Here is a 55,744-nt window from a genome sequence, read left to right as displayed (position 1 = left end):
ATCGACAAGCTTAGGCTGCTCTTCGATCCCCATCATATCCGGGATGCTGAACCCGTAAATATCGGCATCGATGATGCCTACTTTCTTGCCTTGACGAGCTAAAGCGACAGCTAAATTAACAGTCACAGTCGATTTGCCTACGCCGCCCTTGCCGCTCGCAACAGCGATAAATTGCACTTTGGAGGCTTCTCCCAGGATTGGTTGGTCAATCGGAGGCTGGACAGGCTTAGTCTGCTTAGACGCTTCTGCATCTGGTTTATGCAGTTCTTCGATTTGATTGCGCTCATAATCCGTCATTTGTCTGAAGCGAATATGAACTTGCGGCGCTCCCAACTGTTCTATCGTTTCTCGAATAAAAGTCTTCGCAGTTTCTTTGAACGTCTCATCTTCTGCTGCCACAATCAAGCTTAGCGAGACACTTTCCTCTTTAATTAAAATATCTCGAACTAAATTGAGCTCCACAATACTTTTGTTATATCGAGGCTCTTGCAGAGGTTTCAATGCTTCCAATAGCTGATCTTTATTTATCATAGCCACTCACCTTTATTCAGAGATCGAAATTATATTAGTGGCCTTTATTATATCACATTATGATTCAGAACCCACTTTCTCCCCGGCATAAAATCTAAGAACACCTTGGTAGATGGAGGCAGCGACCTTCTTCTGGTATTTTTCATCAGCAAGCAACCTGGCTTCCTCTGGATTTGATAGAAAACCTACTTCTACCAGGGCACTTGGAATTTTTAACGTTTTTAGCAAGTACACCGTTTTGTCTGCCGGTTTGGCGACACGATCCGTATTCTCCAAATTTCTTTTCAACTCGAGCTGAATTAACGCAGCGAGATTCGGATTGTTTGGATTATTCGTGTAGTAGAACGTTTGTGCGCCTTTCCATTTTGGCGATGGAATACTGTTCAAATGTACGCTCAGAAACATATCCGCTTTTTTATCATTGATCATGTCTGCGCGATTGTGTAGATCTTCCGTTTTCCTTTTACTGTAGCCTTTCGTTCCGGCGTCTGCCAGATCCGTATCTGTTTCTCTAGTCATCACGACGAGGGCCCCGGCTTGCTGCAAATAGTCGCGTAATTGCAAAGTGATCGCTAAATTGATATCTTTCTCAATTACGCCTTCTTTACTGGAAGCACCGCCGTCCGGGCCTCCGTGCCCAGCATCCAAAGCGATCGTTTTACCCGATAGAGGTAATGTCCAATCTGACCAAGTTTTCGTCGCTGGAAGCTCATAGGCATAAATAAAAACAACTAGTGCAACCAGCAAAGCCGAAAGCGCTAACTTAAGACTACTGTGAAAAGTTAGCCAAACGACCAACCGCTTCTTCCTTTTGCGCATAAAAAATCCACCTCTGTTCCCCATAGACTCTGTAACATCTATATGGGACAGGGTGGACAAATATACCTTGCTTAGACTTGATATTCGGGGTCTCTCAGGCCTTCAATCAGAACTTGAGCGACCTCTGGGCGAGTAAACTCCGGAGGAGGACACTCACCGCCTCTAAGCAATCCGCGAACCTTCGTACCGGAGAGGTGCAGATGCTGTGACTTCTCATGCGGACAAGTTTTGCTTGACGCCATGTTGCCGCACTTTGTGCAGAAGAAGCTGTGTTCGAAGAACAACGGGGTGATCCCGATCTCCTCTGCTGTAAAATGGCTGAAAATCTGTTGAGCTTCATACGTGCCATAATAATCGCCTACGCCCGCGTGGTCGCGTCCTACGATAAAATGGGTACAACCATAGTTCCTACGAACAATCGCATGCAAAATCGCCTCACGAGGGCCTGCATAACGCATAGCAGCCGGATAAACCCCAAGGAAGGTACGATCCTGCGGATAATAATTCTCAAGCAGAACAAGATAGCTTCGCATCCGAACATCAGCGGAAATGTCATCGGATTTCGTCTCGCCAACAAGCGGGTTGAGGAATAGAGCATCCACAATTTCCATAGCTGATTTCTGAATGTATTCATGCGCACGGTGAACCGGATTACGTGTTTGGAAGCCCACAACCGTTCGCCAGCCCTTCTCCGCAAAAATTCGGCGCGTTTCTGAAGGATCAAAGTAGAATTCTTCAAACTTCTCAGGCTTAGGACGGTTCAGCAATCGAATAGGCCCACCGATATACGTAGATGAACGGGAGAACAATTTATCTACGCCAGGGTGTGCCATATCGTCGGTTTTAAATACCTTAACTGCCTCATTCGCTTGGTCAACTGTGTAGATGCTCATCGCATCCAGGATGGCATACGCAACGCCATCTTCTTCACCCACAAGGGCAACCTGTTCACCGATTGTAATGGTAGAAGCAATTTCCGGAGCAATGGACAACGTAATTGGTATGCTCCAAACTGTTCCGTCCACAAGACGCATCGTTTCTACCACAGACTTGTAGTTTGCCTCATCAAGAAAACCGGTTAGCGGGGAAAATGCACCTACTGCGATAAGATCCAAATCAGAAATCGTCCATGAACTTACACGAATTTGTTTCAATGAGACCGCGCGTTTGAGAAGTTCTTCTCTTCGTTCTGCCGGAACTAGGCGATTGACAAGTTCGCCTCCATGCGGTTCGATCGTAGTCATTACGTTGCACCTCCATAAATTTATTTATGAAGTCCGCATTCTGTTTTCTCGATGTTTGCCCAACGACCCGCGCGCGGATCTTCGCCCTCTGCTACTTGACGTGTGCAGTGTGTGCAGCCGATGCTCGGGTAGTTACGGTCATGCAGCGGATTATAAATCACATCGTTCTCGCGAATATAATTCCATACATCTTCGGAAGTCCAGCCAGCCAATGGATTGAACTTGATAAGGCCAAATTTCACGTCGTACTCCACTTTCTTAGCATTTGCACGAGTCGGCGCTTGATCGCGGCGGATTCCAGTGATCCAAGCGTCATAATTCTTGAGAATATCCGTTAGAGGATCAACTTTACGGATATTGCAGCATTGGTTCGCATCGTTTTTCCAGAGCTCATCGCCGAACTTCTCCGCTTGCTCCTCAAGTGTAAGTTTCGGCAAGACTTGAACGAACTTTGTACCGTAGTGCTGCTCTAAACGATCTCTAGTATCATATGTTTCAGGAAAATGAACATTCGTATCCAGGTAGAAAATATCTACGTTTGGATTAATTTTTTGAAGCATATCCACAAGCACAACATCTTCCGCACCAAAACTGCAAGCAAGCGTTAAGCTAGAGAACGTTTCAACGGCTAATTTCAAAACCGCTTCCGGTGACTGGTTCTCGAATTCCTCAGCCGCTTTCGTTACAAAGGCTTCCTTCTCAAAAAGATTCATTGTCAATTTACCTCCATCATTAATTCCGAGTAATATTCTATGATTTATAATTTTATTATAGCTGAGTTCTTTTTCCTGTCAATTACTTTTCATCATTTTGGTATTAACTTTATCAAATTTCGGAAATATACTTCAGATTCGGTATCGAATTAACCTTTAAATGAGAATACTTTTCAATGAAAAGAATAAAACCTTTATGAAAGCATAAAAAAACCTTTCTAGCATGCAGCCAGAAAGGTTTCTTTGTAGCGCCAAAGGCGCAAGATCTTAACGTTTGGAGAATTGAGGAGCGCGACGAGCGGCTTTCAATCCATATTTTTTACGCTCTTTCATACGGGAATCACGTGTTAGGAATCCTGCTTTTTTCAAGGATCCACGGTATTCCGGATCAGCTTTCAACAAAGCGCGGGAGATACCATGACGGATTGCTCCAGCTTGTCCGCTGATTCCACCACCATTAGCAAGAACCAGAACATCGTATTTACCGACAGTTTCTGTCAATGCCAAAGGTTGTTTAACGATAAGTTTCAAAGTTTCTAGACCGAAATACTCATCTAGTTCACGTTTGTTGATAATGATGCGTCCTTCACCCGGTACAAGGCGCACACGCGCTACCGAATGTTTACGACGACCCGTTCCATAATATTGAACTTGTGCCACGAAACGTTCCTCCTTATATTAACCGCGAAGATTCCAAACTTCTGGTTGTTGTGCTAGATGTGGGTGTTCTGCTCCACCGTATACTTTAAGCTTAGTTTTCAAGCTATCGCCAAGACGGTTCTTAGGAAGCATACCGTGTACGGCAAATTCGATCATGCGATCAGGTTTGCTGTTCAGCAGGTCCTGAGCGGAAGTCACTTTCAAACCACCTTGGTACAAAGAGTGACGGTAGTACATTTTGTTTTGCATTTTTTTACCAGTAAGCTTAATTTGGGAAGCATTGATAACTACTACGAAATCACCAGTATCTACGTGTGGAGTGAACTCCGGTTTGTGCTTACCGCGGATAATGCTAGCAACTTCACTTGCAAGACGGCCAAGTGTTTGGCCTGCAGCGTCAACAATGTACCATTTACGCTCTACTTCATTTGGCTTCGCCATATATGTCGTGCGCATGCTGAATCCTCCTAAAAATATATCTCAATTACATTATTATTATGGTTAAATTACATTAGCGATGGATGGTATTCATGGCAATTAAGGATCAGGGGCTGTGGGGTAGCCGATCACGAAACGCCAAGTTATATTTTACACGAAGATTCGATAAGAATCAAGTAGTGTTTTCGGCTTTTTAATACTCAACCCACCATAGCGTTAATCCCATAGCTTCGGCCGTAGGCCCTGCTTCAGCTCGATCTCTGGCTTCAAGAATACGCAGCATGTCACTGCTTGTTCTCTTGCCTTCACCAATCTGTATCAGCGTTCCTACGATGATCCTAACCATGTTATACAGGAAGCCGTTCCCCGTCACAATCAGACGGATTCTTGCGACCTTGTCCGTCGACATCATCTCATCGGTTTCAGTCTCCATACGAACCTCGTAGAGAGTTCTCACCTTGTCTTCCTTATCTGTTCTCACCGTACAAAAAGAAGTGAAATCATGCTCTCCTAGCAAGCAAGGGAGCGCCTCTCTCATGGCTTCCACATTTAAATGCGTAGGGTGATGGTATTCAAAATTGCGGTGAAAGACATCAGGGAAGCGCGCCGAGCGAATCGTATAACAATATGTCTTGCGTTTCGCGGCTTTGCGAGAATGAAAGGAAGGAGGGACCTCTTCCGCGGTATGTGCGACGATATCCCTTGGCAATCGAGCATTTAGAGCTAAACACCAACGTTCCACTGGGATCTTGGAGTTCGTGGTGAAATTAATAACTTGTGCTCTCGCATGTACACCGGCATCTGTACGGCCGGATGAGATGACTTTCACCGACTCACCCGTCAACATCCTTACAGCTTGCTCCAAACGATACTGAACCGTATCTGCTTTGGGTTGTATCTGATACCCCGAATAGGCCGTGCCATCATAGCTAATGGTAAAACGTAGATTTCTCAAGGCTTGTTCCTCCATGAGTCATCCTTCCTATCTCCGTGGTTAGCTAACGCTAAGCTCACACAAGAGGAACGCGCCTAGACTGCAAAAAAAGGGCTTCACCAGAATCTATGATTCCGTCCACCCTTTCCCATCCGTCTTTATGCGCGATCTACTAGCTCTAGGTATACCATTGGTGCTGCGTCACCGCGGCGTGGTCCCAGTTTAAGGATACGAGTGTATCCACCTGGACGCTCGGAGTAACGAGTAGCCAAATCGGAGAAAAGTTTTTGAATCGCATCTTGATTCTCGTTAGCAGCTTCTCTACGAACAAAAGCAGCAACCTGACGGCGTGCATGAAGATCTCCGCGTTTCGCAAGAGTGATTAACTTCTCAGCGATGGAACGAATTTCTTTTGCTTTTGCTTCTGTAGTTTGAATGCGTTCATGTATGAACAAATCTGTAACCAGATCACGGAATAATGCTTTACGATTACTGGAATCGCGGTTCAACTTCCTGTAGTTCATTGAATTAACCTCCTTCTAACAAGACTATTCCTCGGTACGAAGACCCAAACCAAGCTCTTCGAGCTTTTCTTGAACTTCTTCAAGCGATTTGCGACCTAAGTTCCGAACTTTCATCATGTCTTCTTCTGTTTTGGTAATAAGCTCTTGTACGGTGTTGATCCCTGCACGCTTGAGGCAGTTGTAAGAACGAACAGATAGATCCAGTTCCTCGATAGTCATCTCCAGAACTTTCTCTTTCTTATCTTCTTCTTTCTCCACCATAATCTCAGCATCTTTCGCTTCATCCGTCAAGCCGACGAACAAATTCAAATGTTCAGTTAAGATTTTGGCGCCCAAGCTCACGGCTTCTTCTGGCCTGATACTTCCATCGGTCCACACTTCGAGGGTCAACTTATCATAGTTCGTCACTTGGCCGACGCGAGTATTTTCAATACTGTAGTTCACTCGGGTAATAGGCGTGTAGATCGAATCAATTGGAATCACACCAATTGGTTGCTCTTCATGCTTATTTTTGTCCGATTGGACGTAACCGCGTCCTCTGCCCGCATGAATTCTCATGTGAAGACGTGCATCGGGAGATAAGGTCGCAATATGCAGATCCGGGTTAAGAATCTCCACATCGCTATCACCGCGGATATCAGCCGCAGTAATATTACCTTCTCCTTCTGCATCAATTTCAAGCACTTTCTCCTCGTCGGAGTGAATTTTCAACGAAAGTCCTTTTAGGTTAAGGATAATTTCCGTAACATCCTCAAGCACGCCTGGAATCGTTGAAAACTCATGCAAAACGCCATCGATTTGGACAGAGGTTACTGCAGCCCCGGGTAAAGAGGACAGTAAGATACGACGTAGTGAGTTACCTAATGTTGTACCATAGCCACGCTCCAACGGCTCTATGATAAATCTTCCATAAGCGCCGTCTTCACTTAATGCTACGGTTTCTATTTTTGGCTTTTCGATTTCGATCATGAAATGTACCCTCCATTCAATACGTCGTTTCCCTCTGGATACTTCGTTTCAAAATTTCATAGTATGCCTATCCTTCAAACCATTATTCACGTTTTTAGGATAATTATACTACAAAGTAATCCGAATTATACGCGACGACGTTTTGGAGGACGGCAGCCATTGTGAGGAACCGGAGTCACGTCTTTAATCAGGTTTACTTCAAGACCTGCTGCTTGCAAAGAGCGGATTGCTGCTTCGCGGCCTGCACCAGGACCTTTAACCATAACTTCAACAGTTTTCAAACCGTGCTCCATAGCTGCTTTAGCTGCTTTTTCAGCTGCCATTTGTGCCGCAAAAGGAGTACTTTTACGGGAACCTTTGAATCCAAGGTTTCCTGAAGATGCCCAGGAAATTGCGTTGCCATGAGGATCCGTGATCGTTACGATCGTATTGTTAAATGTTGAACGGATATGTGCTACTCCGGACTCAATATTTTTACGGTCACGACGTTTCGTACGGACGACTTTTTTAGGTTTTGCCATTAGCTCTAACCCCCTTTATTATTTCTTCTTATTAGCTACCGTACGACGAGGACCTTTACGTGTACGAGCATTAGTTTTAGTACGTTGTCCACGAACAGGAAGACCACGGCGGTGACGAAGACCACGGTAGGATCCGATTTCGATTAGACGTTTGATGTTTAGGGAAATTTCACGGCGAAGGTCGCCTTCTACTTTAAGGGTTTTGTCAATTACATCACGGATTTTGCTCACTTCATCTTCCGTAAGGTCGCGAACGCGAGTACTAGCGTCGATACCTGTGGAAGCGATAATTTTCTGAGCAGTTGTAGTGCCGATACCGAAAATGTAAGTCAACGCGATTACAACTCGTTTGTCACGAGGTAAGTCAACTCCAGCTAAACGTGCCATCTACAGATTGCACCTCCTTTTAACCTTGTTTTTGTTTGTGCTTAGGGTTTTCGCAAATTACCATAACGTTACCTTTACGGCGAATAACTTTGCATTTCTCGCAAATCGGTTTAACCGATGGTCTAACTTTCATTTTTAAGCCCTCCTTATCATCGTAAGCAACCATGTTGCGTTTTCTGTTAGAAAACTTGCTTCGTAAGCATACGCCTTGAGAGAGTAACTTACATGTAAGCCGAACATTTATTTAAAACGGTAGGTTATACGGCCTCTCGTTAAATCGTAAGGCGATAATTCTACGGTAACCTTGTCTCCAGGCAAAATGCGGATAAAGTGCATTCTGATTTTACCGGATACATGGGCTAGGATTTTATGACCATTTTCCAATTCAACCTTAAACATTGCATTCGGAAGAGGTTCAATCACTGTACCTTCTACTTCAATTACATCTTCTTTGGCCACAGTCATTCTCCTTTCTCTTGTGCTTCATCTTGCATAAGTTCAACGAATTTGGCAATTGCGAAGCGCAACTTTCCATTAGTAACACGGCCTGTTTCCCTAATGCTTGACTCCACTTCACTGCTAATCGTTTCTTGTAATTGAAGATGATTCAGGTTCTTCTTCTTCGGCTGATCGAATTTCCGATGCACACCGTCTGCAAGCCAGACAAAGCGATCATCGACAATACCAATCACGACCGCGTATTCTCCGGGATCTCTGCCGCGAAGCACCTTTACGATTTGACCCACCTTCGGCATCAACCTATCCACTCATCATCACCTACGATCTAGGCAAGGTTAATATTTCATAACCAGCAGCCGTAATGGCAACCGTATGTTCAAAGTGAGCACATAATGTCTTATCCGCAGTGACGACAGTCCAATCGTCTTTGAGTGTTTGGACAAATCTTTCGCCAACGACCACCATGGGTTCAATGGCTAGGACCATGCCTGGTTTGAGACGAGGACCTTTGTCAGGCACACCGTAATTCGGAATTTGGGGTTCTTCGTGAAGATCCGTTCCGATACCGTGACCGACATACTCTATAACCACGGAGAAGCCTGCGTCTTCAATACAAGTTTGGATTGCATGCGACAACGTGTAGAGTCTAGCATCCGGTTTAGCTTCTGCTATGCCTCGATACAGTGATTGTTCGGTCACGGCTAACAAACGTTTGGCCGTTTCAGAAATTTCACCGACAGGATATGTCCAAGCAGAATCTCCATGATAACCTTTATACTGAGCGCCAATATCAACAGAGATAATATCGCCCTCAACCAGCTTTCTTGGACCAGGAATACCATGAACTAATTCTTCGTTGACTGAAGCACAAATGCTTCCAGGAAAACCGTTATAACCTTTGAAAGATGGAATCGCTCCCTGACTGCGAATGTATTCCTCCGCGATCTGATCAAGTTCTTTCGTTGTAATGTTCGGACGAATTGCCCTTGCCAGTAAGCGGTGCGTTTCGGCTACGATACGCCCAGCTTCTCGCATTAGGTCTAGTTCAACCTCGGACTTACAAATGATCATTACGCTAGACCTCGTAGCAGTGAGCTAATTTGTTCGGTTACCGCATGAATGTCTTGTTCTCCGTTAACCTCACGCAATAATTCCCTCTTTTGGTAGTAATCCAGCAGCGGAGCGGTTTTATTGATGTACTCATCCAAACGCGTTCCGACTTTTTCTTCCGTATCATCAGACCGTTGGTACAACTCACCTGAACATTTATCGCATACGCCATCTTGCTTTGGTGGGTTGAAGATTACATGATACGTAGCACCACAGGATTTACAAATTCTTCGGCCGGTTAGTCGAGCAAGCAAGAAGCTGCGATCAACGGAAAGATTGATAACCAGTTCAATCTTCTTGCCTAAGGAATCTACAATTTCAGCTAAAGCATCTGCCTGAGCAACAGTTCTCGGGAACCCGTCAAGCAAAAAACCTTTATCGCAGTCCGGTTGAGCAAGACGCTCTCTCACAATACCATTCGTGATTTCATCAGGAACAAGAAGCCCCTTATCCACATAACCTTTGGCTTCAACACCAAGCGGTGTTCCTTGGCTCATCGCCAAGCGAAACGCATCTCCAGTCGAGATATGAGGAATTTGAAATTCACTTACGATTTTCTCTGCTTGCGTACCTTTGCCTGCACCAGGAGGCCCCATAAAAATTACGTTCAACTTTAAAACCTCCCATCGCACTCGGCATTACGAACAGCACAATAGGTGCCGATGTCGCAAAAAATTGCCCCATCGGAACCTATTTGCTATTTATTGATAAAACCTTTGTAATGACGTTTAATCAATTGGCTCTCGATTTGTTTCATCGTTTCAAGACCAACGCCTACTACGATAAGTAAAGATGTACCACCGATCCGAACCGAACTTGGCAAGCCTGCGAGACCTCCGAACAACATTGGAAGAATCGAGATTGCCGATAGAAACAGAGCTCCAGAAAGAGTAATTCTAGTCATTACACGAGTCAGATAAACAGAAGTTGTTTTACCAGGTCTGATCCCCGGTATGTAGCCGCCATTTTTCTTCATCTGATCAGCCATTTGAACTGGATTGATTTGTACGAAGGTATAAAAGTATGTGAATCCGATAATCAACAGTACATATAGGACAATCGCCAACGGTGCAGTTTGGTTAATACTCAGGTTATTAATAATCCATTCTGCAACGACATTACCTCTCCAATAGCTTGCAATGGTTGGAGGGAACATCAATAACGAAAGTGCAAAGATAACTGGGATTACACCAGCAGCATTCACTTTAAGTGGAATGTGCGTAGTTTGACCACCATACATTTTACGTCCAACTACCCGTTTGGCATATTGTACAGGGATCTTACGAACCCCTTGCTGTACAAAGATGACACCGGCAATAATCAGAATAACAACCAAAGCAATAATGATTAGTTTCACGATATTCAGGAACAAAGCTCCTTCGGTCGCAAACAGTGATTTGTAAATTTGCTGAATGCTTGTAGGAATCGCCGCGACGATACCTGCAAAGATGATAATGGAAATACCGTTGCCAATTCCAAATTCAGTGATTTGCTCCCCGAGCCACATCAAGAAAGCTGTACCAGCTGTCAGAACGATAGCGATCAAAGCAAATGTTGTGAAACCTGGATCAATTACGAGCCCGCTGTATAAACGGTTAAACCCAATTGAAAGACCAAATGCTTGCACAATACCTAAGATGATCGTTCCGTACCGAGTAACTTGCGTCATCTTCTTTCTACCAACATCCCCTTCTTTGGCCCATTGCGCAAAGCGCGGGACTACATCCATGGACAAAAGCTGAACGATGATAGAAGCTGTGATGTAAGGCATAATTCCCATCGCGAAGATGGAGAATTGGAAGAGCGCACCGCCGGAAAACGTGTTAAGCAAACCAAAGACATCGCTCTGATTCGCTTGGTCTTGAAGTTTAAGAACATCTGTGTTTATGTTAGGTACGGGAATAAACGCACCTAAACGGTAGACGATTAACAAGATCAGTGTGAATACAATCCTTCTACGTAAATCCTCTACCTTGAAGATGTTGGCTATGGTACTGAACATTAAATCACCTCGGTTTGACCGCCGGCAGCTTGGATTTTCTCAATCGCTGATTGAGAGAACTTATTCGCTTTAACGGTTAATTTTACTGTGATTTCACCGTTTCCTAAAATCTTGATGCCATCTTTAGGAGCTTTAACAATACCTGACTCCATCAATACTTCTGGAGTTACTTCAGTACCAGCTGCGAAGTTGTTCAAATCTTCAAGGTTCACGATTGCGTACTCCGTACGGAAACGGTTCGTGAAACCACGTTTAGGTAAACGACGGTATAACGGGTTTTGTCCACCCTCGAATCCAGGGCGAACGCCTCCACCGGAACGTGCGTTTTGACCTTTGTGTCCGCGAGTTGATGTTTTACCCATACCACTACTTGTTCCACGTCCAACACGTTTACGAGTTTGACGAGCGCCAGTAGCAGAACTAAGCTCATGTAACTTCATCGTTGCACACCTCCTCTAGATCTTAATATCGTGCTATTATGCTTCGATTTCTTTAACTTCTACCAAATGACTCACTTGATTAACCATACCTCTGATTGCTGCGTTGTCTTGGTGAAGAACCGTTTGGTGCAGCTTGCGCAGACCAAGAGTTTTCACAGTAACACGTTGCGTTTCAGGACGGCCAATCAGGCTGCGTTTTAGGGTAATTTGTAATTGTTTCGCCATGTTTACCCCTCCTAACCTAGTAACTCTTGAACAGTTTTTCCGCGAAGCTTTGCAACTTCTTCCGCTTTTTTCAAGCGGCTCAAGCCTTCAAGCGTTGCGTTAACCATGTTCATAGAGTTCGATGAACCAAGGGATTTTGTCAAGATATCGCCGATACCAGCAAGCTCAAGTACTGCACGAACTGGTCCGCCTGCGATAACTCCTGTACCTTGGGAAGCTGGCTTCAACAGAACACGTCCTGCACCAAACTTACCAGTTACAAGGTGAGGAATCGAAGTGCCTACGATTGGAACATGAATCAAGTTCTTTTTCGCATCTTCAATACCTTTACGGATTGCATCAGGAACTTCGGAAGCTTTACCGATTCCTGCGCCAACCCAGCCATTGCCATCGCCAACGACAACAAGTGCGCTGAAGCTGAAACGACGTCCGCCTTTTACTACTTTAGCTACGCGATTAATATTAACGACTTTTTCTGTTAGCTCTAAAGTATTAGGATCTACACGCAAGTCTTTTACCTCCTTATATATGTTTTTCCTAGAATTCTAGTCCAGCTTCACGAGCTGCGTCAGCCAATGCCTGAACACGTCCATGATAGAGGTAGCCACCGCGGTCAAATACCACTTGGTCTACACCTTTCTCTTTCGCACGTGCTGCGATCAATGCGCCAACTTTACGAGCAGCTTCAACGTTACCGCCGTTGCCGAGTTCGCTTTTCAGATCTTTATCTTGTGTAGATGCAGAAACGATTGTAACACCAGTAGTGTCATCAATCAATTGAGCATACATGTGTTTGGAAGAACGGAAAATGTTCAAACGTGGGCGAGCAGTTGTACCTTCAATTTTCTTACGAACGCGAAGGTGTCTTTTCAAACGTGCTTTGTTTTTATCGCCTTTAGTAATCATCTATACTTACACTCCTTTCATCACTTATGATGCGAGGCTTACGCTTAGATAGCAAGCTTTCTCTCGAAAGCTCTTAGCTATTACCCGCGATCTAACGATCTTATTTCTTCTTACCAGCTTTACCTTCTTTACGAAGAATACGCTCGCCTTCATACTTGATACCTTTACCTTTATACGGCTCAGGCTCGCGTACGGAACGAACTTTAGCTGCCATAGCGCCAACGCGTTCTTTATCGATTCCGCGAACGATAATTTTTGTGTTCGAAGGAACTTCGAACTCAATACCGCTCTCAGGAGTGATTTCAACTGGGTGGGAGTACCCAACGTTGAGAACCAGTTTGTCACCGCTTTTGTTAGCACGGTAACCTACGCCTACTAGATCCAAAGATTTCGCAAAGCCTTCCGTTACACCACTTACCATGTTGGCAACAACACTACGTGTTGTACCATGCAAAGCACGGTGGAGCTTGTTGTCGGAAGGACGCTCAACGGAAATCTCGTTTTCTAGAACACTTACTTTCATATCTTTATGAAGTTCACGGGACAAAGAACCTTTAGGGCCTTTAACCGTGATTTGAGTATCCTCTAGTGTTACATTTACACCACTTGGAATGGTGATTGGTTTGCGACCAATACGAGACATGTTTGCACCTCCATTCAATTACAATTGTATTACCAAACGTAGCAGATAACCTCTCCGCCAGCTTTGGATTGACGAGCATCTTTATCCGTCATAACTCCTTTAGATGTGGAGATGATGGCAATCCCTAATCCGCCCAATACACGAGGGATTTCTTGTGATTTCGTATAAACGCGTAGTCCTGGTTTGGAGATTCTCTTCAAACCGGAGATAACACGCTCATTGTTTGAACCGTATTTCAGGAACAAACGAATGATACCTTGTTTGCTATCTTCAACGTACTCAGCATCACGGATAAATCCTTCTTTTTTGAGGATTTCAGCGATTTCCCTTTTCACTTTTGATGCAGGGATTTCAACTGTTTCATGACGTACGATATTCGCATTACGAATGCGAGTTAGCATATCTGCAATTGGATCTGACATGACCATTTGTGTAAACCTCCTTCCCGAAAATAGGGTGATTACCAGCTTGCTTTTTTCACGCCTGGAATCTGACCTTTGTGTGCTAATTCGCGGAAACAAATCCGACAAATTTTGAACTTGCGAAGCACTGAATGCGGACGTCCGCAGCGCTCACAACGTGTGTATGCTTGCACTTTAAACTTCGGGGTACGTTGTTGTTTGACTTTCATCGAAGTTTTTGCCACTTAATATAACACCTCCTGATAGGTACGACCTGGAACCTATTTAACGAAAGGCGCTCCGAGTTGTGTTAAAAGCTCGCGAGCTTCCTCGTCGGACTTAGCCGTTGTTACGATAACGATATCCATACCACGAACTTTATCAACCTTATCATACTCAATTTCAGGGAAAATGAGTTGCTCTTTCAAACCAAGCGTGTAGTTTCCACGGCCGTCAAAAGCCTTGTTGGAAATACCACGGAAGTCACGTACACGTGGAAGTGATACGTTGAAGAGTTTATCCAAGAAATGATACATGCGCTCGCCGCGAAGTGTTACCTTCACACCGATTGGCATATTCTCACGAAGTTTGAAACCCGCGATTGCTTTTTTGGATCTAGTTACAACTGGTTTTTGACCAGCGATTTTTTGAAGATCTTCTACTGCAGTGTCAAGAACTTTGGAATTCGATACAGCCTCACCAACACCCATGTTGATAACGATTTTCTCGATTTTAGGAACTTGCATTACTGTTGAGTAGTTAAACTTTTGAATTAACGCTGGAGTAATTTCGTTCAAATAACGATCTTTCATTCTTACTGCCATGACTCAATTGCCTCCTTTCCATGCTTGTTTGTATTAGTCGATAACTTCGCCGGATTTTTTCGCGATGCGAACTTTCGTTCCGTTATCCAATACTTTGTATCCTACGCGAGTAGGTTTGCCGCTCTTAGGATCAATCAGCATCACGTTAGAAACGTGGATTGCAGCTTCTTGATTCAAGATACCGCCTTGCGGGTTTTGTTGGGATGGTTTCGCATGTTTCTTAACCATGTTTACACCTTCAACCAGTACACGGTTTTGACGAGGGTAAGCAGCGATTACACGGCCCTTCTTACCTTTGTCTTTACCAGTGATTACAAAAACCGTATCGTCTTTTTTCACGTGCAGTTTATTGTTATGAGATTCTAGTCTCTTTTTAGTTCTTGGCATTAGCTTCTACACCTCCTGAGGTTTCCCGTAAGGAAAACAGACTAACTGTTCTTAGATAACTTCTGGAGCCAAGGATACGATCTTCATGAAGTCTCTGTCACGAAGTTCGCGTGCAACTGGTCCAAAGATACGTGTACCACGTGGACTTTTATCTTCTTTCACGATAACAGCCGCATTCTCATCAAATGAGATATATGATCCGTCTTTACGGCGAGCACCGCTCTTCGTACGAACGATAACTGCTTTAACAACGTCACCTTTTTTGACAACGCCACCTGGTGTTGCTTCTTTTACTGAACAGACGATCAAATCACCAATGTGACCAACGCGACGACCAGTACCACCCAAAACGCGGATACACATTAATTGTTTCGCACCTGAGTTGTCAGCGACAGCCAAACGAGTAAATGGTTGAATCATCGTATTCCCTCCTTTCGGGGTTCATGTCTCGATTATTAGATAACAACGCCAACTTCAGTAATTTCAACCAGTCTCCAGCTTTTATCTTTGGATAATGGTCTAGTTTCACTGATTTTCACAGTGTCACCGATTTTAGCTTGGTTGTTTTCGTCATGCGCTTTAAACTTTTTCGTATATTTGATTCTCTTGTGATAGAGATCATGTTTTTTGTAAGTTTCAACAGCAACAACAATGGTTTTATCCATTTTATCACTGACAACTTTACCGATCAGAACTTTACGATCGTTACGTTCAGCCATCTAAGGAACCCTCCCTTCTAGATTTGGTTAGCCAATCCCCAATTCTCTTTCACGCAAAATAGTTTTGGCACGAGCGATCTCTTTACGCAAATCACGAATTTGAGTCGGGTTGTCCAATTGACCAGTAGCTAGTTGAAAACGGAGGTTGAAAAGTTCTTCTTTAAAACCATTAACTTTTTGCTCGATTTCAGCAGTGGTTAAGTTCCGGAATTCACTACCCTTCATTTGCTTCACCGCCTACTTCTTCTCTTTTCACGAACTTCGTTTTGATTGGAAGCTTGTGAGCAGCAAGACGCATCGCTTCACGAGCGACCTCTTCACTAACACCAGCGAGTTCAAACAAAATTTTGCCCGGTTTTACTACGGAAACCCATTTCTCCACGTTACCTTTACCACTACCCATACGAACTTCAAGCGGCTTTTGTGTAACTGGTTTAGCTGGGAAAATTTTAATCCAAACTTTACCGCCACGTTTGATATAACGTGTCATGGCAATACGTGCTGCTTCGATTTGACGGTTGGTTACCCAAGCCGGTTCTACCGCTTGCAGACCATATTCGCCAAAAGCTACTTCCGTTCCGCCTTTAGCGCGACCTTTCATGCTACCGCGGTGTTCTTTGCGGTGTTTTACACGTTTAGGTACTAACATGATTTAATTTCCTCCTTCCGGCTGAGCCTTTTTCTTAGCTGGCGGAAGCACTTCTCCACGATAGATCCATACTTTTACACCAATACGTCCGTAAGTAGTGTGTGCTTCTGCAGTACCGTAGTCGATATCAGCACGAAGCGTATGAAGTGGAACAGTTCCTTCGCTATATCCTTCCGTACGAGCGATCTCAGCACCGCCAAGACGTCCGCTAGTTGCTACTTTGATACCTTTTGCACCGGATCTCATTGTTCTTTGCATAGCTTGTTTCATTGCACGACGGAAAGAAACACGACGCTCCAATTGAAGTGCAACTGCTTCAGCTACTAGGATAGCATCAAGGTCAGGGCTTTTGATTTCAGAAATGTTGATGTGAACTTTTTTATTGGACAAGCCAGCGATGTAGTTGCGAATTACTTCTACTTCAGCTCCGCCTTTACCAATAACCATTCCTGGTTTTGCAGTATGAATCGTAACGTTCACACGGTTAGCCGCGCGCTCGATGTCGATATGGGAAACTGCAGAATCTTTAAGTTTATTTTTTAAGTATTCGCGGATTTTGACGTCTTCAAGCAACAGAGTTCCGAAATCTTTCTCTGCGAACCATTTGGACTCCCAATCACGAATAATACCAATTCTTAGGCCTACCGGGTTGACTTTCTGACCCACACGTTATCCCTCCTTATTTCTCAGATACCACGATTGTAATGTGGCTGGTACGTTTTTTGATCGCGCTAGCGCGGCCCATTGCACGTTGTTGGAACCTTTTCATTGTCGGTCCTTGGTTAACAAACGTCTCAGAAACCACTAGCTTATTAGGATCTAATGAGTAGTTATGCTCTGCATTGGCAATTGCGGAGTTTAGAAGTTTCTCCAGGATTGGAGAAGCTGCTTTAGGCGTATGACGCAGAATCGCGATCGCTTCACCTACCGCTTTTCCCCGAATCAAGTCAACAACTAGCTTTGCTTTACGAGGAGCAATCCGAGCGTGGTTCAATATTGCTTTAGCTTGCATGGTAGTACCTCCTCTCGGTTAAAAATTGAAATTAGCGTTTACCGGTTTTCTTATCGTCATCGTGACCTTTGTAAGTACGTGTTGGAGCAAATTCACCAAGCTTATGTCCAACCATATCTTCCGTTACGTATACAGGCACGTGTTTTCTTCCATCGTACACTCCGAAAGTGTGACCAACGAATTGCGGGTAAATCGTAGAACGACGGGACCACGTTTTGATAACCAGTTTTTTGCTGGATGTGTTCAAGTCTTCTACTTTTTTCAGTAAGTATCCATCGATAAATGGACCTTTCTTTAAGCTGCGACCCATGGGTGTTCCTCCCTTCCTTGAACCTCAAGAAAATTCATATATCCTAGATTACTTCGTACGACGACGTACAATGTATTTATCGGATGCTTTACCTTTTTTACGAGTTTTGAAACCAAGCGTCGGTTTACCCCATGGAGACATAGGTGATTTACGTCCGATTGGTGCGCGTCCTTCACCACCACCGTGTGGGTGATCATTCGGGTTCATTACAACCCCACGAACTTGAGGACGATTGCCTTTCCAACGATTACGTCCTGCTTTACCGATTTTCACGAGCTCGTGATCTTCGTTACCAACAGAACCGATTGTTGCGCGGCAAACTTTAAGAACTTTACGAACTTCACCAGAGGAAAGGCGAATCGTTACATAAGTTTCTTCTTTACCAAGAAGTTGAGCTTCAGTACCAGCAGCGCGCACTAGTTGTGCACCTTTACCAGGTTTCAACTCAATGTTGTGGATAACTGTACCAACTGGAATGTTTTCCAATGGAAGAGCGTTACCTACTTTGATATCGGATTGTGGTCCGGATACGATGCGATCGTCCACTTTAAGGCCTTTAGGAGCGATGATGTATCTTTTCTCACCATCAGCATAATGAATCAATGCGATGTTTGCGGAACGGTTAGGATCGTACTCAATTGTAGCAACGCGTCCTGGTATTCCATCTTTATTGCGTCTGAAGTCAATAATCCGGTATTTACGTTTGTGTCCGCCGCCATGGTGACGAACTGTAATTTTACCTTGGTTATTACGACCAGCATGCTTGAACAGAGGAGCAAGCAACGATTTCTCCGGTGTTGATGTTGTGATTTCTTCAAAAGTAGAAACCGACATCGCACGACGAGCTGGTGAGGTTGGTTTATATTTTTTAATTGGCACTCTGATTTCCTCCTTACTTTAAGAAATGGTTTATACCGATTCAAAGAATTCCAATTCTTTGCTTTCTGCGCTTAGGGACACGATAGCTTTCTTCCAGATGGAAGTGTAGCCGGAGTGACGACCATAACGTTTTGGCTTAGCTGGCATTCTGAGTGTGTTTACATTTGTAACTTTTACTTTGAAGATTGCTTCGATAGCTTGTTTAATTTCTGTTTTGTTAGCGCGAAGATCCACTTCGAAAACATACTTTTTGTTAGCCATTAGGTCGCTTGTACGCTCAGTGATGATCGGGCGCTTGATAATGTCGCGTGGATTTTTCATTGTGCAAGCACCTCCTCAACTTTCTGTACAGCTTCTTGCGTAATGATCAATTTGTCATACAACATGACATCACGAACATTTACGCCATCAGCAGCAACGAATTTCACACCTGGGATGTTACGAGCAGACAAAGCTACGTTGGAGTCGTTATCAACGCCTACAACCAATACTTTGCGATCAGCTTTCAGGTTGTTCAAGATTGCTACAAATTCTTTCGTTTTAGGAGCATTCAATTGAAGTTGATCCAATACGATCAAGTTGTTATCAAGAACTTTCGAGGACAAAGCGGATTTGATCGCTAAGCGACGAACTTTTCTAGGCAATTTGAAACCATAGCTGCGAGGAGTTGGTCCGAATACGGTACCGCCGCCTTTCCACTGTGGAGCACGAATACTACCTTGACGAGCACGGCCAGTTCCTTTTTGTTTCCAAGGTTTACGACCGCCGCCGCGAACTTCCGAACGACCTTTTGTTTTGTGAGTTCCTTGACGCACAGCCGCTTGTTGCAAAAGAACAGCTTCGTGAATCGCATGAACGTGAGGCTCAATTCCGAAAACAACGTCAGACAGTTCAACTTCTCCTACCTGAGCACCTGTTACATTATATAAAGCTACTTTTGGCATCTGTCTTCCTCCTTTCCTACTTTTTAACAGCAGACTTCACGCTAACGTAGCTGTTTTTAGGACCCGGAATGGAACCTTTAACTAGCAACACATTACGCTCAGCATCTACTTTAATAATTTGAAGATTTTGCAATGTTACAGTCTCGTTACCCATATGTCCTGGCAACTTTTTACCTTTTGGAACGCGGTTCGCTTGAATGGAACCCATCGAACCTGGTCCGCGGTGGTAACGGGAGCCGTGAGCCATAGGGCCTGTTGACTGGTTATGTCTTTTGATGTTACCTTGGAAACCTTTACCTTTGGAAGTACCCGTTACATCAACGAATTCGCCCTCTGTGAACAGATCTGCTTTCAGTTCTTGGCCAACTTCATAGTCACCCAACTGAATGCCGCGAATTTCTTTAACGTAGCGCTTAGGCGTTGCCCCTGCTTTTTTCGCATGGCCAAGCTCTGGTTTAATGATTCTGCTAGCTTTAACATCATCAAAACCGATTTGGATTGACTCATAACCGTCGTTATCCACATCTTTCTTTTGAAGAACCACACATGGTCCCGCTTGAATGACAGTTACCGGAACTACATTACCCTCCGGAGTAAACAACTGAGTCATCCCTAGTTTTTTTCCTAAGATACCTTTCATCGTTGACACCTCATTTCCTTCCTAAACGTTCATTCTATAGTTGTTTTACAGTTTGATCTCAATGTCTACGCCAGACGGTAAGTCCAAACGCATTAGAGCATCAACTGTTTGTGGTGTTGGATTCACAATATCGATAAGACGCTTATGCGTACGCATTTCGAATTGCTCACGCGAATCCTTGTACTTGTGTACCGCACGAAGAATCGTGATGATTTGCTTCTCTGTCGGAAGCGGAATCGGACCGGATACACCTGCACCGGAACGCTTGGCAGTTTCCACGATTTTCTCAGCTGATTGATCAATGATTCTGTGATCATAAGCTTTCAAACGGATACGAATTTTTTGCTTTGCCATATAAGTCCCTCCTTCTATCGCCCAATTTAGTATCGGACATACTCCGTGAAAATTCTCCGACATCCATCCCCATGGCAAAGGGGCCAGGTGTGTCGGCAACCTTTCACATCATCGCAACGTCACAGACCAACGTTTTATATTATATAAAATTCCGAAACTAAATGCAAGCGAAATTTTAGGCATTTGCATAAAAAAACACCCATCGCCTAAACGATGAGTGTTTCTTCTATATAAAGGGATTACTTTTGAATTGTAGCAACCGCGCCCGCACCAACAGTACGTCCGCCTTCACGAATCGCGAAGCGTGTTCCTTCTTCGATTGCGATTGGGTTGATTAGTTCAACTGTAACTGTGATGTTATCGCCTGGCATAACCATTTCAGTACCTTCTGGAAGGTTGATGATACCTGTTACGTCAGTTGTACGGAAGTAGAACTGTGGGCGGTAACCAGTGAAGAAAGGCTTGTGACGGCCACCCTCTTCTTTAGTTAGAACGTAGATTTGAGCTGTGAAGTTCGTGTGTGGTTTAACTGAACCTGGTTTCGCAAGTACTTGTCCACGCTCGATATCTTTACGGTCAACACCACGAAGAAGAGCACCGATGTTGTCGCCAGCTTGAGCGGAGTCAAGCAATTTACGGAACATCTCTACGCCTGTTACAACGCATTTGCGAGTTTCTTCAGCGATACCAACGATTTCAACTTCTTCTTGAACTTTAACAGTTCCACGCTCAACACGACCTGTAGCAACTGTTCCACGACCAGTGATTGAGAATACATCCTCAACTGGCATAAGGAACGGTTTGTCTGTTTGACGCTCAGGAGTTGGGATGTAAGTGTCAACTTGTTCGAACAACTCAACAATTTTGTCAGCCCATGCGCCATCTGGGTTTTGAAGAGCTTCACGAGCTGCACCGCGGATGATTGGAGTATCATCGCCTGGGAACTCATATTCGTTAAGAAGGTCGCGAACTTCCATCTCAACCAATTCAAGCAACTCTTCGTCTTCAACCATGTCACATTTGTTAAGGAATACTACGATGTAAGGTACGCCTACTTGACGGGAAAGAAGGATGTGCTCGCGAGTTTGTGGCATAGGGCCATCAGCTGCGGATACAACCAGGATCGCTCCGTCCATTTGAGCAGCACCAGTGATCATGTTTTTAACATAGTCGGCGTGACCTGGGCAGTCAACGTGTGCGTAGTGACGGTTAGGTGTTTCGTACTCAACGTGAGCTGTGGAGATTGTGATACCGCGCTCGCGCTCTTCTGGTGCTTTATCGATTTGGTCGAAAGCTACTGCAGCTCCACCGTATCTTTTGGACAATACAGTTGTGATAGCAGCTGTCAAAGTTGTTTTACCATGGTCAACGTGACCGATAGTACCGATGTTAACATGCGGTTTATTACGTTCAAATTTAGCCTTTGCCATTTTAAACGATTCCTCCTTAGAGTGACTATTAGTTTTATATTAAGCGCCTTTGCCTTTTGCAATAATTTCTTCTGCAATGGACTTAGGTACTTCTTCATAATGCGAAAGTTCCATGGAGTAAACACCACGGCCTTGTGTTCTCGAACGAAGTGTTGTGGAGTAACCAAACATTTCGGAAAGAGGTACCTTAGCACGGATGATTTGCGCGCCATGACGGTTATCCATACCTTCGATACGTCCACGACGGGAGTTAAGGTCACCCATAACATCGCCCATGTACTCTTCAGGTACAGTAACTTCAACCTTCATGATTGGCTCAAGAAGAACCGGTTTACATTTTTCTTTTGCAGCTTTAAGTGCCATGGATCCCGCGATTTTGAACGCCATTTCATTGGAGTCAACATCATGGTAAGATCCATCAACAACAGTAGCTTTGATATCCACGAGCGGGAATCCTGCGATTACACCGTTTTTCATGGATTCTTCGATACCAGCTTGAATAGGTGCGATGTATTCTCTTGGAATAGATCCGCCCACTACTTTGCTTTCGAAAACGAAACCTGCTCCAGCTTCTTGAGGTTCGAACTCAACCCAACAATGTCCGTATTGACCACGGCCACCGGATTGACGAACGAATTTACCTTCAACTTTAGCTGCCGCGCGGAATGTTTCACGATAAGCAACCTGCGGTTTACCTACGTTTGTTTCTACTTTGAACTCGCGAAGCATACGGTCAACGAGGATCTCAAGGTGAAGCTCACCCATACCTGCAATGATCGTTTGTCCTGTTTCTTCGTCTGTTGAAGCACGGAAAGTAGGATCTTCTTCAGCAAGCTTTTGCAATGCGATACCCATTTTATCTTGGTCCGCTTTCGTCTTCGGCTCAACAGCAAGCTGAATAACCGGTTCAGGGAAGTTCATGGACTCAAGGATAACTGGGTGCTTCTCATCACAAAGTGTATCGCCAGTTGTTGTATCTTTCAATCCAACTGCCGCAGCGATATCACCTGCATATACGATGCTGATTTCTTGACGGCTGTTCGCATGCATTTGAAGAATACGGCCAACACGCTCACGTTTGCCTTTCGTTGCGTTAACAACGTAGGAACCGGAGTTCAAGGTACCAGAGTACACACGGAAGAAAGTAAGACGACCAACGAAAGGATCCGTCATGATTTTGAATGCAAGCGCTGAGAACGGTTGATCATCAGCAGACTTACGAACCACTTCAGTTCCATCGTCAAGAACACCTTTAATATCAGGTACATCAAGTGGGGATGGCAGGTAGTTAATAACTGCATCCAACATCAATTGAACACCTTTGTTTCTGTAAGAAGATCCGCAGATAACTGGGAAGATCTTAACTTCGCAGACACCTTTACGCAGTGCTGCTTTGATTTCGTCAACAGTCAATTCTTCGCCTTCAAGGTATTTCATTGTAAGCTCTTCATCAAGCTCAGCAACTTTTTCTACCAATTCCAAACGGAGCTCTGCGACTTTATCTTTGAACTCAGCAGGAATTTCGATTTTCTCGATATCCTTACCAAGATCGTCTTTGTACATATACGCCACTTCTTCAACCAAATCGATGATGCCTTTGAATTCATTCTCAGCACCAATCGGAAGTTGAATAGCAACAGCATTTGCACCTAATTTCAAACGCATGGATTCAACAACTTGCAAGAAATCTGCACCGATGATATCCATTTTGTTAACGTAAGCAATACGAGGAACATTGTATTTATCAGCTTGTCTCCAAACTGTTTCGGATTGAGGCTCAACGCCTTCTTTCGCGCTAAATACACCAACTGCTCCATCCAATACACGAAGGGAACGCTCTACCTCAACGGTAAAGTCAACGTGTCCCGGGGTATCAATAACGTTGATACGGTGACCATCCCAGTGAGCAGTTGTAGCAGCGGAAGTAATTGTGATTCCGCGCTCTTGCTCTTGTTCCATCCAGTCCATCGTTGCTCCACCTTCGTGGACTTCACCGATTTTGTGTACACGGCCTGTATAGAACAAGATACGCTCAGTGGTAGTTGTTTTACCAGCATCAATATGTGCCATGATCCCGATATTACGTGTATTATTCAAGGAGTACTCTCTAGCCATAAGTCGTTATGTCTCCTTTCTATAATCTGTTTTATTATTCTACCAACGATAGTGAGCGAACGCTTTGTTAGCTTCGGCCATCTTGTGTGTATCTTCACGTTTCTTAACGGAAGAACCTGTGCTATTGCTAGCATCGATAATTTCATAAGCCAATCTTTCTTCCATCGTCTTCTCACCGCGAAGACGGGAATAGTTGACCAACCAACGCAAACCAAGTGTCGTACGACGCTCTGGTTTTACTTCGATTGGAACTTGATAGTTCGCTCCACCTACGCGGCGAGCTTTAACTTCAAGAACTGGCATAATGTTTTTGATAGCAGCTTCGAACACTTCCATCGGCTCTTTACCTGTACGATCTTTCACGAGGTTAAAAGCGTTATATAGAATGGACTGTGCTACCCCTCTTTTTCCATCGATCATAATACGATTGATAAGACGAGTAACAAGTTTGCTATTATAAATCGGATCTGGCAATACGTCTCTGCGAGTAACTGGACCTTTACGAGGCATAGTTATCCCCCTTTCTTATAAGAATCATCCCTGATTATTATTTCTTATTTTTTTACTTTCGGACGTTTAGTACCGTATTTGGAACGGGATTGCTTACGGTTGTTAACACCGGAAGTATCCAGCGCGCCACGCACGATGTGATAACGTACCCCTGGAAGATCTTTAATTCTTCCTCCACGGATCAATACAACGCTGTGCTCTTGCAGGTTGTGACCGATACCTGGAATGTATGCAGTCACCTCTACACGGTTCGTCAAACGAACACGAGCATATTTACGAAGTGCGGAGTTAGGCTTCTTAGGAGTCATTGTACCTACACGAGTGCAGACACCACGTTTTTGAGGTGCACTCAAATCCGTTGCCTCTCTTTTCAAAGCGTTAAAACCTTTTTGCAAAGCTGGTGATTTAGACTTATCCACCTTCGCTTGACGACCTTTACGTACTAGTTGATTAATTGTTGGCATATCGCCACCTCCTCCCTAAATTCATAACATGATAGACTTTTTGCAAGCCCACAGATCCAGGCGAGTCATAAATGAGCAAAGAGAAAGTCTTTGCCACGGGCAGCTGCAAAAGTTATGAAAACTTATGTACGCCATCCCACTAACAAAAACGTCTTAAGCGTTTATTCATTTACAACAGCTGCTACCGCAGCTCCAACTTCAATTCCACATGCTTTACCTAGCATCTTCATAGAATCTACATAGGTTATTGGCACACCCTTTTGGTTACAGAGAGCTACCAGCTTTATCGTCAATCGCGGATCTGCATCTTTAGAAACAAACACTTCAACAGCTTTATCTTGCTCGACTGTCTTAGTTACCTTCTTCGTCCCTACACTTATATTCTTCGCCTGTTTGACTTTATCATAAGACATAAGGCACCCCCTTCAAAGAAAGGAAAGAATATCAACTTAGGCACACTACGATATATTAGCATTTTGGGATTCCAGTGTCAAGGAAGATCTTCTTGCCTTTTTTAACATAATCATAGTTTCATAAGAAAAACCAAGAGGGACAGCTCAAATGGCTATCCCTCTTAGATTTATATAGACGTTATTCTACGGCTACAGTTTCTTTTTCGAGATCCTCATCTTGCACGAGCACTTCGTTAGGGTCCGTAATACGGATGTTCCGGTAACGAGGCATACCCGTTCCTGCAGGAATGAGTTTACCGATAATAACGTTCTCCTTCAGACCGAGCAATTGGTCGACCTTGCCTTTGATCGCTGCATCCGTCAAGACACGAGTTGTCTCTTGGAAGGACGCCGCGGACAGGAAGGAATCTGTCTCAAGGGACGCTTTGGTGATACCGAGCAAGATTGGTCTTGCTACAGCTGGCTCATTGCCGGCGAACAAGGCTACTTTGTTGGCTGCTTCATATTCATGAATGTCTACGAATGAGCCTGGCAGCAGCGTCGTATCTCCAGCATCAACGATGCGGATTTTCCGCAACATTTGACGAACCATAACTTCAATATGCTTATCGTTAATTTCTACCCCTTGGTTACGGTAAACACGTTGAACCTCTTGCAGAATGTAGTTCTGCACGCCGCGGATACCTTTGATGCGAAGCATTTCTTTCGGATCGATGGACCCGTCTGTCAGCTCGTCTCCGGCCTCTACTTGTTGGTTCAGGGATACACGTACACGGGAACCATATGGAACTGCATATACCTTGGATTCCGCTTCACCTTGGACTTCGATTTCACGACGATCTTTCGCCTCGCGAATTTCTTTGACGACACCGTCAATCTCGGAAATGATCGCTTGACCTTTCGGATTCCGAGCTTCGAAGAGCTCTTGAATACGCGGCAAACCTTGCGTAATATCGTCTCCGGCAACACCACCGGTATGGAACGTACGCATCGTCAACTGTGTTCCTGGCTCACCGATGGATTGAGCGGCGATGATACCTACAGCCTCACCAATCTCAACGAATTGGCCAGTCGCCAAGTTGCGTCCGTAACATTTCTTACAAACACCATGATCCGTACGACAGCTCAGTACTGAACGAATTTGCAGTTTTTCGATGCCTGCTTCAATAATCGTATCAGCTATCCCGGACTCGATGAGTTCATTGCGTTGAACAATGACTTCACCTGTTTTTGGATGACGAAGTGTCTCATAAGCATAGCGTCCTTCAATACGGTCATAGAGATCTTCGATAACCTCTTTACCATCTTGGATTTTGCTAACCATGAAGCCTTTGTCCGTACCGCAATCGTCCTCACGAACGATAACATCCTGTGCTACGTCTACGAGACGACGAGTCAAGTAACCGGAGTCAGCTGTACGAAGCGCTGTATCGGCAAGACCTTTACGCGCACCGTGCGTGGAGATAAAGTATTCCAAGATCGTTAAACCTTCACGGAAGTTCGATTTAATCGGCAACTCCATAATTTTACCGGATGGATTCGCCATCAAACCACGCATACCGCCAAGCTGTGTAATCTGAGATTTGTTACCCCGTGCTTTGGACTCAACCATCATCGAGATGGAGTTATACTTATCAAGGGATTTCATCAGAATATCTGTGATTTCATCCTTCGCTTTACTCCAGATCGCAATGACACGGTCATAACGCTCTTCATCCGTAATCAAACCGCGGCGGTATTGGTTCGTAACTACTCGTACTTTCTCTTCACACTCTTTGAGGATTCCTGCTTTTTCAGTCGGAACCACAACATCGGAGACAGCAACGGTAATACCCGCTTTGGTGGAGTACGTAAATCCAAGCTCTTTGATTCTATCAAGGATCATCGACGTTTGCGTCGTGTGGTATTTACGGAAGCACTCAGCAATGATGGAGCCGAGGTATTCTTTACCTACCGCTTTGTTCTCAGGACGCTCAAGCATAATGGCTCTTAGATCTGCACCTTTATCAAACACAAAGTGAGCATCCGGAATACCATTCAGCAAGTTCGTTTTGGTCGGTTCATTGATGAATGGGAAATCGCTAGGATAGATTTCGTTCATAATGATTTTACCGATCGTTGTAATCAACATGGCATTTTGTTGTTTCTCAGTAAAGCTGGTTTTATTCAACGCTTTGGCTGGAATAGCAACACGTGCGTGCAAGGCCATTTTGCCCGATTGATAGGAAGATACTGCTTCGTGTACTGTTCTAATGATAGAACCAGCACCTTTAGCAAATTTATTGTCCGTTGTTAAATAGAAACTTCCCAGAACCATATCCTGTGAAGGCGTAACAACCGGCTTGCCGTCTTTCGGGTTCAAGATGTTACCTGATGCCAGCATCAATAAACGAGCTTCTGCTTGCGCTTCAGATGACAAAGGAACGTGGACAGCCATCTGGTCACCGTCGAAGTCAGCGTTGTAGGCTGTACATACGAGAGGATGCAGCTTGATGGCACGGCCTTCCACGAGAATCGGCTCGAACGCCTGAATCCCGAGTCTGTGCAGCGTGGGGGCACGGTTCAGAAGAACCGGGTGCTCCTTAATAACTTCTTCGAGAACATCCCAAACATCCGGACTTACGCGCTCGACTTTACGTTTCGCGCTTTTGATGTTGTGAGCCAAACCTTTATTTACAAGCTCTTTCATTACGAAAGGCTTGAACAATTCAAGCGCCATTTCCTTCGGAAGACCACATTGGTACATCTTCAGGTGAGGTCCTACTACGATAACGGAACGACCGGAATAGTCAACACGTTTACCGAGCAAGTTTTGACGGAAACGTCCTTGTTTACCTTTCAGCATATGGCTGAGGGATTTCAACGGACGGTTACCAGGTCCTGTTACCGGACGGCCGCGGCGGCCGTTATCGATAAGAGCATCTACTGCTTCTTGCAGCATGCGCTTCTCATTTTGAACGATAATGTCCGGAGCGCCCAGGTCGAGCAACCTTTTGAGACGGTTGTTACGGTTGATAACCCGGCGATAAAGATCATTCAAGTCGGAGGTCGCGAAGCGCCCGCCGTCCAGTTGAACCATCGGACGAAGTTCCGGTGGGATAACCGGAAGTACATCCAGAATCATCCAACCCGGCAAGTTCTTCGAGTTACGGAATGCTTCCATAACTTCCAAACGCTTGATCGCACGATTACGGCGTTGACCTTGCGCTGTTTTCAATTCTTCTTTGAGCGTATCGACTTCACGTTCGATATCGATATCGATCAGAAGCTTTTTCACTGCCTCAGCACCCATGCCCGCTTGGAACGCGTAGCCATACTTCTCGCGGTAGCTGCGGTATTCTTTTTCGGAAAGAAGCTGTTTCTTCTCCAAAGGTGTATCCCCTGGATCGGTTACCACATAGGACGCGAAGTAGATAATTTCCTCCAAGGATCTTGGAGACATATCTAAAGCAAGACCCATGCGGCTTGGAATGCCTTTAAAGTACCAGATATGCGATACAGGAGCTGCAAGCTCAATGTGTCCCATACGCTCACGACGTACTTTCTGGCGAGTTACTTCAACGCCACAGCGGTCACAAACGACGCCCTTGTAACGGACGCGTTTGTACTTACCGCAATGACATTCCCAATCTTTGGTTGGTCCGAAGATCTTTTCGCAGAAAAGACCTTCTTTCTCAGGTTTTAAAGTTCTGTAGTTAATCGTTTCCGGCTTCTTTACTTCCCCACGGGACCAAGAGCGAATTTTATCGGGTGATGCCAAACCGATTTTCATAAACTCGAAGTTGTTAACGTCCATCAAGGAGCAACCCTCCTTTAAGAATTTAAACCCACTATGCAGTGAATCGATCTCGATCTAATGTGGTGTTCTCTATTCGTTGACCCCTAATTCAGAGCCCTCTAAATTTAGGTTTAATTTATCACTGGTGACTTCGTCGTCATCATCGGCTTCACGCATTTCGATCTCTTCTTCGTCGCCGGAAAGGATTTTGACGTCCATACCCAAACTTTGAAGCTCTTTGATCAAAACTTTGAATGACTCCGGAACACCTGGTTCTGGAACATTCTCGCCTTTTACAATGGACTCGTATGTTTTCACACGGCCTACGACGTCATCGGACTTCACAGTAAGAATCTCTTGCAGTGTATAGGCGGCACCATAAGCCTCAAGCGCCCATACCTCCATCTCCCCGAATCGCTGACCACCGAACTGCGCTTTACCACCCAGCGGCTGCTGAGTAACAAGGGAGTAAGGTCCTGTGGAACGGGCATGGATTTTATCGTCAACCATGTGCGCCAGTTTGATCATGTACATGACGCCAACCGTAACTTCGCGCTCGAAAGATTCCCCTGTACGTCCATCGTACAGAATCGTTTTACCGCTGCGCTGCATGCCGGCTTCTTCCATCGCATCGAACACGTCATACTCGCGCGCTCCGTCGAATACAGGCGTAGCCGCGTGGATACCGAGGTACTTGGAAGCCATACCTAAGTGAACTTCAAGCACTTGACCGATATTCATCCGTGAAGGAACCCCTAGTGGATTCAAGACAACCTCAACCGGAGTTCCATCCGGAAGGAAAGGCATATCTTCTTCAGGAAGAATACGTGCAACGACCCCTTTGTTACCGTGACGTCCCGCCATTTTATCGCCTTCGGAAATTTTCCGTTTTTGTGCGATATAGACACGAACGAGTTGGTTCACACCAGGAGGCAGCTCATCGCCGTTCTCACGGGTAAATACTTTTACATCGACAACAATACCGTCCGTACCGTGCGGTACGCGAAGGGACGTATCACGAACTTCACGAGCTTTCTCCCCGAAGATCGCGTGCAGCAATCTTTCTTCCGCTGTAAGCTCAGTCACACCCTTAGGCGTTACTTTACCTACGAGGATGTCGCCAGCGCCGATTTCGGCACCGACACGGATGATTCCGCGCTCGTCAAGATTTTTCAACGCATCTTCCCCAACGTTCGGGATGTCGCGTGTAATTTCTTCAGGTCCAAGCTTCGTATCACGTGCTTCGGACTCATATTCCTCAATGTGAATGGACGTGTACACATCTTCTTTCACAAGCTTTTGGCTTAACAAGATCGCATCCTCGTAGTTGTACCCTTCCCAAGTCATGAAGGCTACGACAACGTTGCGGCCCAAAGCCAATTCGCCTTGCTCTGTCGATGGTCCATCAGCAAGAATATCGCCCGCCTTAATCATTTGGCCCTTTTTCACAATCGGACGTTGATTAATGCACGTACCTTGGTTGGAACGCATGAATTTGTGAAGCTTATATTTGACGATATTGCCGCTGACCAATTTGCCGTCAACCATTTCCTGGCGACGCAGCCAAATTTCATTCGCAGCAGCTTTCTCAATAATTCCATCAAATTTGGATACAATACATACTCCCGAGTCCTTCGCGACTTTGTGCTCCATACCTGTACCTACTAGAGGCGCTTTTGGAATCAAAAGAGGTACAGCTTGACGCTGCATGTTGGATCCCATCAATGCACGGTTGGAGTCATCGTTTTCAAGGAACGGAATTAAAGCGGTCGCTACGGAAACAACTTGCTTCGGAGAAACGTCCATGTAGTCGACACGTTCAACCGGCAGCGTTAAGTTATCATCTTTGTAACGCACGATAATCGCTGAATCAACGAATTTATTGTCATCCGTCAACTCGGCATTCGCTTGCGCGATTACATAGTTATCTTCTTCATCCGCAGTCAGGTAAGCGATTTGGTCAGTAACAGTTCCCGACTTCGGATCTACCCAACGGTACGGTGCTTCAATGAAGCCATACTCATTAATACGGGCAAACGTAGACAAGGAGTTGATCAAACCAATGTTCGGTCCCTCTGGAGTCTCAATTGGGCACATACGGCCATAGTGAGAGTGATGGACGTCACGAACTTCCATCCCTGCGCGCTCTCTCGTCAAACCGCCGGGTCCGAGTGCGGATAGACGTCTTTTGTGCGTCAATTCAGCAAGCGGATTCGTTTGGTCCATAAATTGAGAAAGCTGCGAGCTTCCGAAGAACTCTTTGATCGACGCGATAACAGGACGAATGTTGATTAAAGCTTGTGGCGTAATGACATTCGCATCTTGAATGGACATACGCTCACGAACAACACGTTCCATACGGGACAGACCGATACGGAATTGGTTTTGCAGCAATTCACCAACAGAACGAAGTCTACGGTTACCTAAGTGGTCAATATCATCCGTATTCCCAATGCCATGCAGCAAATTGATGAAATAGTTGATGGATGAAATGATATCGGCAGGCGTGATGTTCTTCACTTGTTTGTCGATAACCCCGTTAGAGATTACTTTAACAACCTTGCCTTCTTCTGTCGGCGAGTACACGTTAATGCACTGAACAGGGATCGTATCCGCGCCAGTTACACCTTTCGGAATGGAGAACTCTTTGTAGCCTGCTCCTTTTTCGATAAAAGGAAGGATTTCGTCCAACACGCGACGATCCAGCAGTTGTCCTGCTTCCGCGATGATTTCTCCCGTTTCGGAATCCACCAAAGTTTCCGCCAGACGCTGATTGAACAATCTATTTTTAATGTGTAATTTCTTATTGATTTTGTAACGGCCTACGTTAGCCAAATCATAACGCTTCGGATCAAAGAAACGAGCAACGATTAAGCTTCTTGCATTATCAAGCGTAGGCGGTTCGCCCGGACGAAGACGCTCATAGATTTCGATCAACGCTTTTTCCGTAGAATCCGTGTTATCTTTATCGAGCGTATTACGAATATATTCGTTATCACCGAGCAAATCCAAAATCTCTGCATCCGTGCCAAACCCTAATGAACGAAGCAGTACCGTTACTGGAATTTTGCGCGTGCGATCGATACGGACATAGATAATATCCTTCGCATCGGTTTCAAGCTCCAACCAAGCTCCACGGTTCGGAATGACCGTTGCCGTGTAAGTTTTTTTGCCGTTTTTATCCACTTTCGTGCTATAATAAACACTGGGGGAACGAACGAGCTGGGAGACGATTACACGCTCCGCACCGTTAATAATGAACGTTCCCGTATCGGTCATAATAGGGAAATCCCCCATGAACACTTCTTGTTCCTTGACCTCTCCGGTTTCCTTATTAATCAAACGGACTTTGACTCTTAACGGCGCCGCATAGGTTACGTCGCGTTCTTTGGATTCATCGACCGAATACTTAGGATCGCCTAAGCTATAGTCAATAAATTCCAGTACTAGGTTGCCTGTAAAATCCTGAATTGGAGAGATATCCTGAAACATCTCACGTAATCCTTCTTCCAAAAACCACTCATACGATTTTTGCTGGATTTCAATCAGGTTTGGAATGCCCAGCACCTCATTAATTCGTGCATAAGTCCTGCGTTTACGTCGTCCAAATTGAACAAGATGTCCCGCCAACTTTCATTCACCCCTCAACTCTACTCAATAAATAAAAAGAAGAAGAAAAACTTCGACCGACGTACACTCAGGACGCCTCCGTTATGGAGCCCGTCCGAATTAAGCGACTGTATGGATGAAGATTTTTCCCTGTAATCAATAAGACTTTCCAAATATTTCTTCCCATCCTGTTAGAGTTTCCTAAAATTCAAACATTATACGTTATAAGTTTAAATTTTATTCATCTCGGAGGAAAAAAAGACTTGACATTTTTGTTAACTAAAGACATGTGTCCCATCTTAATACTGACATTTTTTAATAATACCACATGTGAAATGTCAAGTCAAACAAATTTCCACGATTATTGCTAGCAAATAGGTCCTCCGCTCGGGAAGCCTGATCTACTTTGTTGCTTTGAGTATTTTGTATCCTTTGTCTTTGGATACCTCAACAACTTCACGGTACAGCGACTCTAGTTTTTTCATCGCTGATGGCGCGCCTTGTTTTTTCTGTATGACAACCCAGATCGAGCCGCCTTCAACCAGACAATCATAGGCATCCGTAAAAATGCGGTGTACGACTTCTTTCCCCGCACGGATCGGAGGATTGGTGAGCACCACGTCAAAACGCTGCTCCTTCACCTGCTCCAATAAATCGCTTTGCAAGATTGACACATTGGCAATCCCGTTGCGCCGCGCATTTTCCGCACTCAGCTCGACAGCTCTCTCATTAATGTCGACCATTGTCACATGCCCCTTAGGACACATCGACGCTGCAGTAAGACCTATAGGTCCGTAGCCGCACCCAACATCAAGGACTTTGGCATCCTCTTTCAGCTGCATCGTTTCAATCAAGTGCTTACTTCCATAATCCACACCCTTTTTCGAAAAAACGCCGGCATCCGTCAGGAATGTGTATTTTTTACCGCGCAGCTCCTCTTGCGCCTCGTTGACATCACGCTTTACCGTGGGACGCTGCGTATAATAATGCTCTGACACGTTAAGATTCCCTCCTCTTTTTTACCTTTAGGAAAATCAAATAACTGCGAGCGTTCCTAAGGCTTTCCTAAGGGTAAAAGCTTAGGTAAAAAAACCTCTTGAAGGCAAGCTTCAAGAGGTTTCCTGAAAATGAAATTACTTAACTTCAACAGATGCGCCAGCTTCTGTAAGCTTAGCTTTAACAGCTTCTGCTTCTTCGGAGCTAACTTTTTCTTTGATTGGTTTTGGAGCGCCGTCAACCAGGTCTTTCGCTTCTTTCAGGCCAAGACCTGTGATTTCGCGAACTACTTTGATTACGTTGATTTTGGAAGCACCAGCGCTAGTCAAGATAACATCAAACTCAGTTTGAGCTTCTTCAACTGCTACTGCTGCGCCACCGCCAGCTGCTACTGGAGCTGCTGCTGTTACGCCAAACTCTTCTTCAATTGCTTTAACCAGGTCGTTCAATTCCAAGATTGTCATGCCTTTGATTGCTTCTAGGATCGTTGCATTTGTGCTCATGGTTAAACCTCCATTATCATTAATAAATTAGTTTGTTGTTGTAAAACGTTTCGTACACTGAAATTAAGCTTGACCTTCAGCTTCTTTTTTCTCAGCAACTGCTTTAACAGCAAGTGCAAAGTTACGAACTGGAGCTTGAAGAACGCTAAGCAACATGGAGAGAAGACCATCTCTGGATGGAAGTTCAGCAAGTGCTTTAATTTGATCGTATCCAACTACGCGGCCTTCGACCACGCCACCTTTTACGCTCAATTGATCATTCTTTTTCGCAAATTCAGTCAAGATTTTCGCCGGAGCAACTAGATCGTCTTTGCTGAAAGCAATAGCGGTTGGACCTGTTAGGTACTCATCCAATGCGCTTAGTTCAGCATTTGCCGATGCGCGTCTAGCCAACGAGTTCTTGAGAACTACGAATTCAATACCAGCTTCACGCAGGGTTTTACGCAGCTGAGTTACTTGAGCTACGTTCAAACCGCGGTAGTCAGCAATGATTGTAGAAGCGCTAGCTTTAAACTTTTCAGTCACTTCAGCTACTGCTAATTGTTTCTCTGCAAGAATTTTCGCGTTTGCCATAGTACACCTCACTTCTTATGCATTTATGTTTCAATATCACAAACAGTAGGAGCATCAGCATTCCTTATATGAATAAGAAATGCCTTCGTAGACGCTACGAAGGCATGATGTGTTCACTTTTTCCCTGACGTTCAAAGAAATCGTTATATATATCATAACACCTCGGTAGGAAATTAAGCACTCGGCACCTACTGTCTACGGTTTGCATATTCATTTTTATGACCTTTGATAGAGTATCACGACCAGCAACCGAAGTCAACTGGAAGCTATTACTTATCTGAAGGAGCTTACGTTTACTCGAACACTTGGTCCCATTGTCGAGGATACAGCAATGTTTTTCAGGTAAACACCTTTAGCAGCTGCCGGTTTCGCTCTAACAAGCGCATCAACCAATGCTTTGAAGTTTTCGTTCAACTTGTCTGCATCGAAAGATACTTTACCAAGCGGAGCATGGATTTGTCCTGCTTTGTCAAGACGGTATTCGATTTTACCAGCTTTGATCTCCTGAACAGCTTTCGTTACGTCGAAAGTAACTGTTCCTGCTTTAGGGTTCGGCATCAAACCTTTACCCCCGAGGATACGACCCAGTTTACCAACTTCGCTCATCATGTCTGGAGTAGCTACGCAAACGTCGAACTCGAACCAACCTTGTTGAATTTTGTTGATCATGTCAGCATCACCAACAAAATCTGCACCAGCTGCTTCAGCTTCTTTCGCTTTCTCGCCTTTGGCAAATACAAGTACACGTTTTGTTTTACCAGTACCGTGTGGAAGTACTACTACACCACGAACAGCCTGATCTTGTTTTCTTGGGTCTACACCCAGACGAACTGCAACATCTACAGTTTCATCAAATTTAGCAGGAGCTGTTTTCTTAACAAGCTCGATTGCTTCTGACGGATCGTACAAAGTTTCAGCATTTACAAGCTGAGATACTTCGCGGTATTTTTTACCGTGTTTAGGCATAATCTAAATCCTCCTTAGTGGTATTAGCGGATAATCCTCCCACCGAGCGACTTCAAAGTTTTCCTAGAAAACTTCTTCGCAAGCCGAGGCTCGCACAATCGCATTCCTTGCGGAATTAATCTTCGATAGTGATTCCCATGCTGCGAGCTGTACCTTCAACCATACGCATAGCAGCCTCAACGGATGCAGCATTCAGGTCAGGCATTTTTTGTTCTGCGATTTCGCGAACTTTTGCACGTTTCACAGTTGCAACTTTCTTTTTGTTTGGTTCACCGGATCCTTTTTCGATACCAGCAACGACGCGAAGAAGAACTGCAGCCGGAGGCGTTTTTGTGATGAATGTAAAGGAACGATCCTCGAATACTGTGATCTCAACCGGAATGATAAGGCCTACTTGATCAGCAGTACGAGCGTTAAACTCTTTACAGAAAGCCATGATGTTCACACCTGCTTGACCCAATGCTGGACCGATCGGTGGTGCTGGATTTGCTTTCGCAGCTTGAACTTGAAGCTTGACGATTTTAATAACCTTTTTTGCCATGATAGACACCTCCTGTTTATAATATAGATCCCACTAGTGAAGGTCTATCCCGAGGAATAGACCTGGTAGAAACCCTTGGTTGTCTTGTGTTATAGCTTTTCCACTTGGTCGAAATCGAGCTCAAGCGGGGTTTCCCTACCAAACATGTTGACATGCACCTTAAGTTTACCCTTGTCAGCCACAATTTCTTCAACAGATCCGACAAAGTTTGCGAAAGGTCCCACCTTGACGCGTACGGTTTCTTTGAGTTCGAAGTCGATTTTGGCCTTCGGCTCTTCCATCCCCATATGCTTCAAAATAGATTCAACTTCCTCAGGTAATAATGCAGTCGGTTTAGAGCCGGATCCCGTAGAACCTACGAATCCAGTAACTCCTGGCGTATTACGTACTACGTACCAAGAGTCGTCCGTTTGAATCATTTCCACGAGAACATAGCCTGGATAAACTTTACGCATGACGACTTTTTTCTTGCCGTCTTTGTTTACCAGCTCCTCTTCCATAGGCACAAGCACACGGAAGATCTTGTCCGTCATTTCCATGGACTCAACACGTTTCTCCAGGTTGGCTTTCACTTTGTTCTCATACCCTGAATAGGTATGTACGACGTACCATCTTTTTTCCATGAATAAATTCACCTATAGTCCTGTTTATTTAAAAACAAGGCGCAGCAACTCAGAAATTCCAAGATCCAGCACAAAGAAATAAATAGCAACAAAAGCTACGGTACCCAACACAACAAGTGTGTAGGTAGTCATCTCTTTGCGACTTGGCCACTTGACCTTTTTGAGTTCTGTCCAACTGTCGGTGAAGAAGGAAAAAGTGGAACCGAAGCTTTGTCTCATTCTAGCCAAGAACCCCACAAACTACACCTCCAAAGAACTACCTAGTCTCGCGATGAGCAGTATGTTCATTGCAAAATTTGCAATATTTCTTCAACTCAATACGGTCGGGATTGTTGCGCTTATTTTTAGTGGATGCATAGTTTCTTTGTTTGCAATTTGTGCACGCTAATGTGATGATGACCCGCATGATGTACACCTCCTACAGACACGTTCTAATTAAAGCCCTTCGAAGCGCGTCAAAAAGAAAGCGACTTTTAGGGCTACCTGAACTACTTTATCACAACCCGCAACGGAGTGTCAAGGCAGAAGTCTCACAAATGCGAGAGTATCATCAGTATAGACGCTCCGGCACGATAATAAACCTCGTTCAAAGAAAACGCCCGCGGCGCCAAGATCATTCAAGGCAGCGCGGGCATATACTACAAATCTCTAACTTCCAAATAACGTTCAAGCTTGCGTTTCACACGTTGAAGAGCATTATCAATAGACTTGACATGACGATCCAGATCTACCGCTATTTCTTGGTAAGATCTTCCATCAAGATAGAGCATAAGCACCCTACGTTCCAAGTCGCTCAATATTTCTCCCATTTTATCTTCAAGACCCGTAAATTCTTCTTGATTGATCACAAGCTCCTCAGGATCTGTGACCCTGGAACCGCTAATGACGTCAAGCAGCGTACGATCAGAATCTTCATCATAGATTGGCTTGTCCAGTGACACGTAGGAATTAAGAGGAATGTGCTTCTGACGCGTTGCTGTCTTAATCGCCGTGATGATCTGTCGGGTAATGCACAGTTCAGCAAAGGCTTTGAATGAAGCAAGCTTGTCTCCTCGGAAGTCGCGGATAGATTTATATAAACCTATCATGCCTTCCTGCACAATATCTTCTCGGTCTGCACCTATCAAAAAATAAGAACGTGCTTTGGCACGCACAAAGTTCTTATATTTATTGATAAGGTATTCCAACGCTTCGCTACTGCCTTCACGGACTGCCTCGACAATGTCTTCATCTGGCTTGAGGTCATAATCATACATTCTCAGTTCTTTGAGGTCGACACTCACCAACAATCCCTCCGGCCTGCAGGACTACCCAGATTCACATTAAAAGTTTAGGTTAAGTATACATGATGAAATCTCACAACGTCAACGGGGACTCCCACCATTTCTAGCATTTGGATAATTTACTCTCCTCTTCGCCACCGCTCAAACTGCGCCTTGATCTCACTGCTCAACTTACCTTCGAACGGATTGCGCTTTGTTGTCGTTTCAGGATGAATACGTTCCCGGACCTCTTTGCGATTCTGTTTGATTTTGATGAGAAGTTCGCCTGCCGGCAATCGAAGAGCTCCTTTACCGAAAATAACATGCTGCTCAATCATATCGGAAGTGGCCACATAGATCTGCTTGCGTCTTCCCATCAGATTCGTAACCAAGCGTTCGATCCGTTCATCCGCGGTTTCCTTCTCTTTGGTGTAGAGCACGTTCAGCTTGCTCTGTACATATTTCTTCCCAAGTCCAGGTACCATATAAGCGTCAAAAACCAGGTATACTTTCATGCCCGAGTAAGATTGATATTCAGCCAGCATATGAATCAACTTATCCCGGGCACCTTCCAAGTCAGTGTCTTTCAGCTTACTCAGTTCAGGCCAAGCCCCAATGATATTGTAGCCGTCTACGATCAGAAACTCTTCCATCCGCTGTTAACTCTTGTTGCGTTGGCGAACCGCCTCGTACATCAAGACACCCGCGGCGACAGAGGCATTCAAAGAATTGACATGTCCCGCCATAGGCAGCTTAACTAAGAAGTCACATCTCTCCTTAATTAACCTTCCCACACCTTTGCCTTCATTGCCGATAACAAGGGCTATAGGCATATTGAAGTTAGCTTTGTAGACATCTTGTGCTGCGGTCACGTCTGTTCCTGCAACCCAAACGCCTTTCTCTTTGAGCTGTTCAATCGTCTGAGCAATGTTCGTTACCCGGGCAACAGGCACATACTCTACAGCCCCAGCTGAGGTTTTGGAAACCGTAGCCGTAAGTCCTACGGAGCGTCTTTTAGGAATAATGACACCATGCACCCCGGTGCAGTCCGCTGTCCGCAGGATCGAGCCCAGGTTATGCGGATCTTCAATTTCATCGAGAATCAGAATAAAGGGATCTTGTCCAAGCGCTTCGGCTTTCGCAAGTATATCCTCCACTTCCACATACTCATAAGCTGCCACCTGCGCGATGACGCCTTGATGCTGAAGCCCTTCCACCATTTGGTCAAGCTTGCGCTTGTCTGTAAATTGAACGAGAATCCCCAAATTCTTCGCTTCCGCTACGATTGGCCCCGCGAATTGCTTCTGCGCATTCTCAGCAATCCAAATTTTGTTAATCGTTCGACCGGCACGAATAGCCTCCAGAACGGAGTGCTTCCCGCCAATATATTCTTCTTCCATCCTATTTCCTCCTAAAATTCGCTAATTTCAAACAAAGCTTACCCTGGCGTAAGCTAGGATTTATTCTTGTAAGCAATGGTAAAGTCCAATATTTCCTTCAAACGTTCAAAGGATTGTTTATAATACAAATATCCGATTAAGCACTCAAACGCGGTGCTGTGCCGGTATTCCAGCACATCCGCGTTTTTGGCTGTCGTTCCTGATTTGGCATTGCGTCCGCGCTTCACGATATCTGTCTCTTCTTCCGTCAGCATCGGCATCAAAGCTTCCAGAACTTTGGATTGCGCCTTCGCTGAAACATAGCCGGTGGATGCTTTATGCAAATGATTCGGCCGATGATTTCCGCCAGATATCACATATTGTCGAATGTAGACCTCATAAACCGCATCCCCGATATAAGCAAGTACAAGCGGGTTCAGCAAATGAGGGCTTTTGGACGGCGGGAAAACAAACAGGTTTGCAGAATCCGTAAAAGTCTCACTCATTTGCGGCGCCAACGAATTCCTTGCGGCGTGTCCTCAAGGAATATCCCTTTCTCTGTGAGCAGGTCACGGATTTCGTCCGCACGCGCCCAGTTTTTGGACTTCCGCGCTTCCGTCCGCTCGACGATCAAGTTCTCAATCTCTTCATCCAGGAGTTCATCCGCTTGCTTGGACAATATACCCAAGGTCTGATCGAAGACTTGCAGCTGATCCAGGAATACCTGTAGCGCGGCGGCATTCACCCGCTCCTGCTGCAGATACAAGTTCGCTTCTGCAACCAGATCGAACACGGCTGTAATCGCATCCGGGGTGTTGAAGTCGTCATTCATTTTCTCGACGAACTGATTGGCAATCGCAGCTACGCGATCTTTAAGATCTGCTTCCACTTCACTTGCAACGGATGCCGTAGCCAGCCGATGCTTCAGGTTGTCATTTGCATTTTGAATGCGTTCCAACGCATTGGCCGCCTGCTTCAAGCTCTCGTCGCTGAAATTCAGCGGATTGCGGTAATGAGCCGACAACATGAAGAAGCGGAACACTTCCGGCTTAATTTGCTTCACAAGATCGCGGATCAGTATGCCGTTCCCCAGCGATTTGGACATTTTTTCATTATCGATGTTCAAGAAAGCATTATGAAGCCAGTAATTCGCCATTGGATGGCCGGTTACCGCTTCCGTTTGGGCAATCTCGCACTCATGATGCGGGAACGTCAAATCTTGTCCGCCGCCGTGGATATCAATCGTTTCGCCTAAATATTTGCGCACCATGGCAGAGCACTCGATATGCCAGCCCGGGCGGCCTTGGCCCCAAGGACTGTCCCAATAGATTTCTCCCGGTTTCGCCGCTTTCCAAAGAACAAAATCCTGCGGATTCTCTTTGCGGTCGTCCACTTCAATGCGAATGCCGTACTGGAGCTCCTCCAAATTTTGCTGGGAAAGCTTGCCGTACTCGGCAAATTTAGTCGTCCGGTAATACACGTCGCCGCGTGCCTCGTAGGCATAGTCTTTCTCCACGAGAGCAGCGATGAAATCGATGATTTCCTGAATGTTCTCCGTTACACGCGGATTGAGCGTCGCTTCATGAACGCCCAACGCTTGGATATCTTCCAAGAAAGCGGCGATAAAGGTTTCCGCTAATTCCGGGACGGTCGTGGCCATTTCCTCGGCTTTGCGAATCATTTTATCATCTACGTCGGTAAAATTTGTAATATAAGTGACTTCATAATTCTGGGACTCTAAAAAGCGCCGTACGACATCGAAGAAAATGACCGGCCGGCCGTTCCCGATGTGGATATAGTTATATACGGTTGGACCGCATACGTACATTTTCACTTTTCCCGGTTCAAGGGGTACGAATTCTTCCTTCTTGCGTGTTAACGTATTATACATTCTGAGCGTCATGTTCTCTCGCTCCTCCATTCTTAACCCGTTCTTGTTCTAACTGTCTTCTCAATTCGTTAATTTGCTGCTGCATTTCCTGGAATATATCGACAATGGGATCCGGCAAATTGCCGTGGTCCAAACGATTCACACGTATGCCATCCCGCTTCACAAGCTTAGCAGGCATCGTTACAACTGTACTGTTCGAAGGAACCTCTCGGATGACGACCGCATTGGAGCCAATCCGTGAATTCTCGCCAACAAGGAAGGAGCCTAAAATTTTGGCGCCCGATCCGACAACTACATTATTGCCAATTGTTGGGTGTCTCTTTCCTTTCTCTTTCCCTGTTCCACCCAAAGTTACCCCTTGATACAAAATAACATCGTCGCCGATTTCGCACGTTTCCCCGATCACGACTCCCATCCCATGGTCAATAAACAGCCTTTTACCGATCGTAGCCCCTGGATGAATCTCAATACCTGTCATGAAACGGCTCCATTGCGAGACGATACGCGCGACGGTAAACATATTCCGTTTGTAGAACCAATGACCGATACGATGCGCCCAAATCGCATGAAGGCCTGAGTACGTAAACGCAACCTCAAACCAGCTGCGTGCAGCCGGGTCGTTATCGAATACGGCGGAAATGTCAGATTTGATCGTTTGCCACATGCTCTCACCTTCTTAGTAGGAAATCAGTACTCCTTTGTATAAAAAAAGCCCCCGCAGCCATATGGCTGCAGAGGCGTGATTAATCGCGGTTCCACTCTGCTTGGTGACTCGGAAGTCTCCCAACTCAAAAACCCGTAACGTGGGCATTTCGGCTGCGCCTACCCTACTCGTGTATCCGAGTATTCGGCGCGGCAGCTCCCAGGTGCATTTCCGATTAGAGGGAATGGATAACTCACAGCCAAAGCCTGACGGCTCCGATTATCCTCTCTGATAAATCCCTAAATAAACGTACTCTCCTGATCATTGCGTTCCTTATTGAACTAAGTATAGCGAAAAGAGCCCTGTATTACAACAAGTTCCGTAGACGTGAAGCGACTTTTTCTTTTCCAAGCAGGTACAAAGACACATTGAGGTCAGGTCCATGCACTTGTCCTGTCAATGCAGAACGGATCGACATGAACAATTGCTTCCCTTTGTAGCCCGTATCCTTCTGCACTTGTTTCAGCAACGCCGGGATCGCCTCTACCGTGAAAGCTTCGGCCCCCTCAACTTGCCCCAAGAAGCTGGACAATACAACCGGAACATGCTCTTCTTTCAGCACAGCCGCCGCTTCCTCGTCGATCACCAGTTCCTCTTTGAAGAAAATACCCGACAACTCGACAATTTCCGCCGCGAAGCGCATTCTCTCTTGATTCAAGCCTACTAGAGCCGTTACCCAAGCCTGGCCCGCTTCATCCAAATGCGGCTCGATGTATCCGGCTTTTTGCAGATGAGGCACGCACAGCTCGACGACACGGGAGAGCGGAGCCTTTTTCAAATAGGCGTTGTTCATCCAGTTCAATTTATCCATATCAAACACAGCTGGACTCTTCGATACGCGATCGAGGTCAAACTGGGCAATCAATTCTTCCTTTGTAAACATTTCTTCTTCGCCACCAGGAGACCATCCCAGCAGAGCGATGAAATTCACAACAGCTTCCGGCAAGTAACCTAACTCCCGGTACTGTTCGATAAACTGGATGATCGACTCATCCCGTTTGCTCATTTTCTTCCGGTCCGGATTCAGAATCAACGCCAAATGGGCGAATTCCGGAATCGGCATGCCTAGAGCCTCATACATGAGGATTTGTCTAGGCGTGTTAGACAGATGTTCCTCACCGCGGATAACCAAGTTGATTTTCATCATGTGATCATCCACAATGACAGCAAAATTGTACGTCGGAATCCCGTCAGGACGCGCGATAATAAAGTCGCCGATCCCGTTCGATTCAAACTCGACATGCTCGCGAACCTTGTCCTCGAAGCCAATGATGCGGTCTGCCGGCACACGGAATCTTGTCGAAGGCTTGCGGCCCTCAGCTTCGTATGCGGCAATCTGCTCAGCCGTCAAGTGACGACACTTGCCGGAGTAGCCGCCCATTTCGCCGCGCGCTTCCTGATCTGCCCGCTCCTGCTCCAAGTCAGCTTCCGAACAATAACACGGATACGCATGCCCGCTTTGAATCAGTTGATCCAGGTGGGTTTTGTAAATATCCAGTCTTTCCATTTGACGGTAAGGACCATATGGCCCCCCGATATCTACGCTCTCATCCCACTCTAATCCGAGCCATCTCAGGCCGTTCAATTGATCTTCGATTCCGGATTCTTTATGGCGGGTTTGATCGGTATCTTCAAAACGCACAACGAACGCTCCGCCATGGCGGCGTGCCAATAAATAATCAAACAGTGCCGTACGAGCACCGCCAATATGTAAATGTCCGGTTGGACTAGGTGCATAGCGCACACGTAAAGGTTGGTTCATGACTGTACCCTCTTCTCCCCAATAATACCTGCTATTCTAGCACATCTCGAATTAAACAAACAACCGTTTGCGCGGCAATTCCTTCGCCGCGGCCCGTAAATCCAAGCTGTTCGGTCGTTGTCGCTTTCACATTGATTTGGTCCGGTGCAGCTTCCAATGCCTCAGCGATAATTTCCACCATTTTCGGAATATACGGAGCCATTTTGGGCTTCTGGGCAATAATCGTGGAATCTGCATTCCCCAGTCGGTATCCTCTATCCTTAGCCAACTGCCACACATGTTTCAACAAAACCAAGCTGTCCGCATCCTTGAATTCCGCAGCCGTATCCGGGAAATGCTTCCCGATATCGCCTAAACCCAGAGCGCCTAGAATCGCATCGGTAACCGCATGCAGGAGCACATCGGCATCGGAGTGGCCTAACAGTCCCTTCTCATACGGAATCGTCACGCCTCCAATAATACACTTGCGGCCTTCCACTAACTGATGAACATCAAATCCTTGTCCTACGCGAATCATTGTTGTCCCTCTCCCCTTACATTCTGTAATATCCATTCTGCCCATGGCAGATCTTCCGGTGTTGTAATCTTAATATTGTAATAGTCCCCTTCGACAACATGCACCGTCGTTCCTGTCCGCTCCACCAGCATAGCGTCGTCCGTCCCCATGAAATCATCCTGAGACGCACGATCATGCGCCTCCTGGAGAAGGGAAAGTCGAAAAGCTTGCGGGGTTTGGATGGCCCACAAGCTTCTTCTATCCGGTGTAGATTGTATTCGCTTCTCGGTATCTACGATTTTGATCGTATCCTTCACAGGTACAGCCAACACGGCTGCGTTCCGATCTTTCGCCATTGCCAGACATTCGAACACATGTTCTCTTTTGACAAAAGGACGAACACCGTCATGAACGAGCACCCACTCGGTGTCCCGTTCCAGGGCTTCCAGGCCTCGTCTGACGGAATCTTGACGCTCCGCCCCACCTGCCAGCACATGAGTGACCTTGGAAAGCGCATAGCTCTGCACATAGCCTGTACAGCGCTCTACGTCATTTCCGCCAACAACTAAAATGATTTCATTCACTTCATGTATGTTTTGAAATAATTGCAACGTATGTACGAGAATAGGCTTCTGTCCCAGTTGTAAATATTGTTTGCTTTCCGCCGTTCCCATGCGCGAGCCTTTGCCCGCCGCCACGATGATAACCCCTAGCTTCCCCATAAGCCCTCCAACTAAGCGCTTTCCGTACGAAAGCTTTCTGCGTTACATCTCCTTATCATACTGGTTTTATTGCGCTTTTTCCAATAGTTTCGGTTTAGCGAAAATCATCCGGCCGGCTGAAGTTTGAAGAACACTGGTCACCATCACTTCAAGGGTCATCCCTATGAATTCACGTCCGCCTTCCACCACAATCATCGTACCGTCGTCCAGATAAGCGACACCTTGTCCATGCTCTTTGCCGTCTTTAATGACTTGAACAATAATTTCTTCCCCCGGCAGGACAACAGGCTTCACAGCATTCGCCAAATCGTTGATATTCAGCACCGAGACACCTTGAAGCTCGCATACTTTATTCAGGTTGAAATCGTTCGTGATGACCTTCCCTTGCAGCACCTTGGCCAGACGCACCAATTTACTGTCTACTTCGGATATCTCTTCGAAATCGCCTTCATAAATCAGCACTTTCACTTCGAGTTCCTTTTGAATTTTGTTTAAAATATCGAGCCCCCGCCGACCGCGGTTGCGCTTCAGCAAATCGGAAGAATCCGCAATATGCTGCAGCTCCTCCAGGACGAACTCCGGTATAACGAGAGTCCCCTCGATAAACCCTGTTTTGCAAATATCCGCGATACGCCCGTCAATAATAACACTTGTGTCAAGAATCTTATGTTCCTCGTAAGGCCGATGCGTCTGCTTCTCCGGAGCGGTTGACCGGCTCATCGCTATGATCTGCACCAACTCTTCCCGCTTGCTGTAACCGATACGAAACCCCATAACCGCTAAAACTCCGGAAACGACGAAGGGTAAAATAGGGCTTGCCCACTTCACCTGCTCCAGCACAGGAAACACCAATACCGATATAAGCAGTCCAATTACTAGTCCTAATGTACCTGAGAGCAGATCGGACACCGGAATGTCCGCAACATTCCTTTCCCCTCTGACAAGCAGCTTCATCCCTTTACCTGCAACCCATGCTGAAAGAATGAACATAGCTAACGCGCATAAACTATTGATGGCAATTGCTTTTCCTGACTCGTTCATAAAACCTGTCGTTCGAAGGATCGCCTCACTCCATCCAAAACCTAAACTACCACCCATGATGGCCAAAATGAACTGTACCCATTTCCTCATCATAGATTCACCTCCTGCATCAACTTATTAATAAAGCTCCATTACAATTATGTTCCAATTTATCCATCGTTAATCACTTCTTTACATGTAAAATTGAAATATTAGAGGCCTTCCATTATAATGAAATTGGAAGTTACCAACCTACCAGAGGTGGATGGAATGAGCTCCTTGACTTTAAAGCAGTTTCAAGATCAAGTATCCGAATTATTGCTCCGTCACCGAAGTCTGCTTGACGTCTTATCCAAATTTCAACAGTCAGGCGCAGCCGCTAATCGTTCCGTGGTGAAATCCATTACCGAATGTGGATGTATTCAGGTTCACGCAGCGAAGCAGGAATACCATCCCGAGATGACGTTGAATGAAGCTAAAGATGTGCTTGGCACCCATGTATCCGGTCACTTATGTGAGCAGTGCATCGAGGTTGTCAGCAGTGAACTGGGCAGAAATCTTTTTTATATGTCCGCACTAAGCAACATTCTTGATGTAAATTTGGAGCAAGTTGTGGAAAATGAATCAAAGAAATGTACGACTCTTGGACTATTCAACATGTCATGAAAATGAAGATGAACAAAAAAAAGCATTTATTTTCTCTGAATCGTCAGAAGAAAATAAATGCTTTTTATTTTTGAAGTTTGCTGTTACACGTCGGATTTCACGGAATTTGGATCCTCTACGCCGCGTCTTTTGTTCTTGTTCTTTCTGCGGATGCGGATGAAGAAACCATCAACGTTTTTTTTTAAGCCATAGAGTGCGTACAGTAAAAGCGGTACGAAGATCATTTTGGAAATGGACTCCGGCCATTTGATCGCAATCAGGATGGCTACGGCAACAATAACCGGTGTAATCCAGATTGCCGCTTTGGGAATACCCGCTTTCTTGAAGTTCGGGTATTTTACCGTACTTACCATTAAGTACGACAACAGGACTGTACTTACTAAGAGCACATACACGTTAATTTCGTTCACAAACAACGCTAATGTACAAAGCACGCCACCTGCAGCCGGAATCGGCAAGCCGATGAAGTAACCAGGCGTACCTGCAACAACATTGAAGCGAGCCAAACGAAGCGCTCCGCAAATAGGGAAGATCGCCGTGACGATCCAAGCAAATGCCGGACTAATCACACTCGGATTATTAAAAGCTACAACGTACATGATAAAGGCAGGCGCTACACCGAAAGAAATAACATCGGACAGCGAATCTAGCTCTTTACCAAATTCACTCTGCGCGTTCAATGCCCGGGCTACACGACCGTCAAGTCCGTCAAGCAACATTGCGACAATGACAAGTACAGCTGCGATACCATGTTCGCCACTGAAAGCGAGAATAATCGACAGAACACCTAGGAATAAGTTCCCTACTGTAAAAAGGCTGGGAATTGATTTCGTTAACATATGTTTTTGTCCACCTCTGGATTTACTATGCCCTAAACTTGACTTTATAAAACCTCAACAATGATACTTTATGATTGTATCCACTTTAAATATGTCTGTCAATGAAGACTTGTTCTTGAATTCTTTTGAGACCTTCTTTGATCGCCCGGGCCCTTACTTCTCCGATACCGTCAACTTCATCCAATTCTTCAATCGTCGCCATCATCATGTGCGGAAGGTAGCCAAATTTCTCCACAAGGTTCGCAATAATGATTGAGGGAAGCCGCGGTATCTTCCCAAGAATCCGGAATCCGCGAGGAGAAACCGGTTCTTCAACGATAGAATTTGTATGAGGATAGCCGAGTAATCGAATGATTTGATGAGGCTCCAGCAGTTCATCCGAAGACAAGCGTTTGAGGCCTGCTTGCATTTCCTTCACGCGGTCTTCCGATAATTCCCTTACATAATCTTTTACGAGCAAACGCGCTTCAAGTTCCGCATTGCCGACAAGTTCTTCAAGCTGCATGCTAATTAAGCGGCCTTCATTCCCCAACTCGTTGATGTACCGGTTGATTTCCGCCTTAATGCGCAGCACCATTTCGAAACGCGCAATGACATTGGTGACATCATGCAGCGTAACTAACTCCTCGAACTCCGACGCGCTTAGATTGGTAAGCGACTGATCCAATACCACTTTGTACCGTTCCAACGTCTGGATAGCCTGATTGGCTTTCGTCAAGATGACCCCGATATCTTTGAGCGCGTAGCGCAAGTTGCCTTGATAAAGGGTAATCACATTGCGCCGCTGTGAAATGGAGACCACCAATTTATTCGTCTGCTTCGCCACACGTTCGGCTGTCCGGTGCCGGATTCCGGTTTCCGAAGAGGCGATCGAGGAATCGGGAATTAATTGTGTGTTCGCATAAAGAATGCGCTTGATATCCTCGCTGAGGATAATCGCTCCGTCCATTTTGGCAAGCTCATATAAATAATTGGGGGAAAACTCACAATCGATCGAAAAGCCTCCGTCGACGATTTCCCTTACTTCCGTACTGTATCCAACAACGATAAGTCCGCCTGTTTTGGCGCGCAGAACATTCTCCAAACCGTCGCGGAACGATGTGCCGGGCGCTACCATTTGCAGCAGTTGGCTCATAACGTCTCGCTTTATCTCTTCTTTACTCATAATTTCCTCCTGAAGGCTTGCAGGTTGAATGATTCAAGAGCTACTCCAGTGCCGCTTTCAATGCTTCGGACACTGTATTCACTCCGATAATCTCCATACCGGGCGGGTGCGTCCAACCCTTCAAACTTTTCTCCGGCATAATCACTCTGCGGAATCCTAATTTCTCCGCTTCTTTCACACGTTGATCGATCCGGGACACACCCCGGACTTCTCCCGTTAACCCGATTTCACCGAACACGACGTCAAATGGTCTCGTTGCATGATCGCGGAAGCTGGATGCGATGCTGATCGCAATCGCCAAATCGACCGCAGGTTCATCAAGCTTGACGCCGCCGGCCACGTTCAGGTAGGCATCTTGATTCTGAAGGAACATGCCCATTCGTTTCTCCAAGACGGCAATGATCAGAGAGAGCCGATTATGATCAACGCCAGTCGCCATTCTTCTGGGAGAAGGAAAATTCGTCGAGGATACCAGCGCTTGAATCTCCACCAGAACGGGACGCGTTCCTTCCATACTGGCAACCACCGTAGAACCGGCAACGCCGAGCGGTCGCTCAGACAGGAACAATTCCGAGGGATTGCTTACTTCGACCAACCCGGCTTCTTGCATCTCAAAAATACCGATTTCATTCGTGGACCCGAACCGATTCTTGACTGCGCGGAGTACACGATACGAATGATGCCGCTCGCCTTCGAAATAAAGCACGCAATCCACCATGTGCTCCAGCATCCTAGGTCCCGCAATGGCGCCTTCCTTCGTCACGTGACCGACAAGGACCGTTGCAATCCCTTTGCCTTTAGCTATTCTCATAAAATGACCCGTACATTCCCGAACTTGCGAAACGGTTCCCGGGGCGGAGGTAATCGCAGGATGATAGACTGTCTGAATAGAGTCAATGACCAAGAAATCCGGTTCAATCTCTTGAATCGCTTCTTCAATTAACTCAAGGTTCGTTTCACAAAGCACGTAGAGCAGCGGAGATGCTGCATTCAAACGATCCGCGCGAAGTTTCGTTTGCTTGACGGATTCTTCCCCCGATATATAGAGCACTTTCTGGTGTGCTTGCGTAAGCTCGAAAGAGGTTTGAAGCAGTAACGTTGACTTCCCGATTCCCGGATCCCCGCCAACGAGAATCAAAGATCCAGGCACGATACCTCCGCCTAAGACGCGGTTCAATTCCTTGTTGCTGGTCACGACCCTAGGCTCAGGGCTACTTTCTATATGTATGATGGGGGTCGGTTTTTCTTTCGTGCGGGGGGTAGAAGAATTCATGCCCTTTGTACGCACAACCGTTTCAATTTCTTCCACCATCGTATTCCAAGATTGACACCCGGGACATTTGCCCATCCATTTCGGCGATTCATAGCCACATTCTTGACAGCAAAATTTCGTTTTCTGTTTACTCATGGCGTAAATGACTCCTTACATCTTACAATTCAATATTTGGCTATCCTTACCAATAAAGTTTACCATTTTTACGAAGCCCATGAAAGGTCATCTGCAAATAAAAAGCATTTCGCCGCACCCGGACCGGATGCAGCAAAATGCTTCTTTGCTTTGCATTATTTAGCGGCTACGCCTTCGCCCTTCAGAACAACAAGCTCGCCTTCATTCTCATCAATCGTTAAGGAGTCGCCTTTGGCAATATTGCCTTTGAGAAGCTCCTCAGACAAGCGGTCCTCAATATGCTTCTGAATGGCTCTGCGGAGCGGTCTTGCGCCGTAAGTCGGGTCATACCCTTCTTTGGCAAGGAACGCTTTCGCTTTATCCGTCAGCAAGAAGTCAACCTCTTGCTCTTTCAGGCGTTTACGAAGATCGTCCGCCATCAAGGAGACGATTTCTGCGATATGCTTCTCATCCAGGGAGTGGAAGACGATAATTTCGTCGATCCGGTTCAGGAACTCCGGACGGAAGCTTTTCTTAAGCTCGCCCATCACTTTATCTCTCATGTTGGTGTAATCTTTACCTGCATCAAACGCAGCTGTAAAGCCGAGAGAGGAGTTTTTCTTAATCGTGTCTGCACCTACGTTGGAAGTCATAATAATCAACGTATTGCGGAAATCGACCGTACGTCCTTTGGAATCCGTCAAACGGCCGTCTTCCAGCACTTGCAGCAGGATATTGAAAACTTCCGGATGTGCTTTCTCGATCTCATCAAGCAGGACGACCGAATATGGTTTGCGGCGAACTTTCTCGGTCAGTTGACCGCCTTCTTCGTAGCCGACATACCCTGGAGGCGCTCCGACTAAGCGAGAGGTCGAATGTTTCTCCATGTATTCCGACATATCGATACGGACTACTGCGTTATCATCGCCGAATAACGATTCCGCTAAGGCGCGCGCTAACTCGGTTTTACCTACGCCTGTAGGTCCGAGGAAGATGAAGGAGCCCATAGGACGCTTCGGATCTTTCAGGCCTGCTCTAGCACGGCGAATGGCGCGGCTGACGGCTTTGACCGCTTCTTCTTGCCCGATGACACGTTCATGAAGAATGTCTTCCATTTTGAGCAGACGCTCGGTCTCTTCTTCCGCCAGTTTGCTGACCGGGATTCCCGTCCAGCTTGCCACGATTTGCGCAATATCGTCCGGAGTTACTTCTGTGTCCAAACGACCTTGCTTTTCTTTCCAGTCATTTTTCGTCGTATCCAGCTCTTCCCGAAGTTTCTGCTCGGTATCGCGAAGTCCAGCGGCTTTCTCGAACTCTTGGCTTTGAACCGCGGCATCCTTCTCCTTGCGGATATCTTCGAGTTTGTTCTCAAGCTGTTTCAGTGAAGGCGGTATCGTGTAAGAACGAAGCCTTACTTTAGAGCTCGCTTCATCGATCAAGTCAATCGCTTTATCAGGCAGGAATCGGTCCGTAATGTAGCGATCGGAGAGCTTAACAGCCTCTTGAATCGCTGCATCGGTAATTTTCACGCGGTGATGGGCTTCATAGCGGTCACGCAAACCGTACAGAATTTGGATCGCTTCCTCCGGGGAAGGCTGATCCACCGTGATCGGTTGGAAGCGGCGCTCCAGAGCGGCATCCTTTTCGATATATTTGCGATATTCATCCAGCGTTGTGGCGCCGATGCACTGCAGCTCGCCTCTCGCTAATGCCGGTTTCAGGATGTTGGAAGCGTCGATGGCGCCTTCCGCACCGCCAGCACCGATCAACGTGTGCAGCTCATCAATAAAGAGTACGATGTTGCCGGCTTGGCGAATTTCGTCCATGATTTTTTTGAGGCGGTCCTCGAATTCACCGCGATATTTGGTGCCTGCTACGACAGAACCCATGTCGAGGGTCATAACCCTTTTATCCTTCAACGTTTCCGGGATTTCATTGTTAATGATTTTCTGAGCGAGCCCTTCGGCAATAGCTGTTTTACCAACCCCAGGCTCACCGATCAGCACCGGATTGTTCTTGGTTCTACGGCTCAACACTTGGATAACGCGCTCGATCTCTTTGCTGCGCCCAATGACCGGATCGAGATGACCCTCTTTGGCGTAAGCGGTTAGATCCCTTGCTAACCCATCCAAGGTAGGCGTGTTCACATTCTGAGTACTGCCGTGGCTTGGCGATACGGTCTCGCTGCTGCCTAGCAGTTGAAGCACTTGCTGGCGCGCTTTGTTCAAAGAAACGCCCAAGTTGTTAAGAACTCTCGCTGCGACACCTTCGCCTTCGCGAATAAGTCCAAGTAAAATATGTTCAGTCCCCACATACGTGTGACCTAGTTTCCTAGCTTCATCCATCGAAAGCTCAATGACCTTTTTCGCTCTAGGCGTATACGCAATGTTGGTAGGTTGTTCTTGTCCTCTGCCGATTAGGGATTCGACTTCGTCTTGAATTTTCTCAAGACCTAAGCCCAGAGCAACGAGTGCTTTAGCAGCAATACCTTCCCCTTCACGAATAAGACCCAGCAAAATATGCTCAGTACCAATATTGTTATGCCCTAAGCGGACTGCTTCCTCTTGAGCCAAAGAAAGCACCTTCTGCGCACGTTCTGTAAATCTGCCAAACATCATAGAGAACACCTCCAAAAGTAGTATATCTATGGAAAACCTAAAGGATGAATCTTAATGCGGTTAAATCCTGCCGAATTTCTCGCGAATCAGCTCAGCTCTGCGCATATCGCGCTCATCCGCATTCAGCTTCTCCCCTGCGAATTGTTGAAGGAAGCCGGGCTGCGTCATCACCAGCAGTTCATTCAAAACATTGGATGAAACATTATTGATAATCCCCAAGTCTATGCCTAATCGCACATCCGACAGGCGCTGCGCAGCCTCCTTAGAGTCTATAATGCCTGCATAGGACAAAATGCCGAGCGAGCGGTTCACCCGATCAATAATGCGCATTCTGGACTCTTGCATCAGCTTATGCCTAGCAGCACGCTCATGCTCTATAATTTGCCTTGCAACGCTGTGTAAATTATCAATAATCTCGTCTTCGGATTGCCCCAGCGTAATCTGATTCGATATTTGGAACAGATTACCTAATGCTTCGCTGCCTTCCCCATATAATCCTCTAACCGTCAATCCAACTTGTGTAACAGCGGATAAAATTCGATTAATTTGTTGGCTAAGCACCAAAGCGGGCAAATGCATCATCACCGAAGCACGAATGCCGGTTCCGACGTTCGTGGGGCAGCTTGTCAGATAGCCCCTCTTTTCATCATAGCCGTAATCCAGCTGGGTTTCAAAAATATCATCAATCTGATTCGCCAAGTCCCAAACTTCTTTGATTTGAAAGCCTGGGCATAAGCATTGTATGCGAAGATGATCCTCTTCATTGATCATAATGGAGATGGATTCATTTTCGCTTAAAATAACGGCACCATTTCTGGATTCGTTAGCTAAATTTGGACTAATTAAATGCTTCTCAACAAGAACCATTCGCTCAAGCTCGTTAAGGTCTGACAGCGGAATAAGCGAAAAATTACTGATCGTCTCCAGCTCATCGTTCTCAAGCACACCGGACAACTGATCGAGTACTTCTTGTGATTGTTGATTGGTAGCCAGCATTGGATAAGGATAGTCTCTAAGGTTGCGCGCAATTCGGATTCGGCTGCTGATCACGATATCCGATTCCGGTCCCTCTCCCTTCATCCATTCGCTCAATGCATCTCCTGTAAACCGCTGTAGTGTCACTGGATTCACACCTTCCCTACAAACTCACAAGCCGGCAATTTTCTTCTCAATATCGCGAATCTGATCCCGAATCTTGGCCGCTTGTTCGAACTCTTCCGCTTCAATGCAGGTCATCATATCCTTCTTAAGCATATCGATCTCTCGCTTGCATTGGATAATGCCGCCGCTGCGTTTGGGGACTTTCCCCACGTGTACGGTGTTTCCATGCACCCTTTTGAACAGAGGATCTAACTTTTCCGAAAAGCTTTGATAACAAGACCCGCAACCAAAACGGCCTAATTTACTAAACTGCGAATACGTTAGACCGCAATTTTCACAACGGATAGCCTGGGACTTCGCCGCCGAGATGGAGGAGGGTTCGAAATCAAGCAATCCCGATAAAAGATTATGAATCGAAAAGCCGCCAGACGTTCCAGGAATCATTTCACCCTTCTCGCGGGCGCAATTCTCACAAATGTGGAACTCGTTCTTGTCTCCATTCACAATCTTCGTAAAATGAAGAGTCGCCGGTCGTTTCCCGCATTCCTGACAAATCATTTCATGTGCCTCCTTATCTGCTAAGCAAGGATATCAGCATCGCTTTAAGAATCTTAGCCCGAATTTCATCGCGCAGCGGGAGCTTGAAGGTCAACACATCTCTGGATATCGCTGCCCGAATCAAGTTGGCTTCTCGTGTTGAAATGTAGTGCCCTTCCTGCAGTTGGTAAATGAGTCCCTCTGAAGTGACTTGATCTATGTGTGTATGAATCGTGCGAAAAATATGATCCAAAATCGATCCATGGCTCTTGAGCTCAATCTTCTGGATGCGAATGTACCCGCCACCGCCGCGCTTACTCTCTACAAGGTATCCTTTTTCCAACGTAAACCTTGTACTGATCACATAGTTGATTTGGGAAGGCACACACTGGAATTGATCGGCCAGATCGTTACGCTGAATCTCGATGGCTCCTTCAGAACTTTGCTGCAGGACATGCTTTAAATACTGCTCAATGATTTCTGATACGTTACGCATCAATTCATCCTCCCAGACTGCTAGAAGTAAATTGACTTTGATTGACTTTGACTTTCTTTGACCTTAACTAGATTATAATCATTTCCTTTCTTTTTGACAAGTGTTGACTCTAAAGTGCAATGACAGAAAACTGACCTGTTTCACAACCTACTCACAGTATTTACAAAAATACCCCTGCTTAACGTAGGTGTGTGTTCCTTTTTTTGGGGCATGGCGTGAGGAGAGGCGGGCATTGTGAGGAGAGCTATGTGCGTCTTGAGCAAGTGGGAACTATGATCCACTATTTCTGGCGAAAGCGGCTCATCGGCGTTTTTTAGGAGCCTACGATCCGCTATTTTGCCGATTTCGGCTAAGTATTAGGCATTGGCGGGCAAATAAAGCCCTGTAGTTACGCTTATACTCTGAAAAGCGCCAAATCAGCTGAAATAGCGACCTCTGGTTCCTTTATGTAAAAGAGGATAATGCTTTACGCTGATTTCACCTTAAGATTTCTGAAAAAACAAAAAGCCTTTCTGAGATTTCTCTCAAAAAGACT

General features: G+C 45.7%; 71 protein-coding genes and 1 other annotated feature (1 of these 72 cut by a window edge). Of the genes, 1 reads left to right on the top strand and 70 read right to left on the bottom strand.

Going from position 1 to position 55,744, the window contains the following annotated elements; all coding sequences use genetic code 11:
• The 63 genes from salA to GC097_RS10905 form a co-directional block, all read right to left on the bottom strand.
• A protein-coding gene (gene salA, locus GC097_RS11215) for an iron-sulfur carrier protein/transcriptional regulator SalA (RefSeq protein ID WP_171683393.1) crosses the window boundary here: on the bottom strand, positions 1 to 531 show its 5' end (the start). Its footprint begins 567 nt before the window's first position; 531 of the gene's 1,098 nt are visible here — the first part of the coding sequence; the start codon lies at positions 529 to 531; its stop codon lies beyond the left edge, outside the window.
• Between the two features lie 57 nt (positions 532 to 588).
• Positions 589 to 1,350, bottom strand: a complete 762-nt coding sequence (gene cwlD / locus GC097_RS11210) for an N-acetylmuramoyl-L-alanine amidase CwlD (RefSeq protein ID WP_171683392.1) — start codon at positions 1,348 to 1,350, stop codon at positions 589 to 591.
• A gap of 71 nt (positions 1,351 to 1,421) precedes the next feature.
• Positions 1,422 to 2,594: a sulfate adenylyltransferase gene (gene sat, locus GC097_RS11205; protein ID WP_171683391.1), complete on the bottom strand. Its 1,173-nt coding sequence runs from the start codon at positions 2,592 to 2,594 to the stop codon at positions 1,422 to 1,424.
• A 20-nt stretch (positions 2,595 to 2,614) separates the two neighbouring features.
• Positions 2,615 to 3,307 carry a phosphoadenylyl-sulfate reductase gene (locus GC097_RS11200; protein WP_171683390.1) on the bottom strand — a complete coding sequence of 231 codons (693 nt, stop codon included), beginning with the start codon at positions 3,305 to 3,307 and terminating at the stop codon, positions 2,615 to 2,617.
• A 267-nt stretch (positions 3,308 to 3,574) separates the two neighbouring features.
• Positions 3,575 to 3,967, bottom strand: a complete 393-nt coding sequence (rpsI, locus tag GC097_RS11195) for a 30S ribosomal protein S9 (RefSeq protein WP_171683389.1) — start codon at positions 3,965 to 3,967, stop codon at positions 3,575 to 3,577.
• 18 nt (positions 3,968 to 3,985) lie between these two features.
• Entirely contained in the window at positions 3,986 to 4,423 is a 438-nt protein-coding gene (gene rplM / locus GC097_RS11190; protein ID WP_127457525.1) for a 50S ribosomal protein L13, read from the bottom strand.
• Between the two features lie 175 nt (positions 4,424 to 4,598).
• Positions 4,599 to 5,360, bottom strand: coding sequence for a tRNA pseudouridine(38-40) synthase TruA (gene truA / locus GC097_RS11185; RefSeq protein WP_171683388.1), 762 nt, complete (start codon positions 5,358 to 5,360; stop codon positions 4,599 to 4,601).
• Positions 5,361 to 5,497: 137 nt separating this feature from the next.
• On the bottom strand, positions 5,498 to 5,863 hold the full coding sequence (gene rplQ / locus GC097_RS11180) for a 50S ribosomal protein L17 (RefSeq protein WP_057304263.1): 366 nt from the start codon (positions 5,861 to 5,863) through the stop codon (positions 5,498 to 5,500).
• Positions 5,864 to 5,887: 24 nt separating this feature from the next.
• Positions 5,888 to 6,832 (bottom strand): DNA-directed RNA polymerase subunit alpha, encoded by a 945-nt coding sequence (locus GC097_RS11175; RefSeq protein ID WP_029196443.1) that lies wholly within the window; start codon positions 6,830 to 6,832, stop codon positions 5,888 to 5,890.
• A 125-nt stretch (positions 6,833 to 6,957) separates the two neighbouring features.
• Positions 6,958 to 7,353, bottom strand: a complete 396-nt coding sequence (gene rpsK / locus GC097_RS11170; protein WP_028557470.1) for a 30S ribosomal protein S11 — start codon at positions 7,351 to 7,353, stop codon at positions 6,958 to 6,960.
• 18 nt (positions 7,354 to 7,371) lie between these two features.
• Positions 7,372 to 7,740, bottom strand: a complete 369-nt coding sequence (rpsM, locus tag GC097_RS11165; RefSeq protein ID WP_028557471.1) for a 30S ribosomal protein S13 — start codon at positions 7,738 to 7,740, stop codon at positions 7,372 to 7,374.
• Between the two features lie 19 nt (positions 7,741 to 7,759).
• Positions 7,760 to 7,873 carry a 50S ribosomal protein L36 gene (rpmJ, locus tag GC097_RS11160; RefSeq protein ID WP_003333770.1) on the bottom strand — a complete coding sequence of 38 codons (114 nt, stop codon included), beginning with the start codon at positions 7,871 to 7,873 and terminating at the stop codon, positions 7,760 to 7,762.
• 107 nt (positions 7,874 to 7,980) lie between these two features.
• Complete coding sequence (gene infA / locus GC097_RS11155) at positions 7,981 to 8,199, bottom strand: translation initiation factor IF-1 (protein ID WP_009676800.1); 219 nt, start codon at positions 8,197 to 8,199, stop codon at positions 7,981 to 7,983.
• A 2-nt stretch (positions 8,200 to 8,201) separates the two neighbouring features.
• Positions 8,202 to 8,495: a KOW domain-containing RNA-binding protein gene (locus tag GC097_RS11150; RefSeq protein WP_171683399.1), complete on the bottom strand. Its 294-nt coding sequence runs from the start codon at positions 8,493 to 8,495 to the stop codon at positions 8,202 to 8,204.
• A 22-nt stretch (positions 8,496 to 8,517) separates the two neighbouring features.
• Positions 8,518 to 9,270 carry a type I methionyl aminopeptidase gene (map, locus tag GC097_RS11145; RefSeq protein WP_171683387.1) on the bottom strand — a complete coding sequence of 251 codons (753 nt, stop codon included), beginning with the start codon at positions 9,268 to 9,270 and terminating at the stop codon, positions 8,518 to 8,520.
• Positions 9,270 to 9,920 (bottom strand): adenylate kinase, encoded by a 651-nt coding sequence (locus GC097_RS11140; protein ID WP_127457530.1) that lies wholly within the window; start codon positions 9,918 to 9,920, stop codon positions 9,270 to 9,272. Before GC097_RS11140 ends, map begins: the two co-directional genes overlap by 1 nt.
• 86 nt (positions 9,921 to 10,006) lie before the next feature.
• Positions 10,007 to 11,311, bottom strand: coding sequence for a preprotein translocase subunit SecY (secY, locus tag GC097_RS11135; RefSeq protein WP_167067692.1), 1,305 nt, complete (start codon positions 11,309 to 11,311; stop codon positions 10,007 to 10,009).
• Positions 11,311 to 11,751 (bottom strand): 50S ribosomal protein L15, encoded by a 441-nt coding sequence (gene rplO, locus GC097_RS11130; RefSeq protein ID WP_127457532.1) that lies wholly within the window; start codon positions 11,749 to 11,751, stop codon positions 11,311 to 11,313. Before rplO ends, secY begins: the two co-directional genes overlap by 1 nt.
• A gap of 36 nt (positions 11,752 to 11,787) precedes the next feature.
• Positions 11,788 to 11,976, bottom strand: a complete 189-nt coding sequence (rpmD, locus tag GC097_RS11125) for a 50S ribosomal protein L30 (RefSeq protein ID WP_079417994.1) — start codon at positions 11,974 to 11,976, stop codon at positions 11,788 to 11,790.
• Positions 11,977 to 11,987: 11 nt separating this feature from the next.
• Positions 11,988 to 12,485 (bottom strand): 30S ribosomal protein S5, encoded by a 498-nt coding sequence (gene rpsE, locus GC097_RS11120; protein WP_029196451.1) that lies wholly within the window; start codon positions 12,483 to 12,485, stop codon positions 11,988 to 11,990.
• 28 nt (positions 12,486 to 12,513) lie between these two features.
• Entirely contained in the window at positions 12,514 to 12,882 is a 369-nt protein-coding gene (gene rplR / locus GC097_RS11115) for a 50S ribosomal protein L18 (protein WP_171683386.1), read from the bottom strand.
• A gap of 100 nt (positions 12,883 to 12,982) precedes the next feature.
• Positions 12,983 to 13,525 (bottom strand): 50S ribosomal protein L6, encoded by a 543-nt coding sequence (gene rplF, locus GC097_RS11110; RefSeq protein WP_171683385.1) that lies wholly within the window; start codon positions 13,523 to 13,525, stop codon positions 12,983 to 12,985.
• Positions 13,526 to 13,554: 29 nt separating this feature from the next.
• Complete coding sequence (rpsH, locus tag GC097_RS11105; protein WP_029196454.1) at positions 13,555 to 13,953, bottom strand: 30S ribosomal protein S8; 399 nt, start codon at positions 13,951 to 13,953, stop codon at positions 13,555 to 13,557.
• Between the two features lie 32 nt (positions 13,954 to 13,985).
• The gene (locus GC097_RS11100; protein WP_029196455.1) at positions 13,986 to 14,171 is read right to left on the bottom strand and encodes a type Z 30S ribosomal protein S14; all 186 of its coding nucleotides are present in this window, start codon (positions 14,169 to 14,171) and stop codon (positions 13,986 to 13,988) included.
• A gap of 36 nt (positions 14,172 to 14,207) precedes the next feature.
• Positions 14,208 to 14,750 (bottom strand): 50S ribosomal protein L5, encoded by a 543-nt coding sequence (gene rplE, locus GC097_RS11095; protein WP_171683384.1) that lies wholly within the window; start codon positions 14,748 to 14,750, stop codon positions 14,208 to 14,210.
• A gap of 33 nt (positions 14,751 to 14,783) precedes the next feature.
• Positions 14,784 to 15,137 carry a 50S ribosomal protein L24 gene (gene rplX, locus GC097_RS11090; RefSeq protein ID WP_209856245.1) on the bottom strand — a complete coding sequence of 118 codons (354 nt, stop codon included), beginning with the start codon at positions 15,135 to 15,137 and terminating at the stop codon, positions 14,784 to 14,786.
• Positions 15,138 to 15,188: 51 nt separating this feature from the next.
• Entirely contained in the window at positions 15,189 to 15,557 is a 369-nt protein-coding gene (gene rplN / locus GC097_RS11085; RefSeq protein WP_028557485.1) for a 50S ribosomal protein L14, read from the bottom strand.
• A 35-nt stretch (positions 15,558 to 15,592) separates the two neighbouring features.
• The gene (gene rpsQ, locus GC097_RS11080; RefSeq protein ID WP_029196458.1) at positions 15,593 to 15,856 is read right to left on the bottom strand and encodes a 30S ribosomal protein S17; all 264 of its coding nucleotides are present in this window, start codon (positions 15,854 to 15,856) and stop codon (positions 15,593 to 15,595) included.
• Positions 15,857 to 15,883: 27 nt separating this feature from the next.
• Positions 15,884 to 16,081 carry a 50S ribosomal protein L29 gene (rpmC, locus tag GC097_RS11075; protein WP_028557487.1) on the bottom strand — a complete coding sequence of 66 codons (198 nt, stop codon included), beginning with the start codon at positions 16,079 to 16,081 and terminating at the stop codon, positions 15,884 to 15,886.
• Positions 16,071 to 16,505 (bottom strand): 50S ribosomal protein L16, encoded by a 435-nt coding sequence (gene rplP / locus GC097_RS11070; protein ID WP_157326751.1) that lies wholly within the window; start codon positions 16,503 to 16,505, stop codon positions 16,071 to 16,073. Before rplP ends, rpmC begins: the two co-directional genes overlap by 11 nt.
• A gap of 3 nt (positions 16,506 to 16,508) precedes the next feature.
• Positions 16,509 to 17,171, bottom strand: a complete 663-nt coding sequence (gene rpsC / locus GC097_RS11065; protein ID WP_171683383.1) for a 30S ribosomal protein S3 — start codon at positions 17,169 to 17,171, stop codon at positions 16,509 to 16,511.
• Between the two features lie 13 nt (positions 17,172 to 17,184).
• Positions 17,185 to 17,517 carry a 50S ribosomal protein L22 gene (rplV, locus tag GC097_RS11060; protein WP_028557490.1) on the bottom strand — a complete coding sequence of 111 codons (333 nt, stop codon included), beginning with the start codon at positions 17,515 to 17,517 and terminating at the stop codon, positions 17,185 to 17,187.
• A gap of 31 nt (positions 17,518 to 17,548) precedes the next feature.
• Positions 17,549 to 17,827, bottom strand: coding sequence for a 30S ribosomal protein S19 (gene rpsS / locus GC097_RS11055; protein WP_029196461.1), 279 nt, complete (start codon positions 17,825 to 17,827; stop codon positions 17,549 to 17,551).
• Positions 17,828 to 17,875: 48 nt separating this feature from the next.
• Complete coding sequence (gene rplB / locus GC097_RS11050; protein WP_171683382.1) at positions 17,876 to 18,706, bottom strand: 50S ribosomal protein L2; 831 nt, start codon at positions 18,704 to 18,706, stop codon at positions 17,876 to 17,878.
• Positions 18,707 to 18,736: 30 nt separating this feature from the next.
• The gene (rplW, locus tag GC097_RS11045) at positions 18,737 to 19,027 is read right to left on the bottom strand and encodes a 50S ribosomal protein L23 (protein ID WP_127457540.1); all 291 of its coding nucleotides are present in this window, start codon (positions 19,025 to 19,027) and stop codon (positions 18,737 to 18,739) included.
• Entirely contained in the window at positions 19,024 to 19,650 is a 627-nt protein-coding gene (gene rplD / locus GC097_RS11040; RefSeq protein ID WP_171683381.1) for a 50S ribosomal protein L4, read from the bottom strand. Before rplD ends, rplW begins: the two co-directional genes overlap by 4 nt.
• 16 nt (positions 19,651 to 19,666) lie before the next feature.
• The gene (rplC, locus tag GC097_RS11035) at positions 19,667 to 20,290 is read right to left on the bottom strand and encodes a 50S ribosomal protein L3 (RefSeq protein ID WP_029196463.1); all 624 of its coding nucleotides are present in this window, start codon (positions 20,288 to 20,290) and stop codon (positions 19,667 to 19,669) included.
• Positions 20,291 to 20,335: 45 nt separating this feature from the next.
• Positions 20,336 to 20,644, bottom strand: a complete 309-nt coding sequence (gene rpsJ / locus GC097_RS11030; RefSeq protein ID WP_028557496.1) for a 30S ribosomal protein S10 — start codon at positions 20,642 to 20,644, stop codon at positions 20,336 to 20,338.
• 239 nt (positions 20,645 to 20,883) lie between these two features.
• Positions 20,884 to 22,074: an elongation factor Tu gene (gene tuf / locus GC097_RS11025; RefSeq protein ID WP_145669490.1), complete on the bottom strand. Its 1,191-nt coding sequence runs from the start codon at positions 22,072 to 22,074 to the stop codon at positions 20,884 to 20,886.
• A gap of 39 nt (positions 22,075 to 22,113) precedes the next feature.
• Complete coding sequence (gene fusA / locus GC097_RS11020; RefSeq protein WP_171683380.1) at positions 22,114 to 24,189, bottom strand: elongation factor G; 2,076 nt, start codon at positions 24,187 to 24,189, stop codon at positions 22,114 to 22,116.
• Between the two features lie 39 nt (positions 24,190 to 24,228).
• The gene (gene rpsG / locus GC097_RS11015; RefSeq protein WP_127457544.1) at positions 24,229 to 24,699 is read right to left on the bottom strand and encodes a 30S ribosomal protein S7; all 471 of its coding nucleotides are present in this window, start codon (positions 24,697 to 24,699) and stop codon (positions 24,229 to 24,231) included.
• Between the two features lie 44 nt (positions 24,700 to 24,743).
• On the bottom strand, positions 24,744 to 25,163 hold the full coding sequence (rpsL, locus tag GC097_RS11010; protein WP_028557500.1) for a 30S ribosomal protein S12: 420 nt from the start codon (positions 25,161 to 25,163) through the stop codon (positions 24,744 to 24,746).
• 161 nt (positions 25,164 to 25,324) lie between these two features.
• Entirely contained in the window at positions 25,325 to 25,576 is a 252-nt protein-coding gene (locus tag GC097_RS11005; RefSeq protein ID WP_171683379.1) for a ribosomal L7Ae/L30e/S12e/Gadd45 family protein, read from the bottom strand.
• A 178-nt stretch (positions 25,577 to 25,754) separates the two neighbouring features.
• Positions 25,755 to 29,375, bottom strand: a complete 3,621-nt coding sequence (gene rpoC, locus GC097_RS11000) for a DNA-directed RNA polymerase subunit beta' (protein ID WP_171683378.1) — start codon at positions 29,373 to 29,375, stop codon at positions 25,755 to 25,757.
• Positions 29,376 to 29,444: 69 nt separating this feature from the next.
• Positions 29,445 to 32,984 carry a DNA-directed RNA polymerase subunit beta gene (gene rpoB / locus GC097_RS10995; RefSeq protein ID WP_171683377.1) on the bottom strand — a complete coding sequence of 1,180 codons (3,540 nt, stop codon included), beginning with the start codon at positions 32,982 to 32,984 and terminating at the stop codon, positions 29,445 to 29,447.
• A 380-nt stretch (positions 32,985 to 33,364) separates the two neighbouring features.
• Positions 33,365 to 33,961 (bottom strand): class I SAM-dependent methyltransferase, encoded by a 597-nt coding sequence (locus GC097_RS10990; RefSeq protein WP_171683376.1) that lies wholly within the window; start codon positions 33,959 to 33,961, stop codon positions 33,365 to 33,367.
• Between the two features lie 135 nt (positions 33,962 to 34,096).
• On the bottom strand, positions 34,097 to 34,462 hold the full coding sequence (rplL, locus tag GC097_RS10985; RefSeq protein WP_171683375.1) for a 50S ribosomal protein L7/L12: 366 nt from the start codon (positions 34,460 to 34,462) through the stop codon (positions 34,097 to 34,099).
• 63 nt (positions 34,463 to 34,525) lie between these two features.
• A complete protein-coding gene (gene rplJ, locus GC097_RS10980; RefSeq protein ID WP_171683374.1) occupies positions 34,526 to 35,035 on the bottom strand; it encodes a 50S ribosomal protein L10 in 510 nt (169 codons plus the stop codon).
• A gap of 66 nt (positions 35,036 to 35,101) precedes the next feature.
• Positions 35,102 to 35,254 (bottom strand) — a sequence feature (ribosomal protein L10 leader region).
• 54 nt (positions 35,255 to 35,308) lie between these two features.
• A complete protein-coding gene (gene rplA, locus GC097_RS10975; RefSeq protein WP_127457551.1) occupies positions 35,309 to 36,001 on the bottom strand; it encodes a 50S ribosomal protein L1 in 693 nt (230 codons plus the stop codon).
• Between the two features lie 115 nt (positions 36,002 to 36,116).
• Complete coding sequence (rplK, locus tag GC097_RS10970; RefSeq protein ID WP_029196472.1) at positions 36,117 to 36,542, bottom strand: 50S ribosomal protein L11; 426 nt, start codon at positions 36,540 to 36,542, stop codon at positions 36,117 to 36,119.
• Between the two features lie 89 nt (positions 36,543 to 36,631).
• A complete protein-coding gene (nusG, locus tag GC097_RS10965) occupies positions 36,632 to 37,165 on the bottom strand; it encodes a transcription termination/antitermination protein NusG (RefSeq protein WP_126144113.1) in 534 nt (177 codons plus the stop codon).
• 24 nt (positions 37,166 to 37,189) lie between these two features.
• Entirely contained in the window at positions 37,190 to 37,402 is a 213-nt protein-coding gene (gene secE / locus GC097_RS10960; RefSeq protein ID WP_167067728.1) for a preprotein translocase subunit SecE, read from the bottom strand.
• Positions 37,403 to 37,421: 19 nt separating this feature from the next.
• Positions 37,422 to 37,571: a 50S ribosomal protein L33 gene (rpmG, locus tag GC097_RS10955; protein WP_079418041.1), complete on the bottom strand. Its 150-nt coding sequence runs from the start codon at positions 37,569 to 37,571 to the stop codon at positions 37,422 to 37,424.
• 232 nt (positions 37,572 to 37,803) lie between these two features.
• A complete protein-coding gene (sigH, locus tag GC097_RS10950; protein ID WP_028557511.1) occupies positions 37,804 to 38,448 on the bottom strand; it encodes an RNA polymerase sporulation sigma factor SigH in 645 nt (214 codons plus the stop codon).
• 119 nt (positions 38,449 to 38,567) lie between these two features.
• Complete coding sequence (locus GC097_RS10945; protein ID WP_171683373.1) at positions 38,568 to 39,080, bottom strand: NYN domain-containing protein; 513 nt, start codon at positions 39,078 to 39,080, stop codon at positions 38,568 to 38,570.
• A 6-nt stretch (positions 39,081 to 39,086) separates the two neighbouring features.
• Positions 39,087 to 39,827: a 23S rRNA (guanosine(2251)-2'-O)-methyltransferase RlmB gene (gene rlmB / locus GC097_RS10940; RefSeq protein ID WP_171683372.1), complete on the bottom strand. Its 741-nt coding sequence runs from the start codon at positions 39,825 to 39,827 to the stop codon at positions 39,087 to 39,089.
• 53 nt (positions 39,828 to 39,880) lie between these two features.
• Entirely contained in the window at positions 39,881 to 40,312 is a 432-nt protein-coding gene (locus GC097_RS10935; RefSeq protein ID WP_171683371.1) for a Mini-ribonuclease 3, read from the bottom strand.
• A complete protein-coding gene (gene cysS, locus GC097_RS10930; RefSeq protein ID WP_171683370.1) occupies positions 40,309 to 41,709 on the bottom strand; it encodes a cysteine--tRNA ligase in 1,401 nt (466 codons plus the stop codon). Before cysS ends, GC097_RS10935 begins: the two co-directional genes overlap by 4 nt.
• Positions 41,690 to 42,361 carry a serine O-acetyltransferase gene (gene cysE / locus GC097_RS10925; protein WP_171683369.1) on the bottom strand — a complete coding sequence of 224 codons (672 nt, stop codon included), beginning with the start codon at positions 42,359 to 42,361 and terminating at the stop codon, positions 41,690 to 41,692. The genes cysS and cysE overlap by 20 nt, the downstream gene beginning before the upstream one ends.
• A 346-nt stretch (positions 42,362 to 42,707) precedes the next feature.
• Positions 42,708 to 44,162, bottom strand: coding sequence for a glutamate--tRNA ligase (gltX, locus tag GC097_RS10920; protein ID WP_171683368.1), 1,455 nt, complete (start codon positions 44,160 to 44,162; stop codon positions 42,708 to 42,710).
• Positions 44,163 to 44,193: 31 nt separating this feature from the next.
• Complete coding sequence (gene ispF / locus GC097_RS10915; protein WP_171683367.1) at positions 44,194 to 44,679, bottom strand: 2-C-methyl-D-erythritol 2,4-cyclodiphosphate synthase; 486 nt, start codon at positions 44,677 to 44,679, stop codon at positions 44,194 to 44,196.
• Complete coding sequence (gene ispD, locus GC097_RS10910; RefSeq protein WP_171683366.1) at positions 44,676 to 45,380, bottom strand: 2-C-methyl-D-erythritol 4-phosphate cytidylyltransferase; 705 nt, start codon at positions 45,378 to 45,380, stop codon at positions 44,676 to 44,678. Before ispD ends, ispF begins: the two co-directional genes overlap by 4 nt.
• A 66-nt stretch (positions 45,381 to 45,446) precedes the next feature.
• Positions 45,447 to 46,514: a PIN/TRAM domain-containing protein gene (locus tag GC097_RS10905; protein WP_171683365.1), complete on the bottom strand. Its 1,068-nt coding sequence runs from the start codon at positions 46,512 to 46,514 to the stop codon at positions 45,447 to 45,449.
• A 156-nt stretch (positions 46,515 to 46,670) separates the two neighbouring features.
• On the opposite strand from GC097_RS10905, the gene GC097_RS10900 reads away from it, so the two are divergent.
• Entirely contained in the window at positions 46,671 to 47,066 is a 396-nt protein-coding gene (locus GC097_RS10900) for a DUF1573 domain-containing protein (RefSeq protein ID WP_171683398.1), read from the top strand.
• Between the two features lie 83 nt (positions 47,067 to 47,149).
• On the opposite strand, the gene pssA is transcribed toward GC097_RS10900, so the two are convergent.
• The 7 genes from pssA to GC097_RS10865 all read right to left on the bottom strand — a co-directional run bounded on the left by pssA (position 47,150) and on the right by GC097_RS10865 (position 55,209).
• The gene (gene pssA, locus GC097_RS10895) at positions 47,150 to 47,905 is read right to left on the bottom strand and encodes a CDP-diacylglycerol--serine O-phosphatidyltransferase (protein WP_171683364.1); all 756 of its coding nucleotides are present in this window, start codon (positions 47,903 to 47,905) and stop codon (positions 47,150 to 47,152) included.
• 85 nt (positions 47,906 to 47,990) lie between these two features.
• A complete protein-coding gene (disA, locus tag GC097_RS10890) occupies positions 47,991 to 49,070 on the bottom strand; it encodes a DNA integrity scanning diadenylate cyclase DisA (protein WP_171683363.1) in 1,080 nt (359 codons plus the stop codon).
• A 40-nt stretch (positions 49,071 to 49,110) separates the two neighbouring features.
• Positions 49,111 to 50,478, bottom strand: a complete 1,368-nt coding sequence (radA, locus tag GC097_RS10885; RefSeq protein WP_171683362.1) for a DNA repair protein RadA — start codon at positions 50,476 to 50,478, stop codon at positions 49,111 to 49,113.
• A gap of 155 nt (positions 50,479 to 50,633) precedes the next feature.
• The gene (gene clpC / locus GC097_RS10880) at positions 50,634 to 53,075 is read right to left on the bottom strand and encodes an ATP-dependent protease ATP-binding subunit ClpC (protein ID WP_171683361.1); all 2,442 of its coding nucleotides are present in this window, start codon (positions 53,073 to 53,075) and stop codon (positions 50,634 to 50,636) included.
• Positions 53,076 to 53,135: 60 nt separating this feature from the next.
• On the bottom strand, positions 53,136 to 54,155 hold the full coding sequence (gene mcsB / locus GC097_RS10875) for a protein-arginine kinase McsB (protein ID WP_216625731.1): 1,020 nt from the start codon (positions 54,153 to 54,155) through the stop codon (positions 53,136 to 53,138).
• A 66-nt stretch (positions 54,156 to 54,221) separates the two neighbouring features.
• A complete protein-coding gene (mcsA, locus tag GC097_RS10870) occupies positions 54,222 to 54,734 on the bottom strand; it encodes a protein-arginine kinase activator protein McsA (RefSeq protein WP_171683359.1) in 513 nt (170 codons plus the stop codon).
• Positions 54,735 to 54,747: 13 nt separating this feature from the next.
• A complete protein-coding gene (locus GC097_RS10865) occupies positions 54,748 to 55,209 on the bottom strand; it encodes a CtsR family transcriptional regulator (protein WP_167067774.1) in 462 nt (153 codons plus the stop codon).
• Between the last annotated feature and the right edge of the window lie 535 nt (positions 55,210 to 55,744).

The organism is Paenibacillus planticolens (assembly GCF_013141725.1).
Lineage (GTDB): Bacteria > Bacillota > Bacilli > Paenibacillales > NBRC-103111 > Paenibacillus_E > Paenibacillus_E planticolens.
Note: the sequence above shows the minus strand (reverse complement) of the source record. Positions and strands in the feature narration are given on the sequence as shown.

Coding starts and splice junctions, on each gene's coding strand:
- cwlD (WP_171683392.1), bottom strand. CDS start 1,350: ATGCGCAAAAGGAAGAAGCGGTTGGTCGTTTGGCTAACTTTTCACAGT.
- sat (WP_171683391.1), bottom strand. CDS start 2,594: ATGACTACGATCGAACCGCATGGAGGCGAACTTGTCAATCGCCTAGTT.
- GC097_RS11200 (WP_171683390.1), bottom strand. CDS start 3,307: ATGAATCTTTTTGAGAAGGAAGCCTTTGTAACGAAAGCGGCTGAGGAA.
- rplM (WP_127457525.1), bottom strand. CDS start 4,423: ATGCGCACGACATATATGGCGAAGCCAAATGAAGTAGAGCGTAAATGG.
- rplQ (WP_057304263.1), bottom strand. CDS start 5,863: ATGAACTACAGGAAGTTGAACCGCGATTCCAGTAATCGTAAAGCATTA.
- GC097_RS11175 (WP_029196443.1), bottom strand. CDS start 6,832: ATGATCGAAATCGAAAAGCCAAAAATAGAAACCGTAGCATTAAGTGAA.
- rpsK (WP_028557470.1), bottom strand. CDS start 7,353: ATGGCAAAACCTAAAAAAGTCGTCCGTACGAAACGTCGTGACCGTAAA.
- rpsM (WP_028557471.1), bottom strand. CDS start 7,740: ATGGCACGTTTAGCTGGAGTTGACTTACCTCGTGACAAACGAGTTGTA.
- rpmJ (WP_003333770.1), bottom strand. CDS start 7,873: ATGAAAGTTAGACCATCGGTTAAACCGATTTGCGAGAAATGCAAAGTT.
- GC097_RS11150 (WP_171683399.1), bottom strand. CDS start 8,495: ATGCCGAAGGTGGGTCAAATCGTAAAGGTGCTTCGCGGCAGAGATCCC.
- map (WP_171683387.1), bottom strand. CDS start 9,270: ATGATCATTTGTAAGTCCGAGGTTGAACTAGACCTAATGCGAGAAGCT.
- secY (WP_167067692.1), bottom strand. CDS start 11,311: ATGTTCAGTACCATAGCCAACATCTTCAAGGTAGAGGATTTACGTAGA.
- rplO (WP_127457532.1), bottom strand. CDS start 11,751: ATGAAGTTACATGAGCTTAGTTCTGCTACTGGCGCTCGTCAAACTCGT.
- rpmD (WP_079417994.1), bottom strand. CDS start 11,976: ATGGCGAAACAATTACAAATTACCCTAAAACGCAGCCTGATTGGCCGT.
- rplR (WP_171683386.1), bottom strand. CDS start 12,882: ATGATTACTAAAGGCGATAAAAACAAAGCACGTTTGAAAAGACACCTT.
- rplF (WP_171683385.1), bottom strand. CDS start 13,525: ATGTCTCGTATTGGTCGCAAACCAATCACCATTCCAAGTGGTGTAAAT.
- rpsH (WP_029196454.1), bottom strand. CDS start 13,953: ATGGTCATGTCAGATCCAATTGCAGATATGCTAACTCGCATTCGTAAT.
- rplE (WP_171683384.1), bottom strand. CDS start 14,750: ATGGCAGTAAGAATGAAAGATCGTTATTTGAACGAAATTACTCCAGCG.
- rplX (WP_209856245.1), bottom strand. CDS start 15,137: ATGCCAAGAACTAAAAAGAGACTAGAATCTCATAACAATAAACTGCAC.
- rplN (WP_028557485.1), bottom strand. CDS start 15,557: ATGATTCAACCATTTACTCGTTTGGCTGTCGCTGACAACTCAGGTGCG.
- rpsQ (WP_029196458.1), bottom strand. CDS start 15,856: ATGGCTGAACGTAACGATCGTAAAGTTCTGATCGGTAAAGTTGTCAGT.
- rpmC (WP_028557487.1), bottom strand. CDS start 16,081: ATGAAGGGTAGTGAATTCCGGAACTTAACCACTGCTGAAATCGAGCAA.
- rplP (WP_157326751.1), bottom strand. CDS start 16,505: ATGTTAGTACCTAAACGTGTAAAACACCGCAAAGAACACCGCGGTAGC.
- rplV (WP_028557490.1), bottom strand. CDS start 17,517: ATGCAAGCTAAAGCAATATTGAACCACGCTCGGATTGCTCCTCGTAAA.
- rpsS (WP_029196461.1), bottom strand. CDS start 17,827: ATGGGTCGCAGCTTAAAGAAAGGTCCATTTATCGATGGATACTTACTG.
- rplW (WP_127457540.1), bottom strand. CDS start 19,027: ATGAAAAATCCACGCGACATTATCAAGCGCCCGATCATCACTGAGCGT.
- rplD (WP_171683381.1), bottom strand. CDS start 19,650: ATGCCAAAAGTAGCTTTATATAATGTAACAGGTGCTCAGGTAGGAGAA.
- rplC (WP_029196463.1), bottom strand. CDS start 20,290: ATGAAAGGTATCTTAGGAAAAAAACTAGGGATGACTCAGTTGTTTACT.
- rpsJ (WP_028557496.1), bottom strand. CDS start 20,644: ATGGCAAAGCAAAAAATTCGTATCCGTTTGAAAGCTTATGATCACAGA.
- tuf (WP_145669490.1), bottom strand. CDS start 22,074: ATGGCAAAGGCTAAATTTGAACGTAATAAACCGCATGTTAACATCGGT.
- fusA (WP_171683380.1), bottom strand. CDS start 24,189: ATGGCTAGAGAGTACTCCTTGAATAATACACGTAATATCGGGATCATG.
- rpsG (WP_127457544.1), bottom strand. CDS start 24,699: ATGCCTCGTAAAGGTCCAGTTACTCGCAGAGACGTATTGCCAGATCCG.
- rpsL (WP_028557500.1), bottom strand. CDS start 25,163: ATGCCAACAATTAATCAACTAGTACGTAAAGGTCGTCAAGCGAAGGTG.
- GC097_RS11005 (WP_171683379.1), bottom strand. CDS start 25,576: ATGTCTTATGATAAAGTCAAACAGGCGAAGAATATAAGTGTAGGGACG.
- rplL (WP_171683375.1), bottom strand. CDS start 34,462: ATGAGCACAAATGCAACGATCCTAGAAGCAATCAAAGGCATGACAATC.
- rplJ (WP_171683374.1), bottom strand. CDS start 35,035: ATGGCAAACGCGAAAATTCTTGCAGAGAAACAATTAGCAGTAGCTGAA.
- rplA (WP_127457551.1), bottom strand. CDS start 36,001: ATGCCTAAACACGGTAAAAAATACCGCGAAGTATCTCAGCTTGTAAAT.
- rplK (WP_029196472.1), bottom strand. CDS start 36,542: ATGGCAAAAAAGGTTATTAAAATCGTCAAGCTTCAAGTTCAAGCTGCG.
- nusG (WP_126144113.1), bottom strand. CDS start 37,165: ATGGAAAAAAGATGGTACGTCGTACATACCTATTCAGGGTATGAGAAC.
- rpmG (WP_079418041.1), bottom strand. CDS start 37,571: ATGCGGGTCATCATCACATTAGCGTGCACAAATTGCAAACAAAGAAAC.
- GC097_RS10945 (WP_171683373.1), bottom strand. CDS start 39,080: ATGGAAGAGTTTCTGATCGTAGACGGCTACAATATCATTGGGGCTTGG.
- rlmB (WP_171683372.1), bottom strand. CDS start 39,827: ATGGAAGAAGAATATATTGGCGGGAAGCACTCCGTTCTGGAGGCTATT.
- GC097_RS10935 (WP_171683371.1), bottom strand. CDS start 40,312: ATGAGTGAGACTTTTACGGATTCTGCAAACCTGTTTGTTTTCCCGCCG.
- cysS (WP_171683370.1), bottom strand. CDS start 41,709: ATGACGCTCAGAATGTATAATACGTTAACACGCAAGAAGGAAGAATTC.
- cysE (WP_171683369.1), bottom strand. CDS start 42,361: ATGTGGCAAACGATCAAATCTGACATTTCCGCCGTATTCGATAACGAC.
- gltX (WP_171683368.1), bottom strand. CDS start 44,162: ATGAACCAACCTTTACGTGTGCGCTATGCACCTAGTCCAACCGGACAT.
- ispF (WP_171683367.1), bottom strand. CDS start 44,679: ATGATTCGCGTAGGACAAGGATTTGATGTTCATCAGTTAGTGGAAGGC.
- ispD (WP_171683366.1), bottom strand. CDS start 45,380: ATGGGGAAGCTAGGGGTTATCATCGTGGCGGCGGGCAAAGGCTCGCGC.
- GC097_RS10905 (WP_171683365.1), bottom strand. CDS start 46,514: ATGATGAGGAAATGGGTACAGTTCATTTTGGCCATCATGGGTGGTAGT.
- GC097_RS10900 (WP_171683398.1), top strand. CDS start 46,671: ATGAGCTCCTTGACTTTAAAGCAGTTTCAAGATCAAGTATCCGAATTA.
- pssA (WP_171683364.1), bottom strand. CDS start 47,905: ATGTTAACGAAATCAATTCCCAGCCTTTTTACAGTAGGGAACTTATTC.
- disA (WP_171683363.1), bottom strand. CDS start 49,070: ATGAGTAAAGAAGAGATAAAGCGAGACGTTATGAGCCAACTGCTGCAA.
- radA (WP_171683362.1), bottom strand. CDS start 50,478: ATGAGTAAACAGAAAACGAAATTTTGCTGTCAAGAATGTGGCTATGAA.
- clpC (WP_171683361.1), bottom strand. CDS start 53,075: ATGATGTTTGGCAGATTTACAGAACGTGCGCAGAAGGTGCTTTCTTTG.
- mcsB (WP_216625731.1), bottom strand. CDS start 54,155: ATGAAGGGAGAGGGACCGGAATCGGATATCGTGATCAGCAGCCGAATC.
- mcsA (WP_171683359.1), bottom strand. CDS start 54,734: ATGATTTGTCAGGAATGCGGGAAACGACCGGCGACTCTTCATTTTACG.
- GC097_RS10865 (WP_167067774.1), bottom strand. CDS start 55,209: ATGCGTAACGTATCAGAAATCATTGAGCAGTATTTAAAGCATGTCCTG.